Annotated in this window: 53 protein-coding genes (2 of these 53 running past the window's edge); 19 read left to right on the top strand and 34 right to left on the bottom strand. The window is 65.0% G+C overall.

Going from position 1 to position 57,013, the window contains the following annotated elements; genetic code table 11:
* The 5 genes from iolD to FEF27_RS01060 form a co-directional block, all read right to left on the bottom strand.
* On the bottom strand, positions 1-1,555 hold the 5' portion of the coding sequence (iolD, locus tag FEF27_RS01080) for a 3D-(3,5/4)-trihydroxycyclohexane-1,2-dione acylhydrolase (decyclizing) (RefSeq protein ID WP_138168968.1). 437 nt of this gene lie to the left of the window's left edge; the window shows 1,555 of its 1,992 coding nt (coding positions 1-1,555); it begins with the start codon at positions 1,553-1,555; its stop codon lies off the left edge, out of view.
* On the bottom strand, positions 1,555-2,487 hold the full coding sequence (locus FEF27_RS01075) for a Cgl0159 family (beta/alpha)8-fold protein (protein ID WP_138168967.1): 933 nt from the start codon (positions 2,485-2,487) through the stop codon (positions 1,555-1,557). The genes iolD and FEF27_RS01075 overlap by 1 nt, the downstream gene beginning before the upstream one ends.
* Positions 2,484-3,509 carry a 5-dehydro-2-deoxygluconokinase gene (gene iolC, locus FEF27_RS01070; RefSeq protein ID WP_138168966.1) on the bottom strand — a complete coding sequence of 342 codons (1,026 nt, stop codon included), beginning with the start codon at positions 3,507-3,509 and terminating at the stop codon, positions 2,484-2,486. The genes FEF27_RS01075 and iolC overlap by 4 nt, the downstream gene beginning before the upstream one ends.
* Before the next feature lie 10 nt (positions 3,510-3,519).
* Positions 3,520-4,479, bottom strand: a complete 960-nt coding sequence (locus FEF27_RS01065) for a sugar phosphate isomerase/epimerase family protein (protein ID WP_138168965.1) — start codon at positions 4,477-4,479, stop codon at positions 3,520-3,522.
* A 311-nt stretch (positions 4,480-4,790) separates the two neighbouring features.
* The gene (locus FEF27_RS01060) at positions 4,791-5,726 is read right to left on the bottom strand and encodes an aldo/keto reductase (protein WP_138168964.1); all 936 of its coding nucleotides are present in this window, start codon (positions 5,724-5,726) and stop codon (positions 4,791-4,793) included.
* Positions 5,727-5,878: 152 nt separating this feature from the next.
* Here FEF27_RS01060 and FEF27_RS01055 point away from each other — a divergent pair, with 152 nt between their 5' ends.
* Positions 5,879-7,270: an NAD-dependent succinate-semialdehyde dehydrogenase gene (locus FEF27_RS01055; RefSeq protein ID WP_138168963.1), complete on the top strand. Its 1,392-nt coding sequence runs from the start codon at positions 5,879-5,881 to the stop codon at positions 7,268-7,270.
* A gap of 69 nt (positions 7,271-7,339) precedes the next feature.
* On the opposite strand, the gene FEF27_RS01050 is transcribed toward FEF27_RS01055, so the two are convergent.
* On the bottom strand, positions 7,340-7,525 hold the full coding sequence (locus FEF27_RS01050; protein ID WP_138168962.1) for a hypothetical protein: 186 nt from the start codon (positions 7,523-7,525) through the stop codon (positions 7,340-7,342).
* Positions 7,526-7,557: 32 nt separating this feature from the next.
* Positions 7,558-7,854, bottom strand: a complete 297-nt coding sequence (locus tag FEF27_RS01045) for a hypothetical protein (RefSeq protein WP_138168961.1) — start codon at positions 7,852-7,854, stop codon at positions 7,558-7,560.
* 181 nt (positions 7,855-8,035) lie between these two features.
* Here FEF27_RS01045 and FEF27_RS01040 point away from each other — a divergent pair, with 181 nt between their 5' ends.
* Together FEF27_RS01040 and FEF27_RS01035 are read left to right on the top strand one after the other, a co-directional pair.
* The gene (locus tag FEF27_RS01040) at positions 8,036-8,623 is read left to right on the top strand and encodes a MarR family winged helix-turn-helix transcriptional regulator (protein ID WP_243728887.1); all 588 of its coding nucleotides are present in this window, start codon (positions 8,036-8,038) and stop codon (positions 8,621-8,623) included.
* A gap of 62 nt (positions 8,624-8,685) precedes the next feature.
* Positions 8,686-9,162: a small multi-drug export protein gene (locus tag FEF27_RS01035; RefSeq protein ID WP_243728886.1), complete on the top strand. Its 477-nt coding sequence runs from the start codon at positions 8,686-8,688 to the stop codon at positions 9,160-9,162.
* A 113-nt stretch (positions 9,163-9,275) separates the two neighbouring features.
* Here the strand turns inward: FEF27_RS01035 and FEF27_RS01030 are convergent, their stop codons facing one another.
* Positions 9,276-10,421 carry a GtrA domain-containing protein gene (locus FEF27_RS01030; RefSeq protein WP_208009549.1) on the bottom strand — a complete coding sequence of 382 codons (1,146 nt, stop codon included), beginning with the start codon at positions 10,419-10,421 and terminating at the stop codon, positions 9,276-9,278.
* Positions 10,422-10,490: 69 nt separating this feature from the next.
* Complete coding sequence (locus FEF27_RS01025) at positions 10,491-11,561, bottom strand: LLM class flavin-dependent oxidoreductase (protein ID WP_138168960.1); 1,071 nt, start codon at positions 11,559-11,561, stop codon at positions 10,491-10,493.
* A gap of 273 nt (positions 11,562-11,834) precedes the next feature.
* Between FEF27_RS01025 and FEF27_RS01020 the strand changes: the two genes are divergently transcribed.
* Entirely contained in the window at positions 11,835-13,475 is a 1,641-nt protein-coding gene (locus tag FEF27_RS01020) for a phytoene desaturase family protein (RefSeq protein WP_138168959.1), read from the top strand.
* Positions 13,476-13,477: 2 nt separating this feature from the next.
* On the opposite strand, the gene FEF27_RS01015 is transcribed toward FEF27_RS01020, so the two are convergent.
* On the bottom strand, positions 13,478-14,263 hold the full coding sequence (locus FEF27_RS01015) for a LysE/ArgO family amino acid transporter (protein WP_138168958.1): 786 nt from the start codon (positions 14,261-14,263) through the stop codon (positions 13,478-13,480).
* Positions 14,264-14,376: 113 nt separating this feature from the next.
* Here FEF27_RS01015 and FEF27_RS01010 point away from each other — a divergent pair, with 113 nt between their 5' ends.
* The gene (locus tag FEF27_RS01010) at positions 14,377-15,273 is read left to right on the top strand and encodes an ArgP/LysG family DNA-binding transcriptional regulator (RefSeq protein ID WP_138168957.1); all 897 of its coding nucleotides are present in this window, start codon (positions 14,377-14,379) and stop codon (positions 15,271-15,273) included.
* 36 nt (positions 15,274-15,309) lie between these two features.
* On the opposite strand, the gene FEF27_RS01005 is transcribed toward FEF27_RS01010, so the two are convergent.
* On the bottom strand, positions 15,310-16,566 hold the full coding sequence (locus FEF27_RS01005) for a hypothetical protein (RefSeq protein ID WP_138168956.1): 1,257 nt from the start codon (positions 16,564-16,566) through the stop codon (positions 15,310-15,312).
* A 259-nt stretch (positions 16,567-16,825) separates the two neighbouring features.
* Here FEF27_RS01005 and FEF27_RS01000 point away from each other — a divergent pair, with 259 nt between their 5' ends.
* Positions 16,826-17,584: a CGNR zinc finger domain-containing protein gene (locus FEF27_RS01000; protein WP_166429869.1), complete on the top strand. Its 759-nt coding sequence runs from the start codon at positions 16,826-16,828 to the stop codon at positions 17,582-17,584.
* A gap of 343 nt (positions 17,585-17,927) precedes the next feature.
* On the opposite strand, the gene FEF27_RS13445 is transcribed toward FEF27_RS01000, so the two are convergent.
* The 6 genes from FEF27_RS13445 to FEF27_RS00970 form a co-directional block, all read right to left on the bottom strand.
* Positions 17,928-18,350, bottom strand: coding sequence for a hypothetical protein (locus FEF27_RS13445; protein WP_208009547.1), 423 nt, complete (start codon positions 18,348-18,350; stop codon positions 17,928-17,930).
* A gap of 72 nt (positions 18,351-18,422) precedes the next feature.
* The gene (locus FEF27_RS00990) at positions 18,423-18,980 is read right to left on the bottom strand and encodes a hypothetical protein (RefSeq protein ID WP_138168954.1); all 558 of its coding nucleotides are present in this window, start codon (positions 18,978-18,980) and stop codon (positions 18,423-18,425) included.
* A gap of 15 nt (positions 18,981-18,995) precedes the next feature.
* Entirely contained in the window at positions 18,996-20,372 is a 1,377-nt protein-coding gene (locus FEF27_RS00985; protein ID WP_243728885.1) for an MATE family efflux transporter, read from the bottom strand.
* Entirely contained in the window at positions 20,369-21,316 is a 948-nt protein-coding gene (locus FEF27_RS00980; RefSeq protein WP_138168953.1) for a CPBP family intramembrane glutamic endopeptidase, read from the bottom strand. The genes FEF27_RS00985 and FEF27_RS00980 overlap by 4 nt, the downstream gene beginning before the upstream one ends.
* A 79-nt stretch (positions 21,317-21,395) precedes the next feature.
* Positions 21,396-22,388: an acyl-CoA thioesterase gene (locus FEF27_RS00975; RefSeq protein ID WP_138168952.1), complete on the bottom strand. Its 993-nt coding sequence runs from the start codon at positions 22,386-22,388 to the stop codon at positions 21,396-21,398.
* Positions 22,389-22,411: 23 nt separating this feature from the next.
* Positions 22,412-22,909 carry an Lrp/AsnC family transcriptional regulator gene (locus FEF27_RS00970; RefSeq protein WP_138168951.1) on the bottom strand — a complete coding sequence of 166 codons (498 nt, stop codon included), beginning with the start codon at positions 22,907-22,909 and terminating at the stop codon, positions 22,412-22,414.
* A gap of 120 nt (positions 22,910-23,029) precedes the next feature.
* Between FEF27_RS00970 and ald the strand changes: the two genes are divergently transcribed.
* Entirely contained in the window at positions 23,030-24,169 is a 1,140-nt protein-coding gene (gene ald, locus FEF27_RS00965; protein WP_138168950.1) for an alanine dehydrogenase, read from the top strand.
* Between the two features lie 94 nt (positions 24,170-24,263).
* The gene (locus FEF27_RS00960; RefSeq protein ID WP_138168949.1) at positions 24,264-27,482 is read left to right on the top strand and encodes a beta-phosphoglucomutase family hydrolase; all 3,219 of its coding nucleotides are present in this window, start codon (positions 24,264-24,266) and stop codon (positions 27,480-27,482) included.
* Positions 27,483-27,772: 290 nt separating this feature from the next.
* Here the strand turns inward: FEF27_RS00960 and FEF27_RS00955 are convergent, their stop codons facing one another.
* The 8 genes from FEF27_RS00955 to FEF27_RS00920 all read right to left on the bottom strand — a co-directional run bounded on the left by FEF27_RS00955 (position 27,773) and on the right by FEF27_RS00920 (position 35,357).
* Positions 27,773-28,429 carry a 3-oxoacid CoA-transferase subunit B gene (locus FEF27_RS00955; RefSeq protein ID WP_138168948.1) on the bottom strand — a complete coding sequence of 219 codons (657 nt, stop codon included), beginning with the start codon at positions 28,427-28,429 and terminating at the stop codon, positions 27,773-27,775.
* Complete coding sequence (locus FEF27_RS00950; protein ID WP_138168947.1) at positions 28,426-29,160, bottom strand: 3-oxoacid CoA-transferase subunit A; 735 nt, start codon at positions 29,158-29,160, stop codon at positions 28,426-28,428. Before FEF27_RS00950 ends, FEF27_RS00955 begins: the two co-directional genes overlap by 4 nt.
* Before the next feature lie 16 nt (positions 29,161-29,176).
* Entirely contained in the window at positions 29,177-30,388 is a 1,212-nt protein-coding gene (locus FEF27_RS00945; protein ID WP_138168946.1) for a thiolase family protein, read from the bottom strand.
* A 152-nt stretch (positions 30,389-30,540) separates the two neighbouring features.
* Positions 30,541-31,368, bottom strand: coding sequence for an IclR family transcriptional regulator domain-containing protein (locus tag FEF27_RS00940; RefSeq protein ID WP_138168945.1), 828 nt, complete (start codon positions 31,366-31,368; stop codon positions 30,541-30,543).
* A 52-nt stretch (positions 31,369-31,420) separates the two neighbouring features.
* Positions 31,421-32,536: a zinc-binding dehydrogenase gene (locus tag FEF27_RS00935; RefSeq protein ID WP_138168944.1), complete on the bottom strand. Its 1,116-nt coding sequence runs from the start codon at positions 32,534-32,536 to the stop codon at positions 31,421-31,423.
* A 45-nt stretch (positions 32,537-32,581) separates the two neighbouring features.
* Positions 32,582-33,799, bottom strand: a complete 1,218-nt coding sequence (locus FEF27_RS00930; protein WP_208009570.1) for an amidohydrolase — start codon at positions 33,797-33,799, stop codon at positions 32,582-32,584.
* 67 nt (positions 33,800-33,866) lie between these two features.
* Positions 33,867-34,583 carry a hypothetical protein gene (locus tag FEF27_RS00925; protein WP_138168943.1) on the bottom strand — a complete coding sequence of 239 codons (717 nt, stop codon included), beginning with the start codon at positions 34,581-34,583 and terminating at the stop codon, positions 33,867-33,869.
* Positions 34,584-34,598: 15 nt separating this feature from the next.
* Positions 34,599-35,357: a DUF5058 family protein gene (locus FEF27_RS00920; RefSeq protein ID WP_138168942.1), complete on the bottom strand. Its 759-nt coding sequence runs from the start codon at positions 35,355-35,357 to the stop codon at positions 34,599-34,601.
* A 127-nt stretch (positions 35,358-35,484) separates the two neighbouring features.
* On the opposite strand from FEF27_RS00920, the gene FEF27_RS00915 reads away from it, so the two are divergent.
* Positions 35,485-36,483 carry an Lrp/AsnC family transcriptional regulator gene (locus tag FEF27_RS00915; protein WP_138168941.1) on the top strand — a complete coding sequence of 333 codons (999 nt, stop codon included), beginning with the start codon at positions 35,485-35,487 and terminating at the stop codon, positions 36,481-36,483.
* A 40-nt stretch (positions 36,484-36,523) separates the two neighbouring features.
* Here FEF27_RS00915 and FEF27_RS00910 read toward each other — a convergent pair whose 3' ends face one another.
* Positions 36,524-37,909, bottom strand: a complete 1,386-nt coding sequence (locus tag FEF27_RS00910) for an MFS transporter (protein ID WP_138168940.1) — start codon at positions 37,907-37,909, stop codon at positions 36,524-36,526.
* Between the two features lie 254 nt (positions 37,910-38,163).
* Between FEF27_RS00910 and FEF27_RS00905 the strand changes: the two genes are divergently transcribed.
* Positions 38,164-39,426 carry a benzoate/H(+) symporter BenE family transporter gene (locus tag FEF27_RS00905; protein ID WP_243728884.1) on the top strand — a complete coding sequence of 421 codons (1,263 nt, stop codon included), beginning with the start codon at positions 38,164-38,166 and terminating at the stop codon, positions 39,424-39,426.
* Positions 39,427-39,430: 4 nt separating this feature from the next.
* Here the strand turns inward: FEF27_RS00905 and FEF27_RS00900 are convergent, their stop codons facing one another.
* A complete protein-coding gene (locus FEF27_RS00900) occupies positions 39,431-40,105 on the bottom strand; it encodes a DinB family protein (protein ID WP_138168938.1) in 675 nt (224 codons plus the stop codon).
* Between the two features lie 209 nt (positions 40,106-40,314).
* On the opposite strand from FEF27_RS00900, the gene benA reads away from it, so the two are divergent.
* The 5 genes from benA to FEF27_RS00875 all read left to right on the top strand — a co-directional run bounded on the left by benA (position 40,315) and on the right by FEF27_RS00875 (position 47,493).
* The gene (benA, locus tag FEF27_RS00895; protein ID WP_279526773.1) at positions 40,315-41,712 is read left to right on the top strand and encodes a benzoate 1,2-dioxygenase large subunit; all 1,398 of its coding nucleotides are present in this window, start codon (positions 40,315-40,317) and stop codon (positions 41,710-41,712) included.
* Positions 41,713-41,773: 61 nt separating this feature from the next.
* Positions 41,774-42,307: a benzoate 1,2-dioxygenase small subunit gene (benB, locus tag FEF27_RS00890; RefSeq protein WP_138168936.1), complete on the top strand. Its 534-nt coding sequence runs from the start codon at positions 41,774-41,776 to the stop codon at positions 42,305-42,307.
* Between the two features lie 49 nt (positions 42,308-42,356).
* A complete protein-coding gene (gene benC, locus FEF27_RS00885) occupies positions 42,357-43,910 on the top strand; it encodes a benzoate 1,2-dioxygenase electron transfer component BenC (RefSeq protein WP_138168935.1) in 1,554 nt (517 codons plus the stop codon).
* Positions 43,910-44,716 (top strand): benzoate diol dehydrogenase BenD, encoded by an 807-nt coding sequence (benD, locus tag FEF27_RS00880; RefSeq protein ID WP_138168934.1) that lies wholly within the window; start codon positions 43,910-43,912, stop codon positions 44,714-44,716. Before benC ends, benD begins: the two co-directional genes overlap by 1 nt.
* On the top strand, positions 44,713-47,493 hold the full coding sequence (locus FEF27_RS00875; RefSeq protein ID WP_341805566.1) for a helix-turn-helix transcriptional regulator: 2,781 nt from the start codon (positions 44,713-44,715) through the stop codon (positions 47,491-47,493). The genes benD and FEF27_RS00875 overlap by 4 nt, the downstream gene beginning before the upstream one ends.
* Before the next feature lie 93 nt (positions 47,494-47,586).
* Here the strand turns inward: FEF27_RS00875 and catA are convergent, their stop codons facing one another.
* Complete coding sequence (gene catA / locus FEF27_RS00870) at positions 47,587-48,435, bottom strand: catechol 1,2-dioxygenase (protein ID WP_138168932.1); 849 nt, start codon at positions 48,433-48,435, stop codon at positions 47,587-47,589.
* 304 nt (positions 48,436-48,739) lie between these two features.
* Between catA and FEF27_RS00865 the strand changes: the two genes are divergently transcribed.
* Genes FEF27_RS00865 through catC form a run of 3 tightly spaced genes read left to right on the top strand, consistent with a single transcriptional unit; the run spans position 48,740 to position 51,159 of the window.
* Positions 48,740-49,681 (top strand): LysR substrate-binding domain-containing protein, encoded by a 942-nt coding sequence (locus FEF27_RS00865; RefSeq protein WP_138168931.1) that lies wholly within the window; start codon positions 48,740-48,742, stop codon positions 49,679-49,681.
* A gap of 36 nt (positions 49,682-49,717) precedes the next feature.
* Complete coding sequence (locus FEF27_RS00860; RefSeq protein ID WP_138168930.1) at positions 49,718-50,881, top strand: mandelate racemase/muconate lactonizing enzyme family protein; 1,164 nt, start codon at positions 49,718-49,720, stop codon at positions 50,879-50,881.
* Entirely contained in the window at positions 50,878-51,159 is a 282-nt protein-coding gene (catC, locus tag FEF27_RS00855; protein WP_138168929.1) for a muconolactone Delta-isomerase, read from the top strand. The genes FEF27_RS00860 and catC overlap by 4 nt, the downstream gene beginning before the upstream one ends.
* Before the next feature lie 27 nt (positions 51,160-51,186).
* Here catC and FEF27_RS00850 read toward each other — a convergent pair whose 3' ends face one another.
* The 3 genes from FEF27_RS00850 to FEF27_RS00840 all read right to left on the bottom strand — a co-directional run bounded on the left by FEF27_RS00850 (position 51,187) and on the right by FEF27_RS00840 (position 54,770).
* A complete protein-coding gene (locus FEF27_RS00850; RefSeq protein ID WP_138168928.1) occupies positions 51,187-52,044 on the bottom strand; it encodes a hypothetical protein in 858 nt (285 codons plus the stop codon).
* Between the two features lie 35 nt (positions 52,045-52,079).
* The gene (locus FEF27_RS00845) at positions 52,080-53,234 is read right to left on the bottom strand and encodes a M20/M25/M40 family metallo-hydrolase (RefSeq protein WP_138168927.1); all 1,155 of its coding nucleotides are present in this window, start codon (positions 53,232-53,234) and stop codon (positions 52,080-52,082) included.
* A gap of 99 nt (positions 53,235-53,333) precedes the next feature.
* Positions 53,334-54,770 carry an NAD-dependent succinate-semialdehyde dehydrogenase gene (locus tag FEF27_RS00840; protein ID WP_243728883.1) on the bottom strand — a complete coding sequence of 479 codons (1,437 nt, stop codon included), beginning with the start codon at positions 54,768-54,770 and terminating at the stop codon, positions 53,334-53,336.
* Between the two features lie 74 nt (positions 54,771-54,844).
* Between FEF27_RS00840 and FEF27_RS00835 the strand changes: the two genes are divergently transcribed.
* Positions 54,845-55,741, top strand: coding sequence for a LysR family transcriptional regulator (locus FEF27_RS00835; protein WP_138168926.1), 897 nt, complete (start codon positions 54,845-54,847; stop codon positions 55,739-55,741).
* On the opposite strand, the gene madM is transcribed toward FEF27_RS00835, so the two are convergent.
* The 3 genes in view from madM to FEF27_RS00820 are tightly spaced (at most 32 nt apart) and all read right to left on the bottom strand, a layout consistent with a single transcriptional unit that may run on beyond the window.
* Positions 55,708-56,472: a malonate transporter subunit MadM gene (gene madM, locus FEF27_RS00830; protein WP_138168925.1), complete on the bottom strand. Its 765-nt coding sequence runs from the start codon at positions 56,470-56,472 to the stop codon at positions 55,708-55,710. The two genes, FEF27_RS00835 and madM, sit on opposite strands and share 34 nt — an antisense overlap.
* A gap of 1 nt (position 56,473) precedes the next feature.
* Positions 56,474-56,875: a malonate transporter subunit MadL gene (gene madL / locus FEF27_RS00825; protein ID WP_138168924.1), complete on the bottom strand. Its 402-nt coding sequence runs from the start codon at positions 56,873-56,875 to the stop codon at positions 56,474-56,476.
* Positions 56,876-56,907: 32 nt separating this feature from the next.
* Positions 56,908-57,013 carry the final stretch of an AMP-binding protein gene (locus tag FEF27_RS00820; RefSeq protein WP_138168923.1) on the bottom strand. It continues 2,852 nt past the right edge of the window, so the window shows 106 of its 2,958 coding nt (coding positions 2,853-2,958); the start codon falls outside the window, past its right edge; it ends in the stop codon at positions 56,908-56,910.

Genomic DNA, 57,013 nt, shown 5'->3' with positions numbered 1-57,013 from the left:
TCTGCAGCAGCACCACCACTAGTTTGATCCGCTCGGCGACTGCGGTGACCAGTTCGGTATGCATCATCAGGTAGGAGCCGTCACCGACCATGACGACGACGTCGCGGCCATCCTGGGGGTCCCGCCCGGCTGCTGCCGCCTCATCTTGGGTTGCACGCTTGAGACCGAGTCCGCCGGCGATCTCGTACCCCATGCAGGAGAAGGCGTATTCGACGTGGTAGCCGTGGGAGTCTTTGACCCGCCAGAGTTTGTGGAGGTCTCCGGGCAAGGATCCTGCCGCGCAGACCACGACGTCCTGGTCATCCATGGCCTGGTTGACCGCACCGATGATCTCTGTTTGGGCTGGCAGCGGCTGGTTGCGGACGCTGAAAGCCTCATCCACACTGGCGTGCCAGCGTGCGCGTTCGGTGCGCACCAGCTCCGCCGCCGCAGCCGGAGTCCGGTAGCCCACACTGGTGAGGCTGGCCTGGAGCGCCGGGATGGTCTTGCCCGCATCGGCGACGATCTGCACTGAGGCACCGACTTTATAGGCGTCCATTCCGGTGATATTGACATTGACGAAGCGCACACCGGGGTGCTGGAAGGCGGTCATGGAGGCAGTGGTGAAGTCCTCATACCGGGTGCCCAGGCCGATCACAACATCGGCATCCTTGGCGTAGGCGTTCGAGGCGGTGGAACCGGTGGAACCGATCGCCCCCAGGCACAGCTCGTGGTCCCAGTTCAGGGTCCCCACACCTGCCTGGGTGTAGGCCACCGGGATTCCGGTGGCCTCGGCCAGGGCCTGCAGCTTCTCCGTGGCGAAGGCGTAGTGCACGCCGCCGCCTGCGATGATCAGCGGCTGCTGAGCATCCCGGATGACCTCGATCGCAGCAGCGATGTCCACATCCTCCGGATCGGGCCGGCGGATCCGCCACTCCCGGCGCGCCAGAAACGCCTCCGGGACCTCGATGCGTTCGGCTTGGACATCCTGCGGCAGCGAGATGGTTACCGCGCCAGTCTCTGCGGGGTCCATCAGCACCCGCATTCCGTTCAGCAGGGCTGAGAAGAGCTGCTCAGGCCGCTGCACGCGGTCAAAGTACCGGCTGATCGGCCGGAACAGGTCCGCGCAGGTGATGTCATGGCCATGCGGGAGCTCCAGCTGCTGCAACACCGGGTCCGGGGCCCTGGTGGCGAACTCGTCAGAGGCCAGCAGCAGAGCCGGAAGCCGGTTGGTGGTGGCCAGAGCCGCACCGGTGGCCATGTTGGTGGACCCTGGGCCGATGGAGGCGGTCACCCCAAAAGTCTGCCGGCGCCTGGTGTGACGGGCGTAGCCCACCGCCTGGTGAACAAGCCCCTGCTCATTGCGCCCTTGGTGGTAGGGCATGAGTCCGGGCGCCTTCACCTGGGCCTGCTTCAGTGCCTGACCCACACCCGCGAGGTTGCCGTGGCCGAAAATCCCGTGCATTCCCGGAATGGTGCGCACCTCAGTGCGTTCACCGTCGACGACGTCGACCGTCCATTGGTTGGCGAGGAATTCAACAGTCGCCTGCGCGACGCTGAGAGTGCGTGTGCTCATCAGTTCTCCTTAGTCTCGTCACGGAGCAGGGATGCGGCGGTCTCGACCGCAGCGGCGACGTCGCCGTCGTCGGGATACAGCAGGGTGCGCCCGACGGTCAGGCCCTGTACTCCAGGCAGCGCCAGTGCGCTGCGCCACGACTCCAGCACCTCATCCGTTTTACCGTTGGGTTCGCCGCCGAGCAGCACAGTGGGCAGTGTGGTGGCCGCCATGACTCGCTCCATGTCCTCCACCACTGGCAGTTTCATCCAGGTACGCGCCGAGCGGGCACCCAGGCCCTGCGCGATGGCCACCGACTGCACCACCGCCTCCGTGCTGAGCACGTTGCTGACGCGCTCGCCGCTGGTAGTGGCGATGAACGGCTCCACCATGGCAATCAGATCGTGTGCGTGAAGTGAGTCCACCGCCCGGGCGGTGGACTCGAGGATGGAGGTGGTGTGCTCCGAGTCGAAGGCGATGCGGGTGAGCATCTTGCCCCCGTCGGCTCCGAGCTCAGCGAGCGCACTGGCAGTGTGGCCAGTGAAGCGATCGTCGATCTCATTGACCAACCCGGGCAGGCCCCCGCGGTTCATGGAACCGAAGATCATCTTGCCCTCCAAGGCCCCGAGCAGCAGTAAGTCCTCGAGCACATCGGGGGAGGCCAGGACTCCGTCCACCTTGGGGTTCGCCAGCGCGACCCGCAGCCGGTCCAGCAGCGACCGCCGGTCCGCCATCGCATGAGAATCCCCCTTCACGGCGAGCGCCCCGCGGGCCGGGTGGTCTGCGGCGATGATGAAGTTCTGCCGGCCATAGACCCGGCCGGGGTGCTGGCGCCGGGCGCGCGCTGCCCGCAGCACTGCGCCCGGGTCCTCCAGCCGGATGCGGGTCAGGGGCTCATAGCGGGCGGGGTTGTCGTCGCCGGGCTCAGCGAAGGTGAGGGAGTCCAAAGTCATCGACTCTCTCCCAACCCTGGGGCGGTGGCGGATGCTGCAGCAGGCGCCTGGTGGGGCACCTCACGGCCGCGGTCTCTGAGCATGTCCATCAGCTGCGTGGTGGTGGGCATGGCTTCCGAGCAGGCGATCTCCCCAGCCACGTAGGCACCGGCGGCATTGGCGAAGTCCAGCACATTCTTCAGCGGCCAGCCGGCCAGCAGCCCGTGGCAGAGCGCCCCGCCGAAGGAGTCCCCCGCCCCCAGACCATTGACCGTCTGGACCGGCAGCGGCGCCGAGACCACCCGCTCCTCGGCGGTGGCGGCCATAACTCCGGAGGAGCCCAGCTTGACGATGGCAAGCTTGACCCCGGCTTCGAGCAGACGGTCTGCCTGCTCATCCGGTGTTCCCTCACCGACAGCCACCGAGCATTCCTCAGAGTTGCCCACCGCCACCGTAATGTAGGGCAGCAGTCTTTCCACCTGCTCTCGGGCTGCGGCTTTGGAGTCCCAGAACATCGGCCGGTAGTCCAAGTCCAAGATGGTGTGCTGGCCCGGCGCAAGGTCCTGGCGAGGCCGGGCCTGGTGCATGGCCAGCTGCGCCTCGCGGGAATTCTCCCGGACCATACCAGTCACGGTGGACCAGAAGATCGAGGTGGCGCGGACGGCGTCGTAGTCAACCTCCGCGGCCTGAATTTCCCAGTCCGGGGCGCTGGGGCTGCGCCCATAAAAGTAGAGGGGGAAGTCTTCTGGAGGCTGAATGGCGCAGAACGTCACCGGGGTCTGCAGGCCGGGCACCCCGGTCGCCCACCGGGGGTCGACGCCGTAGCGGCGCAGTTCGGAGCGCAGGAAATCACCGAAGGGGTCATTGCCGGTGCGGGTGATGACGGCGGTCCGCCGTCCGTGACGTGCGGCGGCGACAGCCACATTGGAGGGTGATCCGCCCAGGTACTTGCCGAATGATTGGACCTCGGCCAGGCCCACGCCGATGTCATTGGGGTAGATGTCCACACTGATGCGGCCGGTGGTGATGACGTCGTAGCTCATCAGTCTCTCCTTAGCGGATTCGGGTGCGGGAGCCGCAGCCGCACAGGTAGCGGCGGGTACGGGCGGCGATCGGGAGGGGGACCTCGAATGAGCTGACCGGGTACATATCCTGCTCCACAATGCAGTAGAAGCTGCGATTCAGCTGCTCAAGCTCGTCGATGACCTCGGCCAGGTCGGGAAGCCCGGCGGGCGGTTCGACCATGACCCCGGCCTTGTTTGCCTCCGCCCACGTCAGGTTGTCCCGGCGGACCACCTCCATCACTTGGGGGTCGATCTGCTTCAGGTGCAGGTAGCCCACCCGGTCCGGGTAGTTGCGGATGATCTCCACCGAGGAGGCGCCACCGTATTCGGCGTGACCGGTGTCCAGGCACAGGGTCACCAGGTCGGGGTCGGTGCCCTCCAGGAAGCGGGTGATCTGTGTCTGGTTGCAGATGTGGGCGTCTGCGTGGGAGTGGAACTGCTGGCGCAGCCCGTACTTCTCATGCAGCACCTGGCCCAGCTCATTGTGGCCGGCCAGTAGGGTCGCCCATTCCTCCGGGTTGAGCTCCTCATTCTCCACCGCCTCACCGGTGACGTCATCGCGCCACATCGCGGGGATCACCACCATGTGCTCTCCACCGACTGCTGCGGTGAGTTCCGCCACCCGGTGAACCTGGGCCCACACGGCGTCCCGCTCCACCGGGTCAGTGCGGTGAAATCCGGTGAAGATGGTGCCGGCGCTGACTTGCAGGTCACGTGCGGCCAGCTCATCGCGCAAGCGGGCCGGGTCAGTCGGCAGGTATCCGTAGGGACCCAGTTCGACGTAGTGGTAGCCCGCCTCTGCGGCCTCGTCCAGGAAGCGCTGCCACGGAGTCTGCTTCGGGTCATCCGGGAACCACACACCCCAGGAGTCGGGGGCAGTGCCGATCAGCAAAGGATGGGGGGTGCCATCCTGTGCGTGCGCGGGAGTGTGTGTAGCTTCCACTGACATGGAGTTCCTCCTTTGAGGGCTCAACCGGCTGCCACGCGGGCGGGCGGTACCGTCAAGAATGTGTCGGATACCACTCTCCCCTCTGAGATGTCCTATTGTCAAGACAATCAGTCAGGCAGTGGGGGTGGACGGCAGCAAGCTTCGCGGAATGCCTCCTCACACAATCAGTCATGTCACACAGACCGCCGGGCTGAACGTGAAGAGCGAAGTGACAAAGCTCGTGTACACCTTCCGCCGTAACAGCGGAGAGCATCATTCCGGTCGTAGGCTTTCTAATAGCTTCTGACCCGCAGCTCTAACGGTGCTGCGCGTCAGGGCACGTGGTGGCCTGCGGCTCGGAACAAGCCGTACCACTCCTGTCTGCTCAGCGGCAGATCTGAGCCGGCGGAGGCGTCGGTGAGTCGCTGCGGCGTCGTCGTTCCCAGAATGACCTGCATGCCTGCCGGGTGCCGGGTGATCCACGCGGTGGCCACTGCCAGCGGCGTCACTCCATAGGTCCGGGCCAGACGTTCCAGCGCCGCGTTGAGCTCAGGATACTCGGCGGCGCCGAGGAAGACTCCGGCTCCGGTCCCCTTCTGGAACGGTGACCACGCTTGAAGGGTCATCTGGTGGATGCGGCAGTAATCGATCAGTCCGCCGCCGTTGAGCGTCACCGCACCCGGACGGTCCTGGATATTGGCCGCAATGCCCTGGGCTATGAGGCTGGAGTGCGTCAGCGACAGTTGAACCTGGTTGACCACCAAGGGCTGCTGCACCGCAGTCTTGAGCAGATCGATCTGCCGAGGGGTGTGATTGGAGACCCCGAAGGCGCGGACCTTGCCGCTGGCCTCCAGGTGGTCGAAGGCGCGGGCAACCTCCTCGGGTTCCACCAGGGCATCGGGGCGGTGAATGATCAGGACGTCCACATAGTCAGTGGCGAGCGCGCGCAGGGAGTTTTCCACTGAGGCGACAATGTGCTCATAGGAGGAGTCATAGTACGGGTCCCCGGTGATGACCCCGGTCTTGGTCTGCAAGGTCAGCTCCGCACGCTCGGTGGTGCTGAGCTGCAACGCCTGGCCGAACCGCTCCTCGCACAGGTGCCGCTGACCGCCGTAGATGTCAGCGTGATCAAAAACATCGACGCCTGCTGCTCGCGCGGTGCGGTAGAGCTGGCGGATCTGCTGGTCGGACTTGTCACCGATTCGCATCATTCCGGCGACGATATTGGACACCTGCGGGCCGGCGGGGCCAAGGGGGACATGACGCATAGGGGCATCCTTTGCTGAATCCAGTGGGGACGAGATTTCTGTTCTGCTGCTCACCCTACGGTGCGCTCCACCAACGCGGCGGGCACGGACGCGTTCTCAGCTGTTACCGAAATTGCTCGACGTGCGGCGGCCATGGGGACTTCAATGGCTGTATGAGCACATTCGCAGTGACGAACCCGAACACCGGTGAGGTGGAAAAGACCTTCGACTCGCTGAAGGTGGAGCAGATCCCCGAGGTGGTCCAGACCGCCGATGAGGCGTTCCAGCTGTGGCGGGCGACCCCGGTGGAAGAGCGCGCCGCGGTGCTCAGCCGGGCCGCCGACCTCTTCGAATCCCGCGCCGAGGAACTGGCCCACATCATAGGCCGGGAGATGGGCAAGCCTCTGAAGCAGGGGAAATCCGAGGTGAAGAAGGTCGCCTTCACCGCCCGGTGGTTCGCCAAGAACGCCGGAGAGTTCCTGAAACCCACCGAGCTGCCGGAGGCGCAGGGGGCTGACCGGACCTATGTGAAGCATGATCCGCTGGGCGTGCTGCTGGGTATCATGCCGTGGAACTTTCCCTACAATCAGATTGCCCGCTTCACCATGCCCAACCTCATGGTGGGCAACACCATCCTGATGAAGCAGGCAGCCATCTGCCCGGAATCGTCACAGAAGTTCCAGGAGATTCTGGAGGAGGCGGGCCTGCCGCGGGGTGTGTACACCAACGTCTACCTCAACAGCAGCGATGCCGAAGCGGTGCTGCAGGACTTCCGCGTCAAGGGAGTCTCGCTGACCGGGTCCGAGATCGCAGGAGCCTCCGTGGCTGGGCTAGCCGCAAAGTACCTGAAGAAGTCCGTCCTGGAGCTCGGGGGCAATGATCCGGCCATTGTGGTGGACACTGACGACGTCGCCGCCCTGGCCAAGAAGCTGGTCACCCTGCGGACTGCCAACGCCGGTCAGGTCTGCACCTCGCCGAAACGCTTCATTGTGCTCGATCACCTCTACGACGAGTTCCTGGAGGCCGCCAAGAACGCGGTGACTGCGGTGAAGGTCGGAGAGTATGACCATCCGGAGACCGACATGGGACCCTTGTCCTCCGAGGGTGCCCGCGATGAGGTGGTGGCACGCATCCAGCAGGCTGTCGATGAGGGTGCCACACTGCACACCGGTGGCCAGAAGCTGGACCGGGACGGCTGGTTCATGTCCCCGGCGCTGCTCAGTGACATCGACCTCGACAGTGACCTGGGCTGCCACGAACTGTTCGGCCCCGCCGTCATGGTCTTCCGGGCCCAGGACGAGGACGACGCCGTGAGGATCGCCAACAGGACCCAATACGGGCTAATGGCCTCGGTGTGGACCACCGACGCTGAGCAAGGGCAGCAATTGGCAGAGCGGATCAACGCCGGGATGACGTTGGTCAACACGCATATGGATTCCAGCCCGGAATTCCCGTTCGGCGGGATCAACAACTCCGGATATGGCAGGGAGAATGCTCAGTGGGCGCTGCGGGAGTTCACCAACGAACGCTTAGTCCGGGTCAGGACCCACCCTCTGACCCGCTGAGCGGTGGTTCGCCGCGGGCGGACCCCCGCCTGCGGCAGGCCCGCTGGCACCTCCACGGGTAGGAAGTGATCAACCCTTGGGTGCCTCTTCCCCGGGCGCCGCCGGGGGGAGGTCGAGGAGGTCACTGTCCCCCATTGTGCTCCGGGGTGCTCCCCGGCGCGTACGGATGCTGGCCGAGATTCTCCACACCACGAGCAGGCTCCCGGCCACCAACAGCGGCCAGAGAAAAGCGTTGATGGTGTGGATGAGTGCCATGTCCATGGTGACCTCGCTGTCTGTGTGATGGCCTATGAGCGGTCAGCGACTGTGAAGCTGAGGTCATGGGTGGCGAACGGTTCTCCCAGAATTTTCTCAACATCGGGGAGCAGCTGCTCAGAGATGTGGCTGATCACGCAGGTCGAATCCTCCTGGGACAGCAGGGTGCACCGGAGCCGGATCGTGAGGGAGCCTGGCATGCCTGAAATTTCGACCACGGCGTCTTCGACCAACCGGTGAGACATGATGCCTGCTGAAGCAGCTTTGGCGACCTGATCGTATTGACCTGCGGCTAATGCCACATCCTCTGATGTGCTCTGGTTGTTCACCCTGTGCTCCTGAAGTAACTTCTATGCGTTCCGCTTGAAAATGCGTCTCAACTGAGGGCCTAGGAAACAGGATCACCAGAAACGTACAACTTTCGTATAGTTAGACGCTATAACAGTTCATTCAACTGATGCAAAATGTTAGGGTGAACGCGGCTTTTCTGCCGAGGAGGTGAGTGCGAAATTGAACCCACCCGAACTGCCGCACCCGCTGGGCCGGCCCGAACAGGAAATGCCCGAGGACGTATTCGACACCGTCGCCACACCGGGCGCCACCGAAGACGCCCACCAGGGCAGCGGGTACTGGTACCCCCCAAACCCCGACTCCCTCACTTCTGTGGAGCTGCTGAACCTGCTCCGGGAATACCGTGAGGCAGAGAAGGCGATGCGTGTGCGCACCAGCCAGCACATGGGGATGGGCGAAACTGACTTAGTCGCCCTGCGTTTTCTGTTGCGCCAGCGCTCAGTGGGCCGAGTGTGCCGACAACGTGATCTGGCACGGGCGCTGAACATGGCACCGGCTTCTGCCAGCTCCCTCGTGGACCGACTCAGCAGGGAAGGCTACATCCGCCGGACTCCGCATCCTGAGGACAGGCGCTCGGTCGGGCTTGAAGTTCTCGAAAACACCGATCGGGAGGTCAAAGCCACCCTGAGCGAGCTGTATAGCAGGATGATCCGCGAAACCGAATCACTGACCGAGGAGGAACGGGCTGGCGCCGCCAAGTTCCTCCGGGGACTGATTCGAAGTGTTTGCCACCACCCCGAACCGTAACTCGACACACCCCCAGTGAGAAAGCCTGAGTGATGCTGCCAGAAGACTCCTTTATAGGCCGAATGCACCAATGGACTGACGGCCTTCCGGAGACGCTGCAGTGGTTGGGAATCATAGCAATCTCAGCGATCCCGAGCGTGGAGTCTTTTTTCGGCGCGCTGATCGGCGTGGTCATCGGGATGCCGCTGTGGGTGGCCCTCGTGGCGGCCATCATCGGGAATATGCTCTCACTGACCCTGGTCATCTACGGCGCGCAGTGGATCCGGTCCACTGTGCTGAAGCGGAAGAAGGCGCAGGAGCTCAGTGAGACCCAGTACCGGCGCCGCGCCAAGGCGAAGCGACTGTTCGACAAGTTCGGCATCCCCGGGGTCTCCCTCTTGGGCCCCCTGGCACTGCCGAGCCAGTTCACCGCACCGCTGATGGTGTCCTTCGGCGCCAACCGCACGTTGGTGATGGCGTGGATGTTCGTCTCAGTCACCGTATGGGGAGCTGGTTTCGCGTTGCTGGGCGTCGGTCTGCTTGATCTGATCTCCACCTAGGTGGACCTCCCGGATGCGATACCACGGGGATTCACGACTTGGCATCGTACTGAATGTTGCACTGCCCGTGGCCCCCTCCCGCTGAGGTCGGTGACCAAGGGGAGGAGCCGACGTCACCGCTGCGCGGCGTCGCGCGGGTACCGCTGCATCTCCCTGGAACCCTGAGTCAGGTTCTTGAGGTCAGTGTCGTCGTCGAAATTTGAGCCGATGGCTCCCGCCACAGTGCCCATCGAGGCCGAGAGCCAGGCGATGTCCACATAACTGGCCAAGGTTGCCTCCTGGCCGATCGTGCTCCCGAGGAACTCCGGGTCTATGAGCAGCAGCCCCACCAGCAGAATGGACACAAAAAGCATCAGGTACAGGATGCCCACGCTCACGAGCAGACTGATCACCGTGGAGGCGTTGTACATCAGCGCTTCGCGCTTGCCGCCGGGGCCCGCCCGGTCCCACAGCCGGTTGGCCAGGATCAGCCAAGAGACCATGACCGCAACGGCAATCGCCGACACGGCCGCCAGCCGCCACTGCGGAAGGAACGTGGCCATCTCCCAGATGGTGGAGAAGAAGATGCCGAAGGCCCCGGTGGCGGCGGCCGCGGAGAAGACACCGGAGAGTTTCGGCAACGACCACAGCGGTTCGTTGTTGGCGACCATCCCCAATGTGGTCCAGGTCCGGGCAGGCATGAACCGCGGCGCGGTGGTGTAGACAGTGTCACCGCCCCGCTGATTCTCTATCTGGGACATAGGGCCCGCGTGCCGCTGCACCTCCTCGTTGCTGCCTTCGCCCAGGGCGTCAAAGCAGATGCGTAGTTCCCGGCGCAGACACTTGCGCACCCTGAGGGGGCCCAGGGCCGGAAGCGAGATGATCCCCAGCGAATCGGCACAGTGCAGCTCCGAGCGCTTAGGGCGACGGCCGGCCATCCGGGGGATTTCCGTAACCACCACCGTCATGTCCGCTTCGTCATCTCGTGCCCAGGCCTTGACCTCGTCGAGGTCCAAGGTCGCATCCTCACGCAGCGGAATTAGCGCCCGCTTGTGGACGATATTGAGCTCCCGAGCCCAGTCTCCGCCCGGGCCGTCCCGATCCTGCAGTTCCGTGAGCACTCTGCTGACCCACATGGAGGCGCGGCCCCGGTCTGAGTAGACCGCGATAGACGGCGTACTCTCCTGCGGCTGAGCATCGCACTGGCTTGGTGCCATCTCCTGCGGCTGGTCATCGCGCTGACTGGGGGCCATCTCCTGCGTGGTGTTCCTCTGGTGCATGCTGGGGATTATATGTAGCACAGCCTGAGCTGGCTGAGTGGGCTGCTCAGATGACGCTCACCGATTGGCTCAGGCGCTCAATTCCTGGAGCACCAGCGGCTTGACCTTGGTCCCGTAGAGTTCAATAGCCTCCATCATGTGCTCGTGCGCCAAGGACCCGTTGCCGTACTTCAGCCCGAAGCGTGAGATGCCCAGCTGCTTCTGGGTACGCACAATCTTCTCCGCCACCGTCTCCGGCGCCCCGACGTAGAGCGCGCCGTGCAGGATCTCCTGCTCGTACTGCTCGCGCGAAGGATACCCGTTGCCCCAGCCGCGCTCCTGGCCGATCTTGTACATCGACTCAGCCCAAGCCGGATAGAACACGTCCTGGGCCTTCTGGTCAGTGTCGGCGACGAACCCGTGCGAGTGGGAGGCGACCCGGAAGTCGCGGTCGTGGCCGAACTGCTCCAGAGCTCGGTAGTACAGGTCCACCAACGGGGCGAAACGGCGCGGCGCTCCACCAATGATCGCCAGCTCCAGTCCGACCCCGTGACGGGCGGCCCGCACCACCGAGTTCGGTGTCCCGCCGACCGCAATCCAGGTCGGCAGGCCGCCTGCGTGACCGGTCTTGGGGAAGATCTCAGCCTCCTGCAGCCCGCCTCGAGTCTCACCCCGCCAGGTGACCGGACCCTCGGCGCGGAGCTTGACGAAGAGATCCACCTTCTCCTCGAACAGCTTCTCGTAGTCGGCAAGGTCATAGCCGAACAGAGGGTAGGACTCAATGAAGCTGCCCCGGCCCAGCGAGACCTCCGCCCGGCCGCCGGTGAGACCGTCGATGGTGGCGAAGCGCTGGTAAACCCGCACCGGGTCGTCCGAGGAGAGCACGGTGACCGCGGAGATCAGCTTGATGCGCTCGGTAGCGGCACCCACAGCAGACAACACCACATCCGGTGCGGAGACCGCATAGTCCGGGCGGTGGTGCTCACCGATGCCGACGACGTCGATCCCCACCTGGTCAGCAAGAATCGCCTCCTGCATCACATTGCGCAGCACCTCCGGCTGGGAGAGCTCTCGGGAACCGTCAGGGGTCTTGGTGACATCGCCGAAGGTGTGGATGCCGAATTCGAATGCGTCGCTGTGGCGCTCAGTGCTGATAGTCATGATCACCTCAACTGTCATCCTACCCAGGGAATTCCTTCAAATTTGAAGTATGCCCGTGACCGGAGAGGTTTACCCCGCCCTATCGGTTCTACCCCCAGCTCTAGCGCGCGGTAAGACCGGTAGGACAGGGTAAAAACGGGTAGGGCAGGGCAAGACCGGTAGGGCAAGGTCATCGGGAGCGCGCGGTAGGGCTGGGGTGGCCACCACGCGCGCCCACCCCAGCAGGTGAGACGCTCCCCGCGTCCACACAGCAGCGCACCGTAGGGTGGGATTATGACGCTGCACGCTGCGATCGTCGGCTCCGGCCCCAACGGGCTCACCGCTGCCTGCATGCTGGCCCGCGCGGGCTGGGAGGTCACCGTCTACGAGGCAGGGAAGCTGCCCGGTGGCGCGGCGCGCTCCGCTGAGCTGTTCGGCCCCGGCCTGATCAGCGATCTGGGGGCAAGCGTGCACCCATTGGCGGCCGCCTCCACTGCCTATGCGGAAATCACGGCGAGCGCGCCCCCCGGAAGCGGAGGACTGGACTTTGCCCACCCCCCTGTGGCGGCGGCTCATCCCGGCGATGGCAAGGGTGCCGCGCCCGCACTGCTGCACCGTTCGCTGGAGCGCACCACCGCAGAACTGGGTGAGGACGCCGAGTTGTGGCGCTGGATCTTCGGGCCGCTGGTGAACAATTGGGAGGCGGTCAAGGAGGCCATCTTCACCCCGCCCAGCCGTCCCTTTGCCGGGATCAGCCGCGGCCATCACGACGACGCCCTCAGTTCCCTGCGCGCGGTCAGACGCCTTCTCTGGGCAGGGACCTCCCGGGGGGCGGCGTTCGCGCAATTCGGCGCAGTGGGGGCCATGCCGGCACGGAACTTGATGCGCAGCTTCAAGACCGATCGCGCCCGGGATCTGTTCGCCGGCCTGGCCGCGCATTCCACCGCTCCGCTGACCCGGCCGCTGACCGCGGCGGTCGGGGTGATCCTCGCAGCGGCCGCCCACACGGAGGGCTGGCCGGTGATACGAGGGGGTTCGCAGCAGCTGGTGGATCTGCTCACCGCTGACCTTCGCGCCCACGGCGGGGAGATCGTCACCGACTTCCGCGTCGAGGGGCTGCGGGATGTACCCCTGACCGGGCTTCGGCTGGGAGTGCGGAAGAATCTGAGGCGGCGCGGATACCGGATCGAGGGCCGGCGGGCCGGGGACCGCGGCCCCCGGCGGCGGACCGGCGAGGAGGTGGCCGACGTCGTCGTGCTGGATATGACCCCGCGGCAGATGCTTCAGATGGAAGGCCTACACCTGACCGACCGGGTGGCCCGGCGTTTGCAACGCTGGAAGTACGGACCCGGGGTGGTCAAGATCGACTATCTGGTGGACGGGCCCATTCCCTGGCAGGCCGAGGGGCTCGACGGTGCTGGCACCGTGCATCTGGGCGGCAGCGCCGAGCAGATCACCGCCAGCGAGGCAGCTGCGAACAGTGGGGTGCTTCCCGGGCGGCCGTATGTGCTGCTGACCCAGCCCAGCGCCGCCGATGACTCCCGGACGCCGGACCACCGGACAGTGTGCTGGGCCTACGCCCACGTGCCGCTGGGGCTCGATGCCGCCGGGACCGCCCGCGCCGCGGAGCTGATCGAGCAGGAAATCTGCCGGTGGGCCCCGCAGTTCCGGGATGCCGTGCTGGAGCGCAAGGTGTGGTCTCCGGCGGATCTGGAGACGTGGAACGCCAACCTGGTGGGAGGCAACGTCAGCGCCGGGCTGAGCACCATCGGTCAGACCTTCGCAGGGCCAGCCAGTATGCGCCGGCCCTATTCCGCCGGCATGGAGGCGGTCTATGCGTGTTCGGCAGCCACTCCGCCCGGCGGCGGGGCGCACGGAATGTCCGGCTACAACGCCGCCCGCGCCGTGTTGCAGGACACTCAGTCCCACCTCTGAGCTCAGAACCCGGTGAAGGCGAGCACTCCGGCCACCACCAGCATCATCACCCCTACTGCGACATCGATGACCTTCCACGTCCGCGGGCTGCTGAGCAGCTTGGCCAGCACAGCTGACCCGCCGGCCAGCAGATTCAGCCACAGTACGGAGGCGAGCACCGCCCCAGCGGCGAACCACCACTTGTCAGGACCGAAAGCGTTGGCCATGGTGCCCAGCACCACCAGCGAATCCACCCAGGCGTGCGGGTTCAGCACGCTGAGCATCAGCCCGGTGGCGGCCACCGTGGAGACTTTGGAGACCTTGGTGACTCTCACCTTGCGGCGGGTCTTGGTGGCTGTATCCCCGGACGCGGCCGCTTCCGGAACCACCGGCAGCTCCGAGGTCATCGCCACGCGGACTTCCTCCCGGGAGCTGCGCTCCGGCAGTACCTCGCCCCCGCCACCGGGAAAGTGGATCCCCGAGGCCTGGGACTCAGCCGTTGACTGCCCCTCCTCGGAGCCCGACCGGGACTTATAGGCGGAGCGGAAGGATCGGTAGGCGAACCAGGTCAGATAACCAACCCCCACCCACCGGATGGCATCCAGCAGCCAGGGCGCGTGATCCAGCACGACGCCGACTCCGGCCGTTCCGGCCACGATCAGCACAATATCCCCCAGCAGGCAGCACAATGCCGCCAGCGCCACTCGATCACGGCGCAGACCCTGGCGCAGCAGCCAGGCGCTCTGTGGGCCGATAGCGACGATGAGGGCCAAGGTGGTCAGGAGTCCGGTGAGCAATACAGTCAGCATGAAATCCAGTGTGCCGAGCCGATGCCTGTCCGCACTAGCGCAATATTCTTCATTGAGTGAAGCTATGCTTCAGATACCGGGCCACATGTCCCCACATGAAACAGGAGGACGCGATGAACACGGACCACCTGCGAGCCTTTGTGCTTGCCGTGGATGAGGGGACGTTCGACTCAGCCGCCGCACTGCTGATGATTTCAGGTTCGGCCTTCTCCCAGCGCATCAAGGCGTTGGAGAGGGAGGTGGGACAGGTGCTGCTGACCCGGACCATCCCGGTTCGGCCGACCGGCCCCGGGGAGCAACTGCTGCGCATCGCGCGGCAGACGATCCTGCTTGAGGATGAGGCACGGCGCAGCCTGGGGTTTCGTGGCTCCTCACCCAACTACCGGCCGACCATCACTCTGTCGGTCGCCGTGAACGCCGATTCCCTCTCCAGTTGGTTCATTCGAGTGCTCCAAGAGGCGGCGACCTGGGACGATGTGGAGATCCACGTGCATGCGGAGGATCAGCAGCACACCGATGAGCTGCTGCGCAATGGCACCGTCGCAGCTGCGGTGACGGAGACCCCGGCGCCGGTGTCGGGGTGTCGAGTGCAGCCGCTGGGCACGATGCGGTACTGGCCGGTGGCCAGCTCTGAGCTGTTGGATCGGCACCGCAGTGCTGAGGGCGAGGTGAACTGGGCGCAGGTGCCGCAGATCGACTTCAGCATCCGTGACGCCACCCAACGCAATGCGTTGGCTCGGCTGGGCGCCACTCCGGCAGTCACCCATCTGCTGCCCTCCGTGCAGGCTTACAACGCCGCTGTGGGGTATGGGCTCGGATGGGGAATGATCCCGGAATCCATGCTTCCGGCGGGGGTCCTGGACGGAGGGCACCCCGATGTAGTGGTGATTTCCGAGATCGGCCGAGAGGACGTCCCACTGCATTGGCAGCACTGGACGACGACCACCCCCGCCCTGGACCGGCTCAGTGAGGCGGTGCGGCGCTCCGCGCAGCGGCATTTAAACCTCTAGCGCTCAACACGTCCAGATTCACCGCGGTAGTCCGGCTCAGGGCTCGCTGCGGCGCACCCGGTCCACCAGCGCGGCGATATTCCGGATGAACACGATCAGCCATGCGAACAGGATCGCAGCACCAATGAGTTCCATTGAGGTCAGGTTCCAATAACCCACCGGCCTCCACAGCAGGAACGAGAAAATCAGTCCGCCCGCGGCAAGAAAGCTCAGCAGATAGAACGATCGGGGGAAACCTGGCAGCAGATAGGGCACGGTGAGCAGAATGAAGACGAAGCTGAGTCCGAAGGCTGCGGTGATGACGGTGTGCAGATCGTGGTGCACATTGATGGGCACCAGCCCGATGCCTGCCAGGCACAGGCCCATGATGATCATCACGGTGCGCAGCACCCCCACGCGCGGGGTGCGGAAGTGTCCAGACAGGACGTTAGAGACCCGGGTGCGGAGCCGGGTCTTGCCGCCGGGGGTGCGGGCCTCCTTGGCGCGGGAGGCCAGCCGGCGCGCCACCTTGACCCGTTCGTGGCCAGCCCAGATCTCCAGGTCGCGGGTGATGAACGCGGTCAGGGTGGTGATGATGATCCCCGAGACCACCAAGGTGGTGTTGAAGGTCCAGAAACTGGTCAATCCCGCCTGACCGGTCCCCAGCTCGGAGAACATCACATGCCACCAGAATGGGTTCTCGGCGAAAATCATCGAGACCAGCACCCCGGAGGCCATGAAGACTGCCAGGAGCGTGGAGAGGGTGAAGGCGGTCAGGCGTGCACCGGAGTTGAAGCTGAAGTAGGCCGCGACTCCCCCAACCACCGCCAACAGCACCGAGCCTGCTAGGTGATCGACGGTGAGGCCGATGAACGCTTCCTGAAAGACTCGGAAGATCCCCAGCGATCCCATCACCGCGATCGAGGCATGGACCACCAGCAATGCCAAAGTGTCGATGAGCTGACGGAGTCTGGGACGCTGCCCCAACCAAATGTTCGCCATCCGCGCATTGAGCGAATAGCCCAACAGGAAGGCCAGCCCGGCCGTCACACCACCGACCACCGCGCCGTAGAACTGGATGGATTCATCCCCTGCCAGGCGTGGCCGATGGTCGTAGAAGACCACCAGCCCGACCAGCAGACCCAACAGCCCTCCGCTGAGTGCTGACCAGATCGCTCGTGACTCGACAAGAACTTGGAGCTGCGCCTGACTCTCGGTCTGCTCCGCCGGACCCCCGGTGGGGTGGGCAGTCTCTTCCCGTGCGGCGCTGATGGCTAAGGTGCGCGCCCGTCCAGGTCTGCGGATGGAAGTCACCTCCCCAGATGTACCAGATGCATCCCCTCGCCGTCAGTCCCGCCACGGGGCGGTCCAGACCACGAGACACCTGGCCCTGCGCCGTGGACCAAGGCATGTGTCCAGGTCAGAAGAGTTCACGTTAGACTGTGGTTCCGCGACGGTCGACACCCCCATCTGGGATGACGGAAATGTTGACTGGTCGCTCACCGTTGCACCGACTGCGCCCCAAGCGACCGTTCCCGCTGAAGGGCGCTCCCACATTGAGCAGGAGTGCTGCATGTTCAACCCAGAGACCAATCGTGCCCTCATCGCCGCCTCAGAGCTGATCAACACCGCAGCGGGGCTGCACAGCGCCAAGCCTTCACCGGAGACTCTCTCCACCGTGGAAGGACTCGAGGCTTACCTCAGCGCACGGCCTGCGCAGCTTCAGTGGCCGTCCACCGCCGTGAACCGCAAGCAGTTGGAGCAGGTGCGTGCGCTGCGCAACCAGCTGCATACCCTATGGCGCGCTGCCCCGGTTATCGAGCCCAAGGAGCTGGACATCATCAATGACCTGCTCCAGGGTGTGGGACGGGAAGTGGTGGCCGACTCGTCAGGGTCCGGGTTCCGCGAACGGCCCATCCCCGTCTCACCGCAGATCAGCGATGTCATGACCGCGACGGTGGCAGCTGCGCTGGCTTTTCTGGTCACACATGAGGAGACTGGGCGGCTGCGCATCTGCCGTGGCGAGGACTGCGAGGCGGCCATCGTCGACCTGACACGCAACCGGTCGAAACTGTTCTGCGACTTCGGCAACTGCGCCAATCGTGCCCATGTGCGGGCCTACCGCGCGCGTCAGGCGGCGAGGAAGGACCATGAGGAGTACGCCGGACCGGCCCGTCACCGGTGGGCCAAGCCCTCCGCGGCGGAGAAGGCCGAGCAGATCAACCGCCCGACTTCTGCCACTGCGATCGCCGCCAAGGAGTTCCGTGATCGGATGCGCGAGGAGCTGATGCAGAAGCGGCATCCCAGCCCCCAGGAGTCAAAGAACGTCTAGTGCCAGGCCCTAGGCGCAGTTTCCCGAGACTATCTCTGCGACGAGGTCACACGTGGCAGGGGAGCATCAACGAGGGTCACATCCGGCATGAGATGTGTGGAACTCTCTGACATCAACCAGAAAGTCGGCAATCCCCTCGGAGTTGCAGTTGCTCCAAATCATCCACCCGTAGATCACCGCGGTGAGCAGGAGACTCACCGCCACTACGATGACGCTGCTGACAAGTGTCCGGGATGTCCTCTTCGTGGGGCCCGTTTGGTTCACTGGAAACTTCTCCTCTGCGGCATTCCGGCCCGCAGGGAACTAGGAAGGTCTAGTTCCCGGCCCGACGACGCCAGCTCGACTAGGACTCTGAGCGGCGCCCATAGGGCGGCTCCTCCGGCGTGCCGTTCGTGCCGGCTGCTTCCTCGGCCTGGCGGCGGCGCGCTTTTTCCCGCCGCTGTGCCACCTGCTGACGGTAGAGCTCCTCAGAGTTCCGGTTCACTCCCCCGCCCTGGGACAACTCCTCGGGGTTTTCCCGTGAGGCCAGCTGCAGCATGGAGACCAGCAACAGGCTGACGATGAATACGATGCCGAAGGCCAGCAGCGAGAGATTGATCGGGTTGTCCACGCCTGCGGAGTCATGCTCGACCCGGGGGTTGTCGGAGCCTCCCGAGGAGACGATCAGTGAGACGAAGCCAGCCACCGCCGCCAGCGCGAATGAGAAGATCAGCGGGGCTTTGACAGTCTCCAGCACGGAGCGGCGCTCCTTGGAGTCTTCTGGCACGGGGTGGGGTTTCCTTTGCGGAGGGGTCTGCGTCGTTGTAATTCTACGCTGAGTAGAAGTCGCTGTGCACCTTTACTGTGCCTTGCGCGCTTCATGGGTCAGGCCAGCCGCGGAGATCAGCAGCAGCACCGCCATAATGATCACACCGGTGCCGGAGATACCTAAGATCCCGTGCGGGTCCAGTCCTGCACCCAGGAACAGCCCCAGACCGGTGAGGATCCCGACGACGCCGAGTATCGCGTGATCCCGCGCAGGCACGAATTCCTGGCGCACCTTCAGCCCGCCGTAGAGCTCGCAGGCTCCCATGAGCAGGAACCCGGTCCCGGCAATGATTGCCAGGACCCCGGTGGAGGGCGCGAACAGGGCGGCAATGCCGGCCAGGACCCAGCCGGAGGCGCCCAGTGCGCCGGCTCCGGTGAGGGAGGGGGGCACCTGTTCTGTCTTGACATAGTCCCAGACCGCAGTGGCACAGAGAATGAAGAATGCCGCCAACCCAATGCGGGCCACCGTCAGGGTGTCGTCGATCCAGAAAATCGTGAACGCGGCGAATACGGCAGTGACCACTGCTCGCATCCAGGCAGGGCGAACCAAGGCGGCGGCGGTGTGGGGGTCAACGCGGGTCAGGGGCACGGGCGCAAGTTTACTTCACCGCGTCTCGCCGAGAACGACCCACCGCTCGGTCGCGGCACGCAGCCCCAGGGTCAGCGCCCGCGCCCCGAGGAACAGCACACCGAAGGCGAGCCAGAGCCACAGGATCGGTTCCCCACCGGCTGCGGCATTCGCGGCGCCGACCGATTCTGAGACCCACCACAGCGCAGGCAGGTAGAGACCGAGGTTGACCACCCCGGCCACAGCCAGGTAACGCACGTCTCCGGCACCCATGAGTACTCCGTCGAGCACGAAGACGTAACCAGCCAAGGGCTGCGCCGCTGCCAGGACGAACAGAGCAACGGTGATCATCTGCGCCACCTGCGCATCTGGAGTGAAAAGCCTGGGGGCCCACGGGGCGGCCAGTGCGGTCAACGCGCCCAGCAGCGCACCGAAACCGACCCCCCACCCCATCATGAGCCGGGTCATGCGCCTGGCAGATTCGCGCCGGCTGGCGCCGAGTTCCCGGCCGATGAGCGCCTGAGCGGCGATGGCCAGCGCGTCCAGGACAAACGCCAGTGTGGAGAAGAAGGTGAACGCGACCTGGTGGGCAGCCAAGGTCTCTGGACCCAAGTCGGTGGCCACCACCACCGTGGCCACCAGTGCTGCGCGCAGAGTGAGGGTGCGCAGGAACATCCAGCCGCCCACCTGGGCTGCGGCCCGCAGCGCCAGCGGGTCCACCCCCAGGCTCACTCCTGCAGAGCGCATCCGGGGCACGAGGATGATCAGGTACGCCACCGCCATCGCCCACTGGGAGACCGAGGTGCCGATCGCCGCCCCTGCCACGCCCAGCCCCACGGGGTGGACCAAAATGAGGTTCAGCACTGCATTGGCGCCGAACCCGCAGCCGGCCACCACCAAGGGGGTCTTGGTGTCTTGGAAGCCGCGTAATGCGCCCACGGCGGCGAAGACCAGCAGCATGGCGGGCAGTCCTGGCAGGGACCACAGCAGATACTCCAGGGCATGGGGATGCATCGACCCTGCACTGCCCATCGTGCGCAGAACATCCTCGCCGGCGGCCAGCCCGGCCAGCGCCAACACTGCACCGAGGATCAGGGCGAGCCACAATCCGTCACGACCGGCGGCAAGCGCTTTGGCCGTCTTGCCCGCCCCGACGAAGCGGGCGACCGCCGGCGTGGTGGAGTAGGCCAGAAAGATCATCAGCCCGACCACCGTGTGCATCACAGTCACACCCAGTGCCGCACCGGCAAGCTGGGCAGTCCCCAACCACCCGATGATGGCGGTATCGGCCATCAGAAACAGCGGTTCGGCCACCAGCGCCCCGAGCGCAGGCACCGCCAGCGCCAGGATCTGGCGCGGCAGCGGGCGGGAGTCCGCCGAGGGTGCGGTGTGCGTGCGCGGCGTCGCGCTCACCCGAGGAGGCTTGCCAGCCACAGCGCACCGTGGAGCTCACCGGCGTACTCCCCGAGCCAAGGCACCAGGAAATAGGCCAGCAGCAGTGACATGACGTTGTTGAAGGCGTGCAGCACCCACGCATAGAACAGGTTCCGCCCGGAGAGGATGTATCCCACCGTGATCACCATGCCCATCGTCAGGTAGGGCACCACGGAGATGAAGGTGAGGTCATCAGCCATTCCCAATAGTGCGGGAATGAAGTGAATCAGGGGGAAGGCAAGCACCGAGATCGCCGCGCAGATCCAGATGCTGAGGTACTTGGAGAGCTTGCCGATCAGCAGGTGCCGGAAGAAGTACTCCTCCACATAGGGGCCCAGAATCCCGATCACAGCCACCGCCGCCAGCAGCGGGACCGCCTGGAGCATGGCCTCGATGGCCTCCTGGTTCTCAGAGGTTTCCCCCGTGGAGCCGAAGATCAGGACCACAATCACCAGGTTCAACACGATGGAGACGACCCAGGCGACGGGGACCAGCAGCAGCTTCAGCCACCACAGGTAGCTGAAGGCTTTGATCGACCGCCATAACGCCGCCCCTGAGAGCACAATGGCGATCACAGAGAGCAGCCCGTAACCGACGGCATTGATGACGAAAGTGGCCTGCTGGGCCTGGGCTTCGTCGCCGATAATCAGCTCGTTGATCGGCGGCAGCAGCGCCAGCAGCCCCACCAGGCCGGTGAGGAAGCCCAGCACATAGAACAGAGTGGCTCCCAGGTCCCACCAGGTGAACCTTCCGGGCTCAGCGTCCGGCTGCTTCTTTCGCGGCGGCGGGCGCCAACCCGGGGGCGGGCCGACCGGTCCCGGCGGCGCGGCGGGCACCCCAGAAGGGGGCGGCCCATGCGGGGCGGGCTGTGCGGGAACAGGCGGTCCGTAAGGGTTGGGCACCGGCGGCGGCTGCTGAGTCATTGATCTCAAGCCTAATGAATCGACACCCGGGTGGGCATCCCGCTGAGGTGCTGGCGCTTAGACGTCCGTGCAGGGGGAGTCACTGCAGGGACGTCTCAGTCGGAGCCGCCGCGTCTGCGTGGACCTCATGCGGGCCGGAATATGGCGAGGGCGTCAGCAGGGTGGCATTGCGCAGGTCTCGAATCCGGCGAGCCTTGTCCGCCACCTCATGATCTTCCTCACTGATCGGCTCCCACCGGACGATGCGCCGGGCGGAGCCGGTCCCATCCGGCGCTACCATCACTGGCAGCCCGTAGGCCACATCCTCGGGGTTCCGATCCCACCGGTCTCCGGCTCGGACGCGCACCAGCACGTGCATAGACTTGGAGCCGGTGAGCACCAGGCGGGCGTCGACCTCCACCAGATCACCGATGGTGATGGGGCGGTAGAACCGCACTCCTCCGGAGAGGACGGTGACCACGTCATAGCCGCAGTATCTTTCGGCACAGATTTCAGCGGCCTGGTCGATCCATTTCATCACCACACCGCCGCGGACTTTCCCGTCCGGGTAGCGTTCCTCGGTGCTGACCAGGAACCGCAGGGTCAGCGCCTCCGTGGAGCTGAACGTCTTGGGCAGTGACTGGATGGTCTCCTCGACCTGCCTGCGGTAGACCATACGGCGGGCGGCGTCGATATCCCGCCGGGATTCCAGCTCACTGTTCGGTTCGAAAGGCGTCATCGGCTCCACTTCCCCGTCGGGGCCGAGCGCCACGTAGATCATGAAGCATTCGGTGCAGGTCTGCCAGCCCCCTGATGCCGCTTTGATCAGCACCCGGGTCTGGATGTGGACGCTGGAACGCCCGGTGTGGACCACCCGGGCCTGCACGGTGACCGGCGTGTCCCGCGGCACAGGCACGGTGAAGTGCATGTTTCCCACATAGGAGGTCACGCACTGAGAGCGGGACCAGCTGGCCGCGCAGGCGTAGGCCGTCTTGTCGATCCAATCCACCACGACGCCGGCAGGCACCGTGGAGTCCCGCGAGGTGCCTGTGACTTCTCGGAAGGTGAGCTCAATGCTTGACCGGCGGGGCATGCACTGACGGTAGCACTGCTGCCTCAGTGCGAGGCGAGGCCGGAGACATGATCGAAGACCAAGCTGGTCTGGGTGGTGGCCACCACCGGGTCAGCGGAGAGGTGTTCCAGGACGAACTGCCTGATGTGGTCGGTGTCCCGGGCGGTGACGTGGATGAGAAAGTCGTCCATGCCGCCGACGAAGAAGTACTGGGTGACCTCAGGGACCTTCTTCAGGTTTTCGCCGAAGGCCACCATCTGCTGACGCGCACCGGGACGCAGCCGCACGCTGATCAGTGCTTCGATGCCCCGCCCCAGCGCCCGCGGGTCCACGTCCACGGTGAATCGTCTGATCACACCCGCCTGCTGCAGCGCCTTCACCCGGGCCAAGCAGGTGGAGGGAGCCACGCCCAGTGCGGCACTGAGCGCCTGATTGGTCATGCGCGCATCGTCGCGCAACAGGTCCAGGATCTTGCGGTCAATGTGATCCAGCTCATGTCCTGGCTGCAGTTCCTTCGGCGTTCGGCTGCGTTTCGGCGGCATGGGTTCCATCCTTATGACATTTATCGACTCTGTGCCGAATTTTCTTCGATTCTATCGTGTAATTCAAGTGGATCGACGATAATTGACGTAATTACCTATAGTTTCTTCGGAAGGTTTGCCATGATTATCTCGGTCCCGCGGGAAGTCAAGAGTTACGAGCACCGTGTGGCCCTCACTATCTCGGGTGTCCATGAGCTGCGCCAGCGCGGGCACCAGGTGCTGGTGGAGGACGGCGCAGGAATTGGCTCGGCCATCACCAACGAGGACTACCGCGCCGCTGGGGCAACGATTGTCGATGACCCGGATGAGCTGTGGGCCAGGGCCGATATGGTGCTGAAGGTCAAGGAGCCGGTGGAGTCCGAGTTTCACCGCCTCCGCAAAGGTTTGGTGCTGTTCACGTATCTGCATCTGGCTGCCGAACCGGCTCTGACCCGCGCCCTGCTCGAGGCCGGAGTCACTGCCATTGCCTATGAGACCGTCCAGACGGCGGACAAGCGGCTGCCGTTACTGGCCCCGATGAGCGAGGTGGCTGGTCGCCTCTCGGTGCAGGCCGGGGCCCAAGCGCTCACCGCGCCTGCCGGCGGGCGGGGTGTCCTGCTGGGCGGAGTGCCCGGGGTCCCACCGGCCAAGGTCACGGTGCTCGGAGCAGGCATTGCTGGCACCAATGCTGCCGCCATAGCGGTCGGTATGGGCGCTGAGGTATCAATCCTGGATATCAACGTCGAACGGCTCCGGCAGCTCGACGCCCAGTACGCCGGCCGGCTGAAGACCATCGCCTCAAACGCCCTCGAGGTGGAGCGTGCCGTGGTGGACTCCGATCTGGTCATCGGCTCGGTGCTGATCCCAGGGGCCAGAGCCCCGAAGCTTGTCACCGACTCCATGGTCAAGGCCATGCGTCCCGGCAGCGTACTGGTCGACATCGCGGTGGACCAGGGCGGATGCTTTGAGAACTCCCGCCCCACCACCCATGACAACCCCACCTTCGGAGTCCACGATGCTCTCTTCTACTGCGTGAGCAATATGCCCGGCGCGGTGCCGAGCACCTCCACCTATGCATTGACTAACGTCACCCTCCCCTATGTGACCTCATTGGCCGACCTCGGAGCATCCGCTGCGCTGGCCAACGACCCCGCACTGGCCCGCGGGCTGAACACTATGGCCGGGCATGTGACCCATCGCTCGGTCAGCGACGCCCATGAGTTGCCCTTCGTCGATCAGTCCCAGCTGCTGGACCTGCGGCAGGAGAGCATGGCGAGCTGACCGGGAGGGTTCGGCACAGGAGGGCCACCATAGTAGGGTTTCGCGTGCACTATGATGTGGCAGTCCTCGACCCCGCGATCACCATGAGGTGGCAATGCACCCCTTCGAAAACCCCTTCCGGCACAGTGCCGAGGCGAAGCGTCACGCACTGCGGCACTTCCGCGCCGTGCTCTTCGACATGGACGGCGTGGTCACTGACACCGCAGGAGTGCACTTCACCGCGTGGAAGGAGCTGTTCGACTCCTGCCTGACCGAGCTCACCGGCACCAAACAGCCGGAGTTCACCCGAGAGGACTATCTGAATTTCGTCGACGGAAGGCCACGCGAGGAGGGGGTCCGGACGCTTCTGCGAGCACGCGGAGTCAACGCCCCGGAAGGCTCACCCGACGGCCCAGCCGACCAGCTGAGCGTTCACGGCCTGGCCGCACGCAAACAGGGCTATTTCCAGGCTGTGCTGGACCGCGACGGAGTGGAGGTTTTCGACACCACTGTTGACTTGATCCACCGGCTGCGGGCTGACGGGATCCCCACCGCGCTGGTGACCTCCTCCCGCAACGGCAGGGAAGTGCTGCGCCGTGCCGGCTTGGAGGACATCTTCGACACCATCGTCGACGGCACCGACGCCCTGGAACGGAACATCCCCGGCAAACCGAACCCGCACATGTTCCTGCATGCCTCTGCTGAACTCGGCGTGGAGCCGGAGGACGCCATTGTGGTCGAGGACGCCGTCTCCGGCGTCCAGGCCGGACGGGCAGGGAACTTCGGCATGGTGGTGGGACTCAACCGGGGCGGTGACCCGCGCCGGCTGAAAGAGGGCGGGGCAGACATTGTGGTCTCCGACCTCTCTGTGGCCCGGCTGCACACCCGGACCACAAAACCTCATGACCCCAACTGGGTGCTCGTCTACGACAGCTTCGATCCGAGCGAGGAAGCCACCCGCGAGGTCCTGTGCCACACAGCGAACGGATACTGGGGCACCCGTGCCTCCTACCCAGGCACCAGTGCCGATGCGACCCACTACCCGGGGAACTACATTGCCGGAGTCTTCAACCGGCTGAAAACCGACATCATGGGCAAGACGGTGGAGACCGAACATATGGTCAACATCCCGGACTGGACCTATGTGCAGATCACCCCAGAAGCTGGCATCCCCCTGCTCCCGGGCTCTCCCGAGCTGTTGGACTACCGCCAGGAACTGGATATGCGACGCGGACTTGTCACCCGCGTGGCCCGCTACCAGGACCTGCACGGACGGCGGACCAAAGTCACCTTCCGTCAGTTTCAGTCGCTGGCTGGGGTGCACCTGGCGGCGATGGAGATCACGATCGAGGCGGAGAACTGGTCCGGCAACGTCAATGTGCGCTCCATGGTGGAAGGGCGCGTGGCCAACCGCAATGTCGCCGCCGACCGTGAGCTGGCCGGCAACCACCTGCATCCGGTGAACTCCCAGGAGATCGACGGTGAGACCGTGCTGCTGGAGACTGAGACCAATCAGTCCCGGGTGCAGGTCGCGGTGGCGACCCGGACGTCGGTGCGGCTGAGGACAGCGCCCATGCGCCGGCCGGTGATGGAGTCGGAGCTGGTGGCAGGACATGACATCTCGCTGAACCTCACCGAGGGTGAGCCGGTGGTCCTGGAGAAGATCGCTGCGGCGTCGAGCTCGCATGACCACGCCATCTCCACGGTGTGGCACAACGCGGTCAAGCGCGTCCAGCGCGCCACCAGCTTCCGGGAGATGCTGACCTACCACGAGGAGATGTGGGGGACACTGTGGCACCGGTTCGCCGTCTCCATCGGCCCCGGTCACTCCCGCCAGCAGTTGGCGCTGAATATGCACACCTTCCACGTGCTGCAGACAGCTTTCGGGGCTCGCCGTGACCTGGATGCCTCCTTGCCTGCACGCGGCCTTTCCGGAGAGGGCTACCGCGGCCACCTGTTCTGGGACGAGCTGTTCATGTACCCCATGCTCACTCTGCGCCGCCCGGAACTGACCCGCGGGATCCTGATGTACCGCTACCGGCGGCTCGGCGAGGCGCGGGCGGCAGCGCGCGCCGCCGGTTACTCCGGCGCAATGTTTCCCTGGCAGGCCGGGTCTGACGGCCGGGAAGAGACTCCCACCGAGCTGTGGAATCCGCGGTCGCAGATGTGGATGCCGGATAACTCCCATCGTCAGCGGCACGTCTCCCTGGCGGTGGCCTACTCCGTGCTCCAATACTTTGAGGCCACCCAGGACTACACCTTCCTCTCCGATTACGGGGCGGAGATGCTGGTGGAAATCTCACGCTTCTTCGTTTCCATGACGGAGTACGACGCCGCCGACGACCGTTATGACATTGACGGGGTGATGGGCCCGGACGAGTATCACGACGGCTACCCCGACACCCCTGGCTCAGGCCTGAAGAACAATGCCTATACCAACGTGCTCACCTCGTGGATGCTGCGGCACACCGCACAGCTGGTGCGGGAATTGGATTCCCGGGACGATCCGCTGAGCGAATGGCTCGACATTTTCGAGGACGAGCTGGTCAAGTGGGAGCACATATCCCGCCGTCTGCGCGTGCCGTTCCATCAGGATGGAATCATCAGCCAGTTCGACGGCTATGAGGACCTGATGGAGTTCGACTGGGCCAGCTACAAGGCCAAGTACGGCAACATCGGCCGGCTGGACCTGATTCTGCAGGCCGAGGGGGACGCGACCAACCGCTATAAGCTCTCCAAGCAGGCCGATGTGCTCATGCTGTGCTACCTGTTCAGCGCCGATGAGCTGATCAGTTCACTGCAGCACATGGGGTACGAGCTGACCATGACAGACTTCGGCCGGACCATCGAGTACTACCTGGCCCGGTCCTCCCACGGGTCCACACTGTCCCGGGTGGTGCACGGCTGGGTGGCTGCTCGGTTTGACCGGGCCGGATCTTGGAACCTGTTCCGGGAGGCGCTGGAGGCTGACCTCGCCGACACTCAGGGCGGCACCACGCGTGAAGGGGTGCACTTGGGTGCCATGGCTGGCACGGTGGATATGGTGCTGCGCTGCTATGGAGGTGTGGAGACCCGGGCGGACGCCCTGTGGCTGCGCCCGCTGCTGCCGGATGAGATTCCGGAGGTGACGTTCCGCATGCGGTACCGCAACCAGCCGATTCTGGTCCGTATCAATCATCAGGACATCACGTTGAATCTCTCTCAGGGCTCAGCCGAACCCATCGATATCAATGTGGAGGGTAAGCACAAGCTGATGGAGCCCGGCGAGGTATGGACTGTGAAGTTGGAGCATCAGGCTCGTGCTCACCAGACCCAGCTGGTGGGGCAGCCCTAGGTGTCACTTCGCTTAAATGGCTGATTTGGCAGTCAAGGGGCGTCCGGCGGTCGGTGAGCCCATGCAGATCCGGCGAGACCCGATCAGCGGCTTGCCAACCGTGAACGGGCCGCGCGATGGTCCGTGAATGTCCGAGAAATCGCACTGTGTCCCATGGTTGAGTGCGCGCGCTACCGATTACTCGTCCGCAGCACGGTCTTCCCTGGCCATCCGCGCAGACTGCTGACCGCACTGTATGAGCAGCAACGCTTGGAAAATTCGCCCCAGCCACGCAAGCGAAACTTTCTGAACTATGCTGAAAGCTCCACCTCGAGCTGATCCTGAATCTGGTCTGCGCTGAGCCCGTATGGTTCAACGAGCTTCAGTCGGCGAGCGCCATCTTGTTCGAGGATGTGAAAGACGCCGCAGTCGGTATAGACGCGGGTCACGCAGCCCAGTCCGGTCACCGGATAGGTGCATTCGGGCACCAGCTTCGCCGTGCCGTCCCTGGCGAACAGGCTCATCATGACAAAGACTTCTTTGGCTCCGATGGCCAGGTCCATGGCGCCGCCGACAGCAGGAATAGCATCGGGCGCGCCGGTGGACCAGTTGGCGAGGTCCCCGGATGCCGAGACCTGAAAGGCTCCCAGCACGCAGACGTCCAGGTGTCCCCCGCGCATCATGGCGAAGGAATCGGCATGGTGGAAGTAGCTGGCGCCGGGCAGTTCGGTCACCGGGATTTTGCCGGCGTTGATGAGCTCGTCATCAATGCGGTCACCGTGGGCCTGTGGTCCCATGCCCAGCATGCCGTTCTCCGTGTGCAGGGTGACGTGCTGCTCGGCGGTGAGGTAGTCAGCGACCATAGTGGGCTGACCGATACCCAGGTTCACATAGGACCCGGGGGCGATGTCCCGTGCCACCAGCCGGGCCAGCTCCTGCCGGCTGAGTCTCGTGCCCGTTCCGCTCATGCTCCCACCATTTCCTCTGCTGTGTGCTCCCGCACTGCTGGGTGCGGTTCAGGGGCCGCGCCAGCGCCGCGGGTGGCGACGACGGTGACGACGTCGACGTAGATCCCTGGGGTGACGACCGCTTCGGGGTCCAGTGAGCCGGTGGGCAGCAGCTGCTCCACCTGGACCACGGTCTGCGCGGCTGCGGCGGCCATCACGGGGCCGAAGTTCCGGGCGGTCTTCCGGTACACGAGGTTTCCGGCATGATCGGCGTAGAGGGCCTTGATGAGGGCGACGTCGCCGCGCAGCGGGTGCTCCAACACGTAATTCCGGCCCTCGATCTGACGAGTCTCTTTGCCGGCGGCGAGCTCTGTGCCGTATCCGGTGGGCGTGAAGAAACCTCCGATACCGGCACCGGCGGCTCGCAGCCGCTCGGCCAGGTTGCCCTGGGGCACCAGCTCCAGTTCGATCTCCCCGGCGCCGTAGGCGGCGTCGAAATGCCAGGAGTCGGACTGGCGGGGAAAGGAGCAGATGACCTTGCGCACGCGCCGTTCTTTGATCAGCAGCGCCAGTCCCGCATCGCCCTGCCCGGCATTGTTGCTCACCACAGTCAGGTTCCGGGCGCCGGAGTCCAGCAGCGCATCGATCAGCTCCATCGGCTGGCCGGCGTTGCCGAATCCTCCCATCAGCACCGTCGAGCCGTCCTTGACACCAGCCACCGCCGCGGCAGTGCTCTGGGTGATCTCAGGCATATTGGATCGTCTCCTTCTAGCTCGCGTTTTCCAGGACCACAGCCAGGCCCTGCCCCACACCGATGCACAGGGTGGCCACACCCCAACGCGTCTCGCTAGCCTGCATGCGCGCGGCCAGCGTGGCCAGCACACGGGTGCCGGACGCGCCCAACGGATGTCCGATCGCCAGGGCGCCGCCCCAAGCGTTGACGATGTCCGGGTCCAGCTCGTTGCCGAATCCCCATGCGTCCAGGCAGGCCAGTGATTGTGCGGCGAACGCCTCATTGATCTCCACTGCCCCGACGTCGGACCAGGTGATTCCGGCCCGGGCCAGAGCCCGGTTGGTGGCCTCCACAGGGGCGTAGCCGAAGTATTGGGGTTCGTTGGCGGCCGCGGCCCATCCGGCCAGGCGGGCTTGGGGAGCAATCCCCAGGGTCTGCTCCGCGTGTGCGGAGCCGATCCATGCCGCGGAGGCTCCGTCGCTCATCGGGGAGGCGTTGCCAGCGGTGACAGTGCCCTGTTCACGGCGGAAGACGGTCTTCAGCCCTGACAGCGTCTCCGGAGTCGTGCCGTCCCGGATGGTCTCGTCCCGGCTCAGCTCCACCCCCGGCACGGCGACGGTGAGGTTCTGGTAGCGGCCGGCCGCCCATGCATCAGCGGCCGCGCGGTGGGAGACGGCGGCGAACTCGTCCTGGCGCTGACGGGTGATGCCGTATTTCTCCCGCAGCTGCTCCGTGGCTTCACCCAGGGAGACAGTCCACTGCGGTGGCATGTTCTTATTGGTCAGTCTCCACCCCAGTGAGCTGTTGACCAGTTCCATGTTCATCAGCGGATAGGGCCGTTCAGTCTTCGGCAGCACCCAGGGTGCGCGCGACATGGACTCCACGCCTCCGACCAGCACGAGGTCGGTTTCGCCCAGCGCCACTTGCCGAGCCCCAGAAATCGCGGCGTCCAGGGAGGAACCGCAGAGCCTGTTGACGGTGGTGGCCGGGACACTGACAGGTCCCCCGGCGAGCAGCCACGCCATGCGGGCCACGTTTCGGTTCTCCTCACCGGCGCCGTTGGCGTTGCCGAAGATGACTTCTCCGAGGTTTTCGGCAGTGCCGTCGAAGTCCAGACCGGGGGCCCGGTCCACGATGGCGGAGATGGTCAGTGCGGCAAGGTCATCGGGCCGCTGGCCGGCCAGAGCGCCGCCGATCTTCCCGAACGGCGTGCGCACACCGGTGTAGATGTATGCGTCCTGAACCATGAGCCGCTCCTCGCATCGGGGCGCTGCTGGCCGCCCCATCCCACTAGTTGTTCGTTCTGCGAACATTCGTTCGCATTCGCAGGTCCACTGTAGTCAATGTGGAGGCGAAGGACAAGAGCGCCCTGAGTGCTGGCTGCGGCGGTCCGCCCGACTCAGCGAGAGGCCGCGGCGAGGCTGTCGAGGTCTTTGCCCAGGGAACGCACCATTGCTTCCACCTGAGCGGCACACTCCTGCAGCGCGGGGAGCACCCGCTGCCGGGTGGCGTCGATCGACTCCGCACCTGCTGCCATGGAGGTGTTGATGGCCAGCACAATGTGGCCTGCTGCATCGCGCACCGGCACCGCGGCAGAACGCAGACCCACCTCAAGCTCCTGGTCCACCAGCGCATACCCCTGCTGGCCGGCCGTGCTGATCGCCTCCACCAGCAGATCGAGGTCAGTGAGTGTGTGCGGGGTGAACTGCGGCCGGGATACCTGCGCCAGTTCCGTGCGCAACTCATCCTCAGGCTTTCCGGAGAGCAGGACCCGGCCCATCGAGGTGGCGAAGGCCGGCAGCCGGGTGCCCAGCCCCAGGTCGATGCGCATAATGCTGCGGGTGTGCACGCGGGAGACATACATCACCTCGTGACCGGTGAGGATCGCCGCCGAACAAGACTCGTTGAGTCGGGCGGAGACGTCTCGCAGTGAGGGCTGCACCAGTTCGTGCCAGCTGCGGCCGGACCAGTAACCGTGACCGAGGCTGAGCACCCGCGGGGTGAGTTCAAAGGTGCGCCCATCGGTGTAGGCGTAGCCGCGTTCGACCAGAGTCAGCAGCATACGCCGGGCGGTGGCTCGGCTGGTGGCTGACTTCTTGGCCACTTCGGTCAGCGTCAGCCGCGGCTCGGCCGGGGTGAACGCCTCCAGGACGTCGAGCCCTGTGGCCAGGGACCGGACGAAATCACCCTTGTGCGTGGCGCTGGCGGCCGGGTCGGAATCTGTCATTTTTCCACTATGTCACGTCGGGTGACAGACGAATCCGATCAGGCGGCGCCCCTCAGGCCAGGGCGGGGTTGGTCTCAATGAGCCCCCGGCCCAGGATCTTGCGCTCGTTCAGCAATTGATAGGCCTCGGCTGTCTGCTCGAAGGCGAAGCGGTGGGTGATGAGCTTCTGCAGGTCAATCAGCCCCTCGCCGGCCAATCGAATGACCTCGGGCATGGCGGTGGAGGCCGGCGCGCCGAACGAGCCGAGGATACGGAGTTTTCTGCGCACGACTTTCGTGATGTCAATATCCATCGTGTGCCCGGCTGGGGCGATCCCGGCGAGGACAGCCCGCCCGCCGTCGTCGAGCAGCTCGACCGCAAGCCGCACCGTCGCTGATGAGCCCAGGGCTTCAAAGGCGACGTCGACACCGTGGCCGAGCATGCCGACCACTGCCTCAGCCGGCGCGGTCTCCAGAGAGTTAATGACGTCCGTGGCCCCCAGTTCGCGGGCCAGTGCCAGCTTCTCGTCGTCGATGTCGATGGCGATGACTCGCTCAGCTCCGGCAGCTCGTGCCAGATGGATAATGCTCAAACCCACCCCGCCGGCAGCGATGACGGCGACTGTCTCTCCCGGCTGCACGTCCGCCACCGCGCGGACTGCCCCATAGCCGGTGAAGAGACTGCACCCCAGCACTGCGGCGTCGAGCAGATTCACATTCTGCGGCAGCGCGAAGACCGCCCGTGCGGGCACCACGCAGTGCTGGGCGTGGCCGGCCATGGAGTACATGGCGATGTTCTCTCCCCCTCGGCTCAGCCGTGTGGTGCCGTCGTAGAGCTGACCGGAGAGCCGATTGAAGTTGAAGAAGGTCTCGCAGATGTCCTCCAGTCCTTGGACGCAGTGCCGGCACCGGCCGCAGGGCATGATGAAGCTGCACGCCACTCGGTCGCCAGGAGCTACGTGGGTGACACCGGTCCCAACCTGACGGACGATTCCTGAGACCTCATGCCCCAATACGGCAGGCTTGGGGAAGGCCACCTCATCTTTGATGACGTGCAGGTCAGTGTGGCAGACCCCGCAGGCGGCCACTTCGATCAGCACCTCCTCCTCACCGGGGCCGGCGACGCTCAGCGTCTCGGGGTGCAGGGGTTCGTGGGCTGATTCGAGCACAAATGCAGCAGATTCTGGCATGAGAGGTTCCTTTCCGTTCCCCTGTCACCCTAATGGTGCTGTGGCTCACACACCATTGAAGCCGCGGTACAGTGCGGCAAGGGCTGCACGGGCGCCGGTCTCGAGAGTGGGCTGCTCGGCGGGGGCGAAGTGCGGCGAGTGGTTCTTGGGCACCGCGGGCTGTTCCAGGGTGGCGGCGTCGTGCCCCCCGAAGTACCAGAAGACACCCGGGGCCTGGGCGGACTGCGGCAGGGTGCCGAAGTCCTCTGATCCCATCAGCGGTTCCGACTCCACCACCTGCTGATCGCCGAACTCTGTCTTCATCGCTTTCACCATTGAGTGTGTCCAGGTGTGGTCGTTGACCAGCAGCGGGAAGGTGTAGAGCTCCTCGATCTCTGGTTCCGGTGCCGCTGAGGCTGTCGCCTCAGCCATGAGTGTGCGGCGCACTGCCGCAAGTACCTGGTGCCGTGTCTGCTGGTCCAGAGTCCTGATGTTGAGCGTGAACTCCGCGCGGTCGGGGATGATGTTCTCTTTCAGGCCGGCGTGGAAGGTGCCCACAGTGACCACAGCTGCGCGCCGGGCATCAATTTCCCGTGCCACCACGGACTGCAGTCGCGTGATCATGTGCGCACCCAGCACTATGGGGTCGATGGCATCATGAGGCTGCGAACCGTGGGCCTGCCGACCCCGCAGTGTCACCTTCCATGAGTCGGCCAGCGCCATGGCGTTGCCGGATATCCAGCGAATCTCCCCAGCCGGAATGGGCATCACATGCTGACCCAGGACAAGGTCGGGGGCGGGGACTTTGGACCACAGCCCGTCGTCGACCATCGCCTGCGCCCCGGCGGCGGTCTCCTCCCCGGGCTGAAAGATCAGCAGCAGCGTGCCGGACCAGGTGCTGGACCGCTGCACCATGACCCGTGCTGCTGAGAGCAGACATGCCACGTGCACGTCATGACCGCAGCCGTGCATGACAGGGACCTCCGTGCCGTCGGGCAGTTCGCCGCGGGCTGCACTGGCGTAGTCCAGGCCGGTCTCCTCCTGGATAGGCAGTCCGTCGGTATCGGCGCGGAATGCGACGGTAGGTCCCTCCCCGTTGCGCAGCACACCCACCACGCCCGTGCCTCCGCAGCGGAAGTTGGGGATGCCGACAGAATCAAGCTCTGCACCGATGTAGTCGGCGGTGCGGTGCTCCTGCATCGACAGCTCGGGGTGGCGGTGCAGATGCCGGTAGGACTCTCGGAGTCGTTCCTGTTCCGCGGAATCAAGGCGGATCGGCGACATGGTCGTCAACAGGGGGTCCTCTCTGGTGGTGGCTGAGTTCGGCGAAGCTGCGGGGCGGCAGGTTGTCTCAGACCGCGGCATTTTCCAGCTTTGCACGGTCCCGGGGGCGCAGGACCCAGGTGAGGATAATGGTGGCGATGACGCAGATGCCGGTGGCCAGGAATGCCAGCTGCGCCACCGCGGGGACCAGCACCAGCTGGACTACCAGTGCCACACCGAGGGCGATCAGCACTGGACGCAGTTTGCGGACACTGATGATTGCCTGAACTGCTACCGCGCCGAAGACCGCCGGCACCACATAGGAGCGCACGACGTCCATCACGGTCTCGGGAGTCAGGGTCAACAGCCAGGTGCCCAGCACCCCGACAAAGATGAATAGGGAGACCAGGTGCACCACGGCCGCACCGCAGATCGCCATAGAGGCGGTCACACTCCCCTTCGGCGTGCCGGCACGAACCCCGAGCGTCTCCTGCGCCACCACCGCAGAGGGCAGCAGCTTGTTGGAGATGTTGCCGATCATGAAGGCCTGGTACATAGCCGCGGGTCCAAGGATGGGGTAATAGGTGACCGGCTCGACAAGCCAGATGATGAAAAAGGTCCCGGCGACGGCGGCGAAGGCGGTCCACAGCGCGGTGGCTGTGACGCCGAGGTCGGCGAAGAGCACCAGATACAGCGGACCGGAGAGCGAGACGATGAGACCAGCAATCATGGTCAGGCGGCCAGCGCGGTTGGTCGTGGCGCCGAACTGCTCCATCGCAGTCAATGGCGCGGGTGACGTTGTCATGACTTTCCTTCTTTCTCAGACAATGCCCAGGCCCAGACCGGCCTGGTCGGCGAAATAGGCGGCTACGAGTCCCAGCAGAATCGCGGCCCCGAGGCCCCATTCACGGATCCAGGACCGCCGGAGCCGGACCGCGAGGAAGGCAGCCAGCCCCATGACGGCTCCCCCGCACAGCAGCGCGGTGGTGTGAGCGACGCTCTTGGGGACTTCGGCGATGCCCAGGGAGAGGAACGCCGCGATCAGAGCCGCACCGGGCACGATGGTCAGTAACAGCGGGTTCACGCGGGTGAGCTTCTTTTCGCTGCGCTGCAGCACCGGGGTGAAGATGAGCGTGGCGAGCATCCACATCGCACCCCCGACGCTCATGGCGAAGAACGCGATGGCAAAGGCAGTCTGGGTGTAGTCGGGCCCACCCAGTTCAGCCCCCGCAGCACCGGTGGCGATCGACGCAGCTCCGGTCTCGTATGCCACCGAACCAATCAGCCCGATGCGCACCAAGACACCAGGGGTCCCGAAAAGCGCCAGCAGGGACAGTGCAACAATGACCACGGCCACGGAGGGACCGATGGCGGCGACGGCGCCGCTGCGGAAGGCGACCGAGAGATCATCCCGGCTCATTCCGATATCAGGGCCAGCCCGGCGGGCTGCCCGCATGTAGATGATGGTCTGGACGATGATCACGAGGAACACCCCGAGCGCACTGGCCCACAGCAGCGGCATATTGGCCACTGCCAGCACGTCTGTGGAGCTTCCCGGTGAGGCGGCAAGAAGAGTCATGATGAGAATCGCTGTCGTCGGTGGTTGTGCGCGTGATCGCGCCGGATACGTCTACTGTGAGTGTGACGTGCACCACTGCGCCGATATTCACAGGATATTTTCTTAATTCGGTGTACAGTTCGAAGAAATGATCACTCTCGACGAAGAAGACCTGCGACTGATCCACTCCTTGCAGCTGCTTCCGCGTGGTTCGTGGACCGAACTGGGCCTTGCTCTGGACAGGCATCCCACCACGCTGGCTGCCCGGTTTGAGCGCTTGCGAGCAGAGGGAGTCGCGTGGGTGACGGCCCATCCTCGGGGAACGCCGCAGGACATGACACTCTCGCTGCACAGCGTGCTCTGCGATCCTGCCGCGCGCACGGAGGTCACCGCGGCGCTGTGCGCCATGCCGGAGGTGTTCTCCGTGGAGGAGTCTCCCAGCGGGCGGGACCTGCTGCTGACAGTGATTGTGCCGCGACCAAGCCAGCTGCGCGAGCTGGTCTTCCCTGCTTTCGACGCGGTGCCGGGTCTGCTGAGGTGGCAGACGTACTACTGCACCGCGCTCCATGCCGGGGCTAACGACTGGCAGGTCGGTGCGTTGGAGCCCAGCGTCATACGACGGTTGCGCGCGCTGCGGCCCCGGACGGTGGCGGGGCGGGCCCCGGAGGCCTTTGGGCCGATCGCGCGCGTCCTGGCAGGTGATGGACGCGCCTCAGCACAGACTGTTGCGCAGCAGACGGGACTGACACCGTCGACGGCGCGACGCCAGTTGCGACGCGTGGTGCAGGGAGACAAGATTTCCTTACGCTGCGATGTCTCCCATGCCGCCTTGGGGTATCAGTTGGTCTGCCAATGGTTCGCGCGCCTTCCCACGGCGGAGCATGCCGCTGCCGCGGCTCGAATTGCCGGGCTGGGCGCCCTGCGGCTGTGTACCTCCATCACCGGGCCCAACAACTTCCTGTTCATGATGTGGCTACGATCCGCCGCCGAGATCACCGAGGTAGAAACCCGACTGGAGGAAGCTCTGCCCCACCTCCGGCTGGCCGAAAGTGTCGTGCTGTCCGGTATACCCAAACGAGTCGGGTGGGCGCTGGATGCCGAAGGACGTGCGCAGCGACTGCTGACCGCCCCGGCAGACCATTGGTGAGCAGCCGGGGCGGTCAGCGTGGCAGAGTGCCAGCTCAGGCCTATGCCTGGGTCACCAGCTCCTGCTCGGCGTCAGGCTGCACAGACTCCTCCGCGGAGGCTCGCTTCAGCTGCTCGTCGATCTGCTCGAGGTCTTTCTGCCGCGGTACCATCAGCATCAGGAGCGCTCCGAAGAGTGCGACACCGGCGAAGACGTAGAAGGCTTGTGCTCCGCCGAGACCCAGAGTGGCGATCATGCCTCCGATGAATGGGCCCAGCACCCCACCGATTCGGCCAAATCCGGCAAACCACGCCACTCCTGCTGAACGGGCGTTGGTGGTGTAATAAGTGGAGACATATCCGTAACCCAGCACCTGTGTGCCCAGAGTGCCGACTCCTGCCAGGGCGATGAAGCCCAACAGCATGGAGATGTGCCACTGCACCGTCATCATGGACAGGCTCAGGGCGGCGAGGGTGAACGTGACGATGATGATGGGCCGAGCGCTGAATCGATCAGCCACCCTGGAGCCAGCCAACGCCCCGATGACAGCGCCGCCGTTGAGAATCAGCAGGAAGGTCAGCGACCCCCGGGTGTCGTATCCGTACTCCTGCATGATCTGCGGCAGCCAGGTGTTCAGACCGTAGGTGAGCAGCAGGCCGCAGAAGGAGATCAGGCCCAACAGGATGGTGGCGACAAGGTAGCGCTTGGTCAGCAGCGCCGCGAAACCAGTCCGCTCCGCGGCACCGGCATCATCCAGCACACGTGTCTCTTCCACCAGCGGGGTACCTGCACGCTGGGCGGTGCGCATTGCCAGCTCGCGGTGGCCGCGGGAGAGCAGCCAGCGAGGCGACTCGGGCAGTTTGAACCACGCGATGGGCACCAACAGGATCGGAGCGGCGCCGATGACGAACAGCCACCGCCAGCCCAGTGGTTCCAGCAGGAGGATGCCCAGCAGCGCCGCCAGCACACCGCCTGCGGGGATCCCGGAGTAGACGATCGCATTGTAGAGATTCCGCTTCCCGGCAGGGGCGAACTCAGCCATGGTCGCTCCCGCGGTGGCAAGCAGCGCCCCCAGGCCGAGACCGGTGAGGAATCGCAGGAGGCCGAAGACTGCAATGGAATCGGCCGTTGCGGTGAGCAGCATGCCGATGGAAAACCAGGTGATGGAGAACATAATCACGCGGCGGCGACCCAGGTAGTCTCCGATCCCGCCGCAAATCAGCGCTCCGGCAAGCACACCCAGCATGGCGTAGGAGCCCAAGGCCCCAGCCGTGGCGGCATCCAGCTCACCCAAGTGGGAAGCGTCGTTCATCAGCGTGGGCATGACGGTGCCGTAGATAGTGAGGTCGTAGCCGTCAAAGACGAGAGCTACGCAGGCGATGAAGGCGACCCATCCGGCAGTGCGGCGCTCTTTGACTGGATCAGCATTGATCAAGGTGTGAGACATAAACTCTTCCTGTAGTCGTGGCGGGGGGATTCAGACCGACGGGCGGTAGCAACTGAACCAGCGTGACGCACCTCACCACCTGAGGCATCAGGGGTTTGCCCAGTCCTCACCTCGGGTGCTGAGCGGCGCGGATCAGCACTATCGGCGGATTTCCTTCAGGGTCAGGGCTCCGACGCCGTCGGAAGCGCGTCAGGGTCTTGTCAAGATGGGTGCGCACTGGTGGGATGACACGGTCCACGCTGAAGGAGCGTCCCTTGTCATCATCTGCCCGCAGAGCCCGCAGCGCTGCCCCGCCGCTGATCGAAAGACCCACGAGCCCCCCGGCCCAGCCCCGGCAGTTTCTTCGTGACCTGGCACCGGTCTATGGGGTAAATGCCGTGATTGGGGTGGTCTTCGGGATCACCGGCCCCGTGGCGATCACTATGACTGTCGGCATCGCCGGCGGACTGACCGACGCTCAGCTCGCCTCCTGGGTCTGTGGGATGTTCTTCTCCGCCGGAGCGGCCACCTTGGTCATGTCGATCATGTACCGCCGACCGCTGGGATTTGCCTGGTCCATTCCGGGTACGGTCCTCCTGGGCCCCTCACTGCAGGACCTGTCCTTCGCTGAAGTCGTCGGTGCCTTCTTCACCTCCGGGGTGTTGATCCTCGCTTTGGGCTTCAGCGGCGTCGTGCGCAAAGTGATGTCAGCGATCCCGCTTCCCCTCGTGATGGCCATGGTGGCCGCCATCTTTCTGAGGTTCGGCCTGGATATCGTCGACTCCAGCCGAACTGATCCTTCGGTGGTGGTCCCGATGCTGATCACCTTCGTGGTCCTCTCCGCCTCCCGGCGCCTCAGCCGGGTGGTGCCACCGATCTTGGGGGCGCTAGCAGTGGGACTGCTGGCGGTGCTGAGCGCTGGGCGGTTCAACCTGGAACACAGCGGTCCGGTGCTGGCCGCCCCAGTGTTCACGGCACCGCACTTCACCTGGGCCGCACAGCTGGAGCTGGTGGTACCACTGGTGCTGACAGTGCTGGTGGTGCAGAACGGTCAAGGCGCTGCGGTGCTGCGTAATGCCGGGCATGAAGCCCCGGTGAATGCCTCTGCGGTGGCCTCCGGGGCGATGTCGGTGGTCAATGCGTGTTTCGGAGCCGTCTCCGCGTGCCTCACCGGGCCCACCAACGCTCTGCTGACCGGCTCCGGAGAGCGGGACAGGCAGTACACCGGTGCGATTGTCTACGCTGTGCTGTGCTTTGCTGCGGCAGCGTTTGCCCCGCTCATCACCAGATTCATGCTGGGCACACCGGAGGCCTTCATTCTGGCTCTGGGCGGCATCGCCATGCTGGCGGCGCTGCGGCAGGCGTTCGTCTCAGCCTTCTCGGCCCGGTTCACTCTCGGGGCGCTGGTGACTTTTCTGGTGACGGTCGCGGAATTCGATCCGCTCAACATTCATGCCGCATTCTGGGGGATCCTCATTGGGTACGGAGTGTCACGGCTGCTAGAGCGTGAGGACCACCGGGAGGCCGCTGAGGCGTAGAGCCTCAGGACCATTGCGGCAGCGTCGGCAGGCTGGGAAGCGGCGCGTCGGATTCAAGATCTCCGGTCTCGCCCCACGCCAGCCACTGCACCAACGCCTCCCGGTCACCGAAGACTCGCTGGCCCTGGTCACCGAGCTCCCAGGTCTCGCCCTCCACCGTGTCGATCCGCAGTGGGGGGATCTCAGACCGCTGGGCCATTCGGCGCATCAGTGCCTCAAGTGCGTCGAGCGCCGAGTCTGGATCGGCCTCCTCCATTGACCAGGCCGTGCCGAGGGAATCGTGGGTGAGCACGATCTCTGCGATGCGCTGCGGGACGACCTCACCCGGGGTCAGGGTCAGGCCCCGGTAGTGCAGTGCAGCCTCCTCAGGCAGTGCGGTGAGATGGGCAGCCGCTGCGGTGAACGCCACGTGGGACCGCCGAAACTCCAGCCGGAGATCACCGCCAGCGTTCGGCATGCTGCTCGTCAGTGCCTGCGGGAGCCCGAGCGCCGAACTGATCAGCGCCGCCATGTCGTAACCGCCCTCCACCACCCGGCGGATCACGTCCTGCCGCGAGTGTCCGCTGGCGGCCGTGGCTTCCATGAGGTCGTCGGCGAGCATGGTGATCACGGTGTCCATCATCTCTGTCTCGCGCCCCAGGCGGGACAGATCGGAGTAGAGACGCTCAATGCGGTTCATCAGTCAGGATCCTTTCGTCGACGGGGAGTGCTGTCACGCTACGCGAGCTTCTGCGCCGCCGGGGAGGCCTCCCACCCCCCAATATTCAACCCCCTGAGTCACCCTTAGGGGTCCCCCTAGTGTGATGACTGTCACGGGCCCGCAAGATGGTAGGCGTTCCCTCATCAGGCGGCAGCCAGCCGCCGCACCCACGACACAGGAGGCCTGTCTTGACTGACACCCTCGCATTCAGCGCCGAAGCAAGAGAGCTCATCGACAACGGTGTGCAGGAGAAGCCCGAAGAAGGTCTGCACCGTGTCAACCGGCAGATCTTTACCGACGAGGAGATCTTTGAACTCGAGATGAAACACATCTTCGAGGGCAACTGGGTCTACCTGGCTCATGAGACCCAGATCCCGGAGATCGGAGACTATTTCACCACCTACATCGGCCGTCAGCCGGTGGTGATCACCCGGGACAAGCAGGGGCAGCTGAATTGCCTCATCAACGCCTGCGCACACCGCGGTGCCATGCTCTGCCGCCGGAAGACCGACAACCGGACCACCTTCACCTGCCCCTTCCACGGATGGACCTTCCGGAACTCAGGCGAGCTGCTGAAGGTCAAGGACGGGCGTAACGGCGGCTATCCTGAGCAGTTCAACAAGGCCGGCTCGCACGACATGACCAAAGTCGCTCGGTTTGAGAGCTACCGGGGGTTCCTCTTCGGGTCGCTGAACGACGATGTGGTGCCGCTGGAGGAGCATCTGGGCGACACCCGGACCATCATTGATTCCATCGTGGACCAGTCCCCGGAGGGGCTGGAGGTGCTCAAAGGAGCCACCACCTACACCTACGACGGGAACTGGAAGCTGCAGGCGGAGAACGGGGCGGATGGCTACCACGTGACCTCCGTGCACTGGAACTATGCGGCGACCACAGCACGGCGGAAGTCCGGGGAGTCGAAGAATGACACCAAGGCTATGGATGCCGGCGGCTGGGGGAAAGTCTCCGGCGGGTTCTACTCCTTCCCCTATGGCCACCTGCTGCTGTGGCAGGAGTGGACGAACCCTGAGGACCGCTCTCTGTGGGCAGAGCGCGAGCGTCTGGTCACGGAATACGGCGAGACCATGGCCAACTTCATGACAAACATCTCCAGAAATCTGTGCCTGTACCCGAATGTGTATCTGATGGACCAGTTCAGTTCACAGATTCGGCACTACCGCCCGATCTCAGCGCACAAGACTGAGGTCACCACTTTCTGCATCGCCCCCAAGGGCGAGCCGCAGGAGGCCCGGGCGAACCGGATCCGGCAGTACGAGGACTTCTTCAATGCCACTGGTATGGCCACCCCGGATGATCTCGAAGAGTTCAGGTCCGCTCAGAAGACCTACCAGGCCACCGCTGCCCAGTGGAACGACATGTCCCGCGGCCAGGCGCACCAGATCGAGGGTCCCGACGAGCAGGCTGCTGCCCTGGGCATGAACCCGATCGCTTCCGGTGCCAAGACGGAGGACGAGGGTCTCTACCCGATCCAGCACGCCTACTGGCAGGAGACCATGCGACAGGCCCTCGAGGAGGAAGACCGCAAGGCACAGGCTGCCGCCCCTCCTGCGAACGCCGCGCGCTGACTCGCACGTCTGGACCTGCTGACCCCACCCACCGCCGCGGCGGAAGAAGGAAAGAACGAGTATGACAATCACCGCAACTGAGACCAGCTCCGGCCTCGTCGTCGACGTCGAGACCGCTGAACGGATCCGCCAGTTCCTCTACCGGGAAGCCCGCCTGCTCGATGACTGGGACTTTGACCAGTGGCTGGAGTGCTATCACCCGGATGCCGAATTCTGGATGCCGGCTTGGGACGTTGACGACACTCTGACCACGGATCCGCAGAATGAGATTTCACTGATCTGGTACCCCAATCGCAGCGGCTTGGAGGACCGTGTGTTCCGGATCAAGACCGACCGCTCCGGGGCCACGTCAATGCCGGAGCCGCGCACCGAGCACAACATCGGCGGGGTCGAATTTCTTCAGCGCCGTGGTGATGAGGTCGACATTCGATTCACCTGGATCACCAATTACTACCGGTACCAGGAGACCCTGACCTACTACGGCCACAGCCTCTATACGGTGGATCTCTCCGGAGAGTCTCCACTGATCATGGGGAAGAAGGTCATCCTCAAGAACGATCTGGTGCACCACCTGATCGACATCTACATGGTGTGACCCTGCCTGCGCCCCACCCGGGACAATCTGTTGAGAAGAGAGAAATGTTATGAGTAACGAAGTAGCCCTCACGTTCGAAGACGGCGTGACAAAGATCGTCAAAGTCAACCCCATGGAGACGATCATGGAAGCGGCCTTCAAAGCACGGATCAACCTGCCCTCCGACTGCCGGGATGGAGCCTGCGGGACCTGCAAGTCCCTGTGTGTCTCGGGCGAATTTGATCCCGGTGACTTCATTGACGACGCCATGACTGAGGAGGAGCTGGAGCGCGGCTATGTCCTCACCTGCCAGGCGGAGCCGCAGACTGACATGGTGATCGATGTGCCCACGACCTCCGAGGTGGCCAAGACTTCGGCAGCGGACTTCGAGGCCGAGATCACGCAGCTGGTCCACCATTCCGAGACGACGATCAGCTTCACCCTCGCGGTGGACAAGCGCGCAGACTTGGCTTTCCTCCCGGGGCAGTACATGAACATCTCGGTCCCGGGCACTGATCAGGCACGGTCATACTCGTTCAGCTCCGGTCCCAAGGATGAGGCTGCCTCCTTCATGGTCCGCAACACCCCCGGCGGAGCCATGTCCACCTACCTCACCGACAGGGCTGCGGTAGGTGATCGGCTCACGCTCTCCGGGCCTTTTGGGACCTTTTTCCTGCGGCCCCCGCAGCGCCGGGTCCTGCTTCTTGCCGGTGGCACGGGACTGGCACCGATCCTGTCCATCTTGGAGAAACTGGCCCAGGACGGCACAGACCAGCCGGTGCACCTGGTCTACGGAGTCACCCGTGACGCCGACGTGGTGGGTCTGGAGATCCTGGACGACTATGTCCAGAAGATTGAAACCTTCACCTACAGCTACTGCGTGGCGGACCCGGACAGCTCGGCGGAGCAGATTGGCTATGTCACCCAGTTCCTGAGTGAGGAACATCTGCAGAACGGAGATGTGGACATCTACCTGTGCGGGCCGCCGCCGATGGTTGACGCCGTCTCCTCCTGGCTGGAGAAGGAAGGTGTGTCTCCGACGAACTTCTACTACGAGAAGTTCGCGCCCAAGGGCTCCACCGACGACGACGAGACCGGGTCGCCGCTGAGCGAGCAGACTCTCAGCGAAGCTGGTGACACCGTCAGCGCCAGCGAGGCGGTCTCCACTATGGAGACCGGACAGCTGTCCTTCACACGGCAGGACTCCATGGCGCACCTGGATGCGCGTATGGGCTTGGAGCTGGCCGTGACCGAGCTGCTGATGGGACGGTTGAGCAAGGAGCAGCTGCAGCACTACCGGCGACTCGCCGAAACAGTGTCGAAGATGCTCGACGGCGGCGAAATTGTGGACGCTGAGGAGTTCGCGAAGCTCAACGAGGAATTTCACGAGTACCTCTTTGTCATCTCCGACAATCCCACGTTCCTGGACGGTTTCCGCCGCCTGCACGTGCATAACCAGATGGTCGAGGCCCTGCGCAACGGTGCGTGGATCGCTCCAGAGATCGAGGCCGAGCACTTCGACCTGGTGGAAGCATTCGAAAACAACGATCTGGACCAGGCTAAGGCCGTGATTCGCGCTCATAATGACCACGCACGGCAGACGATGGCCAAGGCGGTGGCCTGATGGGGCTCGAGGCCGGGCTGCTGGACGGCAAGAATGTGCTCGTCACCGGCGCCGCCCAGGGGATCGGCCGCGAGGTCGCTGTGCTGGCTGCCCGGCAGGGGGCCGAGCTGATCCTGGCCGACCGTTCGGAGCTGGTTGAGGACACCGCGCAGGCCGCTGCAGCTGCTGCCGGTGAGCACCGACGGCAGCTGCGCTGCCTCACTGCGCTGGCGGACCTTGAGACCTGGGAGGGCGCTGAAGATGTGGCTTACCGAGCCACCTCGGAGACCGGGGATATCGACGTATGTATCAACGCGGTGGGAGGGACCATCTGGGCTAAGCCCTATGACGTGTATGAACCCGACCGCATCGAAGCCGAGATCCGCCGTTCGCTGTTCCCCACGATGTGGATGTGCCGTGCGGTGCTCCCCGGGATGAAACAGCGCGGCACCGGTACCATCGTGAATGTCTCCTCAGTCGCCACTCGGGGGATCAACCGAGGGCCCTATTCCGCCGCGAAGGGAGGTGTCAACGCCTTGACCGCCTCATTGGCCATGGAATCTGCCGAGGCTGGCGTCCGCGTGGTGGCCACCGCCCCGGGAGGCACCGAGGCGCCGCCGCGCCGGATCCCGCGGGGGCCCGGACCAGAATCTGATCAGGAGAAGGCCTGGTTCGGCCAGGTGGTTGACCAGACCCTGGATTCCAGCGCCTTCGGCCGATATGGGACGCTGGCCGAGCAGGCCTGGCCGATCGTGTTTCTCGCCTCCGATGCTGCCTCCTATATCACCGGGTCGGTGCTGCCGGTTGCGGGTGGTGATCAGGGATAGGCTCAAGCGGAGGCCTTTATCTCGGGCGCAGCCTGCTGACCAGTCTGCGCCCGGTTTTCCGCGCCATTTCCCGTGTCACCGACGAGGCCCCGCACGCTGGGGGGCGCGTCGTCGTTCTGCGCGGAAGACCGGGGTCGGGGAAATCTGCTCTGCTGCGAGCGCTGCAGGTCGAAATGCCGGAACGCGCCCAATTGGTCGTCGGCGCGGGCTGGACTCAGGATGTGCCCTATGCCGCCCTGCGTCAGCTTCCGCACGCCACTGTGCACTCCTCTGCCGAGGCAGCCACCGACAGTCCGGCCCGCCGCCTGGCTCTGGCGGAATCGCTGACTGCCCAGCACCGGAATTGGGAGTCAGCTCCCCCGGTCATTCTGCTCGATGATCCGCACTTGATGGATGCCCCCAGCCTGCAGGTGCTCACTCAGCTGGCGCACCAGATGAGGACCACCTCCACGGTGCTGGTCATCGCGGCCAGCTCTGAGGTCCACGCCGGGGTGGACCCTGACTTCAGCCGCGTGATGGCGGACCCCGGCACGTTGCAGCTGCAGATCCCTGCCCTGGTCGCTGACGATGTAGTGGCTTTGGCGCGTGAGCGCGGCTTCCACGACATCAACAGCCAAGGGGTAGCGGCGGTGCTGGAGCACTCCGGAGGGCGGCTGCGCGTGGCGGAGGAGATTCTCGCCGAGGTTCCGCAGGGTGCGTGGCCGGCCGATCCCGACACGCTGCCCATTCCGCGCAGCGTGGTCCGCGATGTGCTTGGGCCCATCCGGGACTCCGGGTCAGAGGATCTCTGGCGTCTGGTGGCCACGTTGGCAGTGCTGGAGGAGTCCAGCGATCTGACTCGGATCGCAGAAGTCGCCGGTGTCGCCGATCTGTCTGAGGCGGTGGACCTCGCCGTAGCCAGTGGCGTTGTCCGGGAAGCACGCTCAGCCGGGCTCAGCCTGCTTGAACTGATTCACCCGGCAGCTCAGCGGATCATCATCGCGGAGATGAAACCATCGGAGAGGCGGGCGCTGCATTCCCGGGCCGCAACCTGTGTGGAGCACGCCGAAGACCAGCTGATTCACCGGGCTGCCGCAGCCCAGGGTCAGGATCCGGACTTGGCCTGTGCTCTGCAGCAGGCGGCAGTGGCGGCGGAGTACCAGGGCCGATGGCGTGATTCCGCCCGACTGCACTTCGCTGCTTCGGGGGTGCTCCCCCGGTCCGCTCCACGCGACGCCGAACTGCTCAAGGGCGTCGATGCGCTGGCCAGTGCGGGTAATGTGGCGCAGGCGCTGCCCTGGCTGGGTGTGGCCAAGTCCATCGCTCCCAGCCCGGAGCGCGACGTCGTGCTGGCGAACTTGGCGCTGCACCGCGGCAAAGCCGCGGAGGCTCATGATCTGCTCCAGCGCGCCAGCGCCGCAGAGCCAGCTGACCAGGAGGTCCACGCCCAGATCGCGCTGCGCCGGACGCTGGACGCATTGGTCCGCTGGGACGGCGAGGACCTGTGCGACTGGGCCGACCGTGCCATGCAGCTCAGCCCGCCGGACAGCCCCACTTACATCGAGTCTCGCGCGATGCGCGGAGTCGGACTGGCCGCCCGCGGGCGGCTGGACGAAGCGACCGCAACCATCCGGGAGCTGGCCGCAGAGAATGTCAGCGGAGCACACAGCCAACGCTTCCACCTGTGCGTGGGATGGGTGTCGCTGCTGGCGGGCAATCTGCGTGAAGCCGTCCGCGCTCTGGAATCAGCCGTACCGACGCAGCAGCTCCGGGGTTCGCTGCGGATCTCATTGTGGGCTCAGGGCTGGCTGGCTCGGGTCCAGCTGCTGCTGGGCGAATGGGACGATGCGCTGCGCACCGCAGATGACGGGCTGCGCCAGTGTCACGAGGCAGGGATCGAGTTGGTCACTCCCCTGCTGCACTGGACTTCAGCAGAAGTCCGGCTCTGCCGTGGCCAACCGACCGATGAGGTGTTGGGCGGCACCCGGAGCCGGGCGTTCTTCAGCGACTACCTCGCCATGCAGGTGCCCGAACGCTGTACCCGAGCGATTTCGGCCTATGTTCGCGGTGACCACGAGGCCCGCGCCGCTGCGCTGCGCCCGCTGCTCAGTGAGGATCCCTGGACCTCTGGTCGCGGGTCTTTCTGGCCGTGGCATGCCGACCTCGTCGACGCCCTGATTGCCGCCGACAGCCTGGTGGAGGCTCAGCGTGCAGCCGCGGACTTCCGCCGCTACACCTCTGATGCCAGCGCTCATGTCCGCGCACTGGCCGAAGCGGCCTGCGCCAGAGTGGCCGGGGCCGCCGGCGACGCCGCAGCCGCAGAGCAGCATTTTGCCAGGGCGCTGGATCTGGTCTGCGATGACCAGTACCCCACGGACCGGGCGCGCATCCTGTTGAGCCGCGGCCAGGTCCTGCGGCGGGTGAACCGCCGCCGCGACGCCATGGAGAGCCTGGAACGAGCCCGGGAGTTCTATCAGGGGGTCGGGGCCAAGGTTCTGGTGGAGCGCTGCGAGCAGGAGCTGCGAGCCACAGGCATGTCCTGGGGAGGCGCGACCGCCGGTTCCGCGGGTGAGGCCAGAGACTCGACCTCAGGAAACGCTGTGGTGCTCACCCCGCAGGAACTCTCCGTGGCGAACCTGGTAGTCCAGGGGATGACCAACGCTGAGGTGGCGCGGGAGCTGTTCATTGCGGAGAAGACGGTCCAGTACCACCTGACACGCATCTACGGGAAGTTCCGGATCCGTTCCCGCACCGAGCTGGCGACCGTGCACTTTGCTGAAGACAGCCGTCCGCACTGACTGGACGGCGTCGTGAAGATAACTGCGCGGGCCGGGCAGCGCCTGATGGCGTGGCCGACCCGCGCAGGGCTCACCGCGTAGGCAGGTGGCGGCTTAGAGCTTGTCCAGGCGGTAGTTGTACACAGCGGTCTCGCCGCCGTCGTCGTTGGGCTGGGGATCCAGCATCAGTTCCGGCTTCACGGCGTTTGCGATGTCGTCGTCGTTGTGTTCGTCTCCCGGGAAGTACAGCTGCTGGATCAGCCGCTGATGGCCCGGAGCCTCCACTGCGATGTGCAGGTGGGCCGGACGCCAGGCGTGCCAGTTTGCCGCGGCAATCATTTTGCCGGTCGACCCGTCAGTGGGGATCTGATACGGGGCAGGTTTGATGGTGTTGATCTCAAAGTTGCCTTCGGCGTCGACCGGGACGCGGCCGCGCAGGTTCCACTCGGGCAGCCCGGAAGCAAACTGGGAGTAGTACCCGTCCTCGTCGGCCTGCCAAAGTTCGATGACGGCCTCAGGCAGTGGGTTGCCCTCGACGTCTTTGATGGTGCCGGTGAACTTCAGCTTGGTGCCCTTCTCGTCCTCGCGCATCGGCAAGGTGGCCGGGGTGGGCAGCGTGGGAGCATTCTTGACGTAGTAGGGGCCCTCGATGGAGCCCTTCGAGCCCTGGCGGTCACGAGTGGAGATGTCCTCCACAGTGTGCTCCAGGAACACGTCCAAGAAGAGGGGCCATTCGCCGTCTTCGCCGACCTGGATCAGCCACGCTTTGAAGATATTGAACTCTTCGTAAGTCAGGGCGTGCCTTTCGGCGAGGTCGTTCATCGCTTTGATGGCGTCGCCGATCAGGGCCTGGGCACGTTCAACTGAAATGTCAGCGCCCGCGCCCAGCTTGCCGGACTGCCGAAAGACCTCGGTGGCGCTTCCGCCGGACTCGGCTGCAGTGGGTGTGGTGAGGGTGGTCATGGGTGCTTCTTCCCTATCTGGTGGTTCATCGGTGGCATGGACAGCAGTCACCGCTGGTGTGGTGGGTGTCACGGTGCGCTGGTTTCGAGTGTAAAGTGCTGATTCCACAGGATCAAATACATGATTCACCTCTATTCAGATCCTTTGCATATCAATAGCGCCATAGCGGCCATGCATTGATCATGCATACCCTGTAAATGGACCGGTATTGATATTCATCCGGTTCAAGTGTCATGATGAGGCTCATTCACGGATGCGGGACGCAGAGACCCGTCCGGTCTGCCGCCGATCTCAAGGAGTGCATGTGGAGCTTCGTCACCTGATGTACTTCATTGCTGTGGCCGAGGAGCGCCATTTCGGCAATGCGGCCCGGCGACTGCGCATCGCCCAGCCCCCGCTGTCTCAGCAGATCAAAGCTTTTGAGGCCCAGCTGGGTGTCACCCTCTTTGAGCGGACCACACGCAGTGTCTCCCTGACCCCGGCGGGCGAGTTCCTCCTGGAGCGGGCACGGCTGCTGGTGTCGGAGGCTCAGACGCTGCAAGATGATGTCCGGCGGGTCCATGCAGGCGCTCAGGGCATTCTCCGGCTCGGGAGCACCGGCTCGGCGGCCTACCAGGTGCTGCCGCGACTGCTGCGAGAGGTCCGGCGCCACCTTCCTGGGCTGGAGCTGCAGATCCGTGGCGAGATCCTCAACCCCGAAATTATCCAGGACCTGCTCACCCACAGGCTCGACGTCGCCCTGCTGCGCCTGCCAGCGGCCCCTGCGGGCCTGAAGATCACTGTGATTCAGTCGGACCAGCTGCATGTGGCGATCCCCGAGGACCACCCCTTGGCCGAGACGGAGCAGGTGGAGCCGAGTGCCCTGCGCAACGAGCTCATGGTCTCCTATCCCAGTGATTCGGCCGTAGCGGCTGTCACTGCCGAGGTGTGCCGGTCCGCCGGGTTTGAACCGCAGGTGATGCAGATCGTCAGCGAGACCTCCACGCTGGTGTCCTTAGTGGCCGGCGGAGGCTGCGTGGCGGTCGTGCCGGAGCCTGTCTCAGCTCTGGGCACCATGGGAGTGGTCTTCCGTCCGCTGGTCAATGCGCCGACGGTGGATCTGGCGGTGGCCTGGCGCAGCGAGGACACCCGGCCGCTGCTGCACGCCCTGGTCGAACTGATCTGCGCGCACGGCGCCTCAGCCGGTGAGGAAAGCCCTGCTGCCGAGCCCAACCCTGCCCTTCCTTCCCACCACGCTGCGCGTTGACGCGTTGTGTGCGAACCAGACACGTGAGGACCACGGATGAAGATCACTGCCGTTGAGGCCATTCCCTACACCATTCCCTACAGCCAGCCGCTGAGGTTTGCCTCCGGGCAGGTGAGGGAGGCTGATCACGTGCTCATCAGGGTGCACACTGACGCCGGGCTGATCGGCACCTCAGACACTCCTCCCAGACCATACACCTACGGGGAGACACAAGGGTCGATCATCAGCGTGATCACCACCATCTTCGCGCCCCAGATGATCGGCCTGGACCCCTTTGATCGTGAAAAGGTCCGCCAGGTGCTGGGCCGGACCTTTCACAACGCCACCGCCAAGGGCTCCATCGACATCGCGCTGTGGGACATCATCGGACAGGCACAGCAGATGCCGGTGACCCGCCTGCTGGGCGGATACACCGACCGTCTGCGCGTCTCGCACATGCTCGGGTTCAAGGAGGCTGGCGCACTGGTGGAGGAAGTCGCCCAGATGCGGGCGAACTATGGGATCTCCTCCTTCAAGCTGAAGGTCGGGCGCCGGCCGACGAGCCTGGACATGGGGGCAGCCCGCGCCCTGCGTGAATCTTTCGGCGAGGAGATCGAACTCTACATGGACGCCAACCGCGGGTGGCACGCCGAAGAGACCGGCCATGTGCTGGCTGAGGCGGCCGAACTGGGCATGCAATTCTTGGAAGAGCCCAATCATGCCGCTGAACATGTGGGCCGACGCTGGCTGACCGCACGGTCTCCCATTCCGATCGCCGCCGACGAGTCAGCCCCCGATCTGGCTGCCGCCGCGCGCGAGATCGTGACCCAAGGGGCGGACCTGCTGGCCATCAAGACTGCGCGGACCGGGTTCACTGAGTCCAGCCGGATCGTGGGGCTGGCCGAAGGGCTCGGGGTGGAGGTCTACGTCGGCAATCAGATTGACACTCAAGTAGGCAGTGCCGCCTCAGTGGCCTTCGGTGCGGCTTTCGACCTGACCTCGCGCCGGGCCGCGGAGCTGTCCAATTTTCTGAATATGGCTGACGATCTCATGGCCGAGCCGCTTCACATCTCCGACGGTGTGATCTACACCCGCGATACCCCCGGCGTGGGTCACCAGATTGATGAGTCCAAATTGGCCCACTACCGCACCGACTCAACACGCCGAGCAGTACACCCGGCAGTACACCCAGCACCAAGGACACTGGAAGGATCCCGATGAAGTACCTGGTTCGCATGAACGTCTCGCTCCCCCGCGATCTGGCTGAGGACGATCGTCAGGAGCTCGTGGCGCGGGAGAAGCAATATTCCCAACAGCTGCAGCGGGAGGGCAAGTGGCCGCAGATCTGGCGGGTGGTGGGCCAGTACGCCAACTATTCCATCTTCGAGGTCGGCACCCACGACGAGCTTCACCAGATCCTGCAGGGCCTGCCGCTGTTTCCCTTCATGGACATCGAGGTCACCCCCTTGGCCGCGCACCCTTCAGACATCAAGTCCTGAGGCGCTCGTTCGGCGTGCTCCGCCGTTTTACTCCGCGCGGCTGAGCACGTAGGTTCCGTCGGCCCGTACGCTGGCCACCACCCAGCCTGCGCGCATCAGTGGGGCCATCGTCTCCCGCAGGGCGGTGCGCCACCGGGCGGCCAGCGCCGGGCGTTCCGTGCGCAGCTGCATCATGTCACTGGGCACTCTGAGCCCGACGAGGCCCGCTGCGGCTGCCGAGGCGACCGCATCCTCGCCGGCAGTCAGGCGAGGTGCGGCGTCGTCGTCCGGCTCCAGGAGCATCAGCTGAGGGGTAAGTTCCGGGGCGGGTTCCGGGGCCAGCAGGTTCCACTGGATCAGGGCGCGGTCACTGCCCTGTCCAGCATTGATGCCATCGCGCATCTCACCATAGAACTGCGGCAGATATTCACTCAGCCCGGCCCCAAGCTTGTGCAGGTTGAACCGGGCATTGCGCACGATCAGCGGATCGAAGGTCCACTCCATCACCGTCACGCCGCGCTCCAGGCACCAGCCGCGCTGGTGCAGCTTCATCGCCACTCCCACTCCGCTGCGGGCGCGGGAGGGAAGCACACCGGCAATGTGAGAATGCATCATGTGCATCCGCCCGGTCCGGGCGTCCGGTGCACCGAAGAACCCCACCGTGGCGCCGATCAGGTCCTTTCCTGCATAGGCACCGGCCACATAGTTGCCCGCGTGCTCCAGCGCCACCAGCAGCCCCGCCTCGACAGGGGCCTCGCCGCGGCCGCCGGGGGCCCAGATCTCGGCCAGCACCTCTGCGGCACGCTGCATCTGCTCAGGAGTGTGCAGAGACTCCACGACGACGCCAGCAGCCTGTGCCGCCTGGAGGGCCTGGTGCTGGGCCTGCGCCACGGCGTCGGGTCTCACACCATCTGCTCTTGCGCTGCCCGGTGCCACTGCGCTCACCCGACAGCCGGCGGGTCCAGGTGGGCAGCGATCAGACCCGCCAGCAGCGCTGTCCGGGGCGCGATGTGCTCGACCAGAGCGTGTTCATGTTCGGCGTGCGCGCCCGCCCCGCAGGCGCCAATTCCGTCAAGCGTGGGGATGCCGGCGGCAGCGGTGAAGTTGCCGTCGGAGGCGCCGCCGACTGCCTCCCCGGTGAGCTCTCCGGCGCCCAGCGCCGCCGCCACCTGCTGAGCGCGGTTGAAGAGCAGCTCGGAGGAGCTGCGTTCCATGGGGGGGCGGTTGACGCCGCCGGTGACTTCCACTTCGGCTGCCTCGACCTCGGAGCGCAGCGCGCGGATCTGCTCGTCGACTCGTTCCTGCTCGGCGATGGTGGCCGCGCGAGCGTCGACGACCACTTCCGCGTAGTCCGGAACGGTGTTGGTCGTGGTCCCGGCCCGCATGACGGTAGGGGTGACGGTGGTCCCCACAGTGGGATCCCCCAGCGCTGCGATCTGGGGCAGCAGGAGGCCCAGACTGATTCCGGCGTTGACGCCCTTCTCCGGGTCCAGCCCGGCGTGGGCTGCGACGCCGTGGACGGCCACTGTGTAGTTGGAGGTGCCTTTGCGGGCAATCTTGAGTGAGGTGTCCAGCGCGCCTTCCATGACAAAGGCGGCGCGGGCCTCCGCTGACTCCTCCAGCAGGAGGTCACGCGAGGTGACCGATCCCAGCTCTTCATCCCCGGTGACCATGATGCTCAGCCCGTAGAGGCTGTGTCCGGAGTCCTGCAGCAGTTTGGCGGCATGAATGGCCATTGCCAGGCCGGTGAGCATGTCGAAAACCCCAGGGCCGCGCAGGGTGTGGCCGTCGTTGCTGAAGGGCTTCCGGGCCAGGGTGCCGGTGGGCCACACCGTGTCCTGGTGGGTGACCACCACTACTTTGGGCTTTTCGGTGCCCACGCGCAGCCGCAGGTGCGTGACGTCGTCGACCACCACCGGCTCCGCTTCCAGTCCCAGGCGCGCAGCGATCAGATCCGCGACCACCGCCGCGCCTTCGGCCACGGCGTCCTTGTCATCCGAGGGGGTCTCAACTTCCACGAGCGTCTGTATGTCAGCGATAATCTGATCCAGCCGGGACTCTGCGGCCTCCAGCAGTGCAGGTGAGATGGCAGGCATAGGAGCAACTCTACCGGCGAACGCTGTTCTGAGCGCCTCGGACCCTGTCTCCAGCGGAGAGCTCAGGGGAGCTCAGGGATGGGGACAGCATGTGGGCCGCTACGGCCAGTCCACCGACAGGTACTGCGGCTCGGTGAACTCTTCGATGCCCCAGTGGCCGCCTTCACGGCCGATGCCGGCCTGTTTGACCCCGCCGAACGGTGCGCTGGGGTCTGAGACGACGCCGCGATTGATCCCGACCATACCGGTCTCCAGACGCTCGGCGATCCGGATCGCCTCCTGCAGCGTGCCCGAGTAGACATAGGACGAGAGCCCTACTTCGGCGGCGTTGGCCTGCTGGAGCATCTGCTCCAGGTCCGACCACACCACCACTGGGGCCACGGGGCCGAAGATCTCCTCACGCAGGATCGCGGCGCCGGCGGGGACATCACGCAGCAGCGTCGGGGCGACGAATGCCTCGGTCGCAGCGCTCTCGGGCAGCGTGGCCTGGTGGGCGACAGTGGCGCCGTCGTCGAGCGCTGACTGGATCAACTGCCGCACCCCGGAGGCTGCCTCCCCGTGGATCAGCGGCCCGATCTGGGTTCCCTGTGCCGGATCTCCGACGGTGAGGCGGCTGATCTGCGCCCCGAACGCGGCGATGAACTCCTCGCCCACGTCAGCGTGGACGTAGAACCTGTTCGCTGCGGTGCAGGCCTGACCACCGTTGCGGAACTTCGCGACCATTGCTCCTTGCACTGCGGCCTCGATGTCCGCATCTGCGGTGATGATGAACGGCGCATTGCCGCCGAGCTCCATGGAGGCGTTGACTACGCGTTCGGCGCACTGGGCCAGCAGCGTCCGCCCCACCGGGGTGGAGCCGGTGAAGGACAGTTTCTTGATCCGGTCATCGGCCAGCAGTGCGGTCACCACCTCCCGGGTGGCGGTGGTGGTCGCCACCTGCACAGCACCCTCAGGCAGTCCCGCCTGGACGAGCACCTCAGCGATCGCGAGCGCGGTCAACGGTGTCTCACGCGCTGGTTTGAGCACCACCGTGCAGCCAGCGGCCAGTGCAGGACCTATCTTCCGGGTGGCCATCGCTGCCGGGAAGTTCCACGGCGTAATCAGCAGAGCCACTCCCACCGGGTGGTGGGTGACAATGTTGCGCACTCCGCCAGCTGGCGCCGTCGTGTACTCTCCGCTGAGCCGCACCGCCTCTTCGGCGTACCAGCGGAAGAACTCCGCAGCGTAGCGCACCTCCGACTCCGCGTCCGCCTGGGACTTCCCGTTCTCAGCGACGATCAGGTCCCGCAGCCGCGGCAGATCTTCAATCATCAGTGCGTAGGCCCGGTGCAGGACCTCAGCGCGCTGCCGCGGCGGTGTGTCTCGCCACTGGGCGAAAGTCTGCTGCGCCCGCTCGACCTGAGTCAGCGCCTGCTCCGCGGTGAGGTCGGCGACCTCCTCCAGGTGCTGCCCGGTGGCCGGGTTGGTGACAGAGAAAGTGACGTGGGGGGTCATCGACGCTCCATGCTGGTCGTAGGGCTGGTCGTAGGGGGCCAAAGCTCCTCTCAGCCTCACATCCCGCATCTATGCCGTCCAATACCTGATTGGGCTGCCTAGTATGCTCAGGCTGCATGGACATTCGCCTACTGCGCTACTTCGTCACGGTGGTGGAGGCCGGCACGGTCTCTTCCGCCGCGCAGCGCCTGCATATGACGCAGCCCTCACTCTCCCGTCAGGTTCGGCAGCTGGAGCGCGAGCTGAACCTGACCCTGTTCCTGCGGCACAGCGGACGGCTGCATCTGACCACAGAGGGCCGTGAGTTCCTCACCACGGCGCAGGATCTGCTGCAGCGTCACCACCAAGCCGCCCAGTACGCCGCCCAGCTGGCGCAAGGACGCCTGGCGCGGGTCTCGCTGGCAGCACCGACGACCACTCTGACCGACGTGGTTGCCCCCTTCGTCGCGACTTTCCGTTCCCAGGATCCGGTGCCATCGGTCAGTGAGATCGCCATCGACTCCGCGGCCCACCACGTCCTGAGCAGCTACGACATGGTGATCGCGCCGGTGCGCTGGCCAGCCAGCGCCCACGCCCCGCATTTGGTCAACCTCCCCGTCTGGGCCTATGTCCCGCCGGGTCACCGGTGGGCTGGGCGGCAGCAGGTGGAACTGGCCGAGCTGGTGGGTGAAACGCTGATTCTGCCGACGATGCGTTTCAAAGCCCGCCGGGTCTTCGACTCCGCGCTGGAACATGCCCAGCTCGGACCAGTGACCACCTTGGAGACTCGTCACAGTCAAGTCGCCCAGGCCTTGGCTGCTGCTGGACGCGGGGTGGCCGTGCTGACCGACGACGTCCGTTACGGTCTGCACCCGCTGCAGATTCACCACCGGGGCCAGCCGCTCCAGATTGACCTCTATGCCGGGTGGAGGGCCGGCCACCACGCCCACCAGGCTCTGGAGCAGCTCGCCCAGCGGCTGCGCGACTTTTGCTTGTCCCGCTATCCGCCGAAGAGGAACCGCAGCGCGAAGTAGAAGACGCTGGGCCCCAGCAGGCAGCCCAGGCCGGTGTAGAAGGTGGCGGTCATCGCTCCATAGGGCACCAGGCGCTTATCGGTAGCGGCCAGGCCGCCGGCCACACCGGACGTGGTGCCCATCAGCCCCCCATAGGCCATGGCTGCCTTGGGATTGTTCAGCCCGATCAGCGGGGCAATCATGGGGGTGCCGACCATCACGATCACCGCTTTGACCAGCCCGGCGGCCACAGACAGTGCGATCACTTCTGAACTGGCTCCCACGGCCGTGCCGGTGACTGGACCCACGATGTAGGTCGCCGCGCCGGAACCGATGGTCGCCATGGACTCCGGGTCGGTGTAGCCGAACGCCGCCGCGACGGCCGCCCCGACGATGAAGGACACGATCACACCCAGCAGCAGTGACAGTCCACCTGCTGCCCCGGCTTTCTTGATCTCCTGAAGGTCCACGCCATAGGCGGTGGCCACAATGGCGAAGTCTCGCAGCATCGCTCCGCCCATCAGGCCCAGACCACCGAATATGGCGATGTCCGCCAAGCCAGCTTCCCCGCCGGTTTGTATGCCTCCGGCGTAGGCCAGAACCAGGCCGAGGATGATGGCGATCGCCGAGCCCTGAAGGCGGCCGCGGGTCAGGGTCTTCGACAGCCACCCGGAGATCAGCATCATGGCTCCGACCACCACGAAGGCGAAGAGCAGTCCATTGCGTTCTAGAACGCCTGCTACCAGTTCCATCTCAGACCTCCTGCTTTTCTTTTTCCGTCATCGGAGGCAGAGGTTCCGACTTTTCGCCGATTCGTGAGATCACCGGCACCAGCGCAGCACCGGCTACCAGTGCGGACACACCAGCCAGGATGGCCATCGGTCCACCGTCGATGGCCTCAGCGACGTTCTGGGTCGCCGCCATGGCGATGACGATGGGGATGTAGAGCGCACTCCAGAACAGCACCCCCTGTTCGCTGGGCTTGGGAAACAGGCCTTTCTTGCGCAGCCATGCGCTGACCAGGACCAGCATGATCATGGCGAACCCGACGCCGCCGACGTTGGCATCGACACCGACCAGGACCCCGATGAGGTCACCGATGATCATTCCGACGAGCATGCACAGCGCAAGCGCTGCGACTCCATACAGCACCATGAGGGCGCCTCCTTATGTGGGTAGTGGGACGCTCAGACGTCGGCCGGGGTGAAGAGATCGGCGAACTGCTGGCGCAGCGCGACCTTTTGGACCTTGCCCATCACGTTTCGTGGCAGCGCCTCGACGAATCTGACGGCT

Source organism: Nesterenkonia sphaerica (genome assembly GCF_005771565.1).
GTDB classification, from domain to species: Bacteria; Actinomycetota; Actinomycetes; order Actinomycetales; family Micrococcaceae; genus Nesterenkonia; species Nesterenkonia sphaerica.
The sequence above is the reverse complement of the archived record's forward strand: the minus strand, read 5'-3'. Positions and strand labels throughout refer to the sequence as shown.

Coding starts and splice junctions, on each gene's coding strand:
- FEF27_RS01055 (WP_138168963.1), top strand. CDS start 5,879: ATGAGCACATTCGCAGTGACGAACCCGAACACCGGTGAGGTGGAAAAG.
- FEF27_RS01035 (WP_243728886.1), top strand. CDS start 8,686: ATGCACCAATGGACTGACGGCCTTCCGGAGACGCTGCAGTGGTTGGGA.
- FEF27_RS01060 (WP_138168964.1), bottom strand. CDS start 5,726: ATGCGTCATGTCCCCCTTGGCCCCGCCGGCCCGCAGGTGTCCAATATC.
- FEF27_RS01025 (WP_138168960.1), bottom strand. CDS start 11,561: ATGACTATCAGCACTGAGCGCCACAGCGACGCATTCGAATTCGGCATC.
- FEF27_RS00970 (WP_138168951.1), bottom strand. CDS start 22,909: ATGCCGCCGAAACGCAGCCGAACGCCGAAGGAACTGCAGCCAGGACAT.
- FEF27_RS00845 (WP_138168927.1), bottom strand. CDS start 53,234: ATGCCTGCCATCTCACCTGCACTGCTGGAGGCCGCAGAGTCCCGGCTG.
- FEF27_RS00960 (WP_138168949.1), top strand. CDS start 24,264: ATGCACCCCTTCGAAAACCCCTTCCGGCACAGTGCCGAGGCGAAGCGT.
- FEF27_RS01050 (WP_138168962.1), bottom strand. CDS start 7,525: ATGGCACTCATCCACACCATCAACGCTTTTCTCTGGCCGCTGTTGGTG.
- FEF27_RS00910 (WP_138168940.1), bottom strand. CDS start 37,909: ATGTCTCACACCTTGATCAATGCTGATCCAGTCAAAGAGCGCCGCACT.
- FEF27_RS01000 (WP_166429869.1), top strand. CDS start 16,826: ATGTTCAACCCAGAGACCAATCGTGCCCTCATCGCCGCCTCAGAGCTG.
- FEF27_RS00980 (WP_138168953.1), bottom strand. CDS start 21,316: ATGACTCAGCAGCCGCCGCCGGTGCCCAACCCTTACGGACCGCCTGTT.
- FEF27_RS00945 (WP_138168946.1), bottom strand. CDS start 30,388: ATGGTTCAGGACGCATACATCTACACCGGTGTGCGCACGCCGTTCGGG.
- FEF27_RS01010 (WP_138168957.1), top strand. CDS start 14,377: ATGAACACGGACCACCTGCGAGCCTTTGTGCTTGCCGTGGATGAGGGG.
- FEF27_RS00860 (WP_138168930.1), top strand. CDS start 49,718: ATGAAGATCACTGCCGTTGAGGCCATTCCCTACACCATTCCCTACAGC.
- iolC (WP_138168966.1), bottom strand. CDS start 3,509: ATGAGCTACGACGTCATCACCACCGGCCGCATCAGTGTGGACATCTAC.
- FEF27_RS00835 (WP_138168926.1), top strand. CDS start 54,845: ATGGACATTCGCCTACTGCGCTACTTCGTCACGGTGGTGGAGGCCGGC.
- FEF27_RS01020 (WP_138168959.1), top strand. CDS start 11,835: ATGACGCTGCACGCTGCGATCGTCGGCTCCGGCCCCAACGGGCTCACC.
- FEF27_RS01065 (WP_138168965.1), bottom strand. CDS start 4,479: ATGTCAGTGGAAGCTACACACACTCCCGCGCACGCACAGGATGGCACC.
- FEF27_RS00935 (WP_138168944.1), bottom strand. CDS start 32,536: ATGCCAGAATCTGCTGCATTTGTGCTCGAATCAGCCCACGAACCCCTG.
- madM (WP_138168925.1), bottom strand. CDS start 56,472: ATGGAACTGGTAGCAGGCGTTCTAGAACGCAATGGACTGCTCTTCGCC.
- FEF27_RS00925 (WP_138168943.1), bottom strand. CDS start 34,583: ATGACAACGTCACCCGCGCCATTGACTGCGATGGAGCAGTTCGGCGCC.
- FEF27_RS00940 (WP_138168945.1), bottom strand. CDS start 31,368: ATGACAGATTCCGACCCGGCCGCCAGCGCCACGCACAAGGGTGATTTC.
- FEF27_RS01075 (WP_138168967.1), bottom strand. CDS start 2,487: ATGACTTTGGACTCCCTCACCTTCGCTGAGCCCGGCGACGACAACCCC.
- FEF27_RS00950 (WP_138168947.1), bottom strand. CDS start 29,160: ATGCCTGAGATCACCCAGAGCACTGCCGCGGCGGTGGCTGGTGTCAAG.
- benD (WP_138168934.1), top strand. CDS start 43,910: ATGGGGCTCGAGGCCGGGCTGCTGGACGGCAAGAATGTGCTCGTCACC.
- madL (WP_138168924.1), bottom strand. CDS start 56,875: ATGGTGCTGTATGGAGTCGCAGCGCTTGCGCTGTGCATGCTCGTCGGA.
- FEF27_RS01030 (WP_208009549.1), bottom strand. CDS start 10,421: ATGCACCAGAGGAACACCACGCAGGAGATGGCCCCCAGTCAGCGCGAT.
- FEF27_RS00915 (WP_138168941.1), top strand. CDS start 35,485: ATGATCACTCTCGACGAAGAAGACCTGCGACTGATCCACTCCTTGCAG.
- catA (WP_138168932.1), bottom strand. CDS start 48,435: ATGACCACCCTCACCACACCCACTGCAGCCGAGTCCGGCGGAAGCGCC.
- FEF27_RS01015 (WP_138168958.1), bottom strand. CDS start 14,263: ATGCTGACTGTATTGCTCACCGGACTCCTGACCACCTTGGCCCTCATC.
- FEF27_RS00975 (WP_138168952.1), bottom strand. CDS start 22,388: ATGCCCCGCCGGTCAAGCATTGAGCTCACCTTCCGAGAAGTCACAGGC.
- FEF27_RS00955 (WP_138168948.1), bottom strand. CDS start 28,429: ATGAGCGGAACGGGCACGAGACTCAGCCGGCAGGAGCTGGCCCGGCTG.
- catC (WP_138168929.1), top strand. CDS start 50,878: ATGAAGTACCTGGTTCGCATGAACGTCTCGCTCCCCCGCGATCTGGCT.
- benB (WP_138168936.1), top strand. CDS start 41,774: ATGACAATCACCGCAACTGAGACCAGCTCCGGCCTCGTCGTCGACGTC.
- FEF27_RS00900 (WP_138168938.1), bottom strand. CDS start 40,105: ATGAACCGCATTGAGCGTCTCTACTCCGATCTGTCCCGCCTGGGGCGC.
- FEF27_RS00920 (WP_138168942.1), bottom strand. CDS start 35,357: ATGACTCTTCTTGCCGCCTCACCGGGAAGCTCCACAGACGTGCTGGCA.
- ald (WP_138168950.1), top strand. CDS start 23,030: ATGATTATCTCGGTCCCGCGGGAAGTCAAGAGTTACGAGCACCGTGTG.
- FEF27_RS00930 (WP_208009570.1), bottom strand. CDS start 33,799: ATGTCGCCGATCCGCCTTGATTCCGCGGAACAGGAACGACTCCGAGAG.
- benC (WP_138168935.1), top strand. CDS start 42,357: ATGAGTAACGAAGTAGCCCTCACGTTCGAAGACGGCGTGACAAAGATC.